The 56,261-nt window shown below is 64.9% G+C and carries 54 protein-coding genes and 2 pseudogenes (1 of these 56 cut by a window edge); 21 read left to right on the top strand and 35 right to left on the bottom strand.

All coding sequences use genetic code 11. The annotated features are described in order from the left end of the window. From ACQY9S_RS04990 to ACQY9S_RS04910, 17 genes are all read left to right on the top strand, one after another. Positions 1-1,878: the 3' portion of a proton-conducting transporter membrane subunit gene (locus ACQY9S_RS04990; RefSeq protein WP_428423513.1), read on the top strand. Its footprint begins 138 nt before the window's first position; 1,878 of the gene's 2,016 nt are visible here — the last part of the coding sequence; its start codon lies beyond the left edge, outside the window; its stop codon occupies positions 1,876-1,878. Beyond that, a complete protein-coding gene (locus ACQY9S_RS04985; RefSeq protein WP_428423511.1) occupies positions 1,875-2,813 on the top strand; it encodes a respiratory chain complex I subunit 1 family protein in 939 nt (312 codons plus the stop codon). The genes ACQY9S_RS04990 and ACQY9S_RS04985 overlap by 4 nt, the downstream gene beginning before the upstream one ends. Continuing rightward, positions 2,810-3,445, top strand: coding sequence for a hypothetical protein (locus tag ACQY9S_RS04980; RefSeq protein WP_428423509.1), 636 nt, complete (start codon positions 2,810-2,812; stop codon positions 3,443-3,445). Before ACQY9S_RS04985 ends, ACQY9S_RS04980 begins: the two co-directional genes overlap by 4 nt. After that, complete coding sequence (locus ACQY9S_RS04975; protein WP_428423507.1) at positions 3,442-4,875, top strand: complex I subunit 5 family protein; 1,434 nt, start codon at positions 3,442-3,444, stop codon at positions 4,873-4,875. Before ACQY9S_RS04980 ends, ACQY9S_RS04975 begins: the two co-directional genes overlap by 4 nt. After that, complete coding sequence (locus ACQY9S_RS04970) at positions 4,875-6,365, top strand: hypothetical protein (RefSeq protein ID WP_428423505.1); 1,491 nt, start codon at positions 4,875-4,877, stop codon at positions 6,363-6,365. Before ACQY9S_RS04975 ends, ACQY9S_RS04970 begins: the two co-directional genes overlap by 1 nt. A gap of 8 nt (positions 6,366-6,373) precedes the next feature. Beyond that, positions 6,374-7,138, top strand: a complete 765-nt coding sequence (locus ACQY9S_RS04965) for a 4Fe-4S dicluster domain-containing protein (protein WP_428423503.1) — start codon at positions 6,374-6,376, stop codon at positions 7,136-7,138. Between the two features lie 80 nt (positions 7,139-7,218). Continuing rightward, entirely contained in the window at positions 7,219-7,974 is a 756-nt protein-coding gene (locus ACQY9S_RS04960) for a transferase (RefSeq protein WP_428423501.1), read from the top strand. A 74-nt stretch (positions 7,975-8,048) separates the two neighbouring features. Next, entirely contained in the window at positions 8,049-8,321 is a 273-nt protein-coding gene (locus ACQY9S_RS04955) for a ribbon-helix-helix protein, CopG family (protein WP_428423499.1), read from the top strand. A gap of 27 nt (positions 8,322-8,348) precedes the next feature. Then, the gene (gene hyfB / locus ACQY9S_RS04950; protein WP_428423497.1) at positions 8,349-10,355 is read left to right on the top strand and encodes a hydrogenase 4 subunit B; all 2,007 of its coding nucleotides are present in this window, start codon (positions 8,349-8,351) and stop codon (positions 10,353-10,355) included. Positions 10,356-10,428: 73 nt separating this feature from the next. Further along, entirely contained in the window at positions 10,429-11,376 is a 948-nt protein-coding gene (locus ACQY9S_RS04945; RefSeq protein WP_428423495.1) for a respiratory chain complex I subunit 1 family protein, read from the top strand. 12 nt (positions 11,377-11,388) lie between these two features. Next, on the top strand, positions 11,389-12,048 hold the full coding sequence (locus tag ACQY9S_RS04940; protein WP_428423493.1) for a glutathione S-transferase family protein: 660 nt from the start codon (positions 11,389-11,391) through the stop codon (positions 12,046-12,048). Then, positions 12,045-12,704 (top strand): formate hydrogenlyase, encoded by a 660-nt coding sequence (locus ACQY9S_RS04935; protein WP_428423491.1) that lies wholly within the window; start codon positions 12,045-12,047, stop codon positions 12,702-12,704. The genes ACQY9S_RS04940 and ACQY9S_RS04935 overlap by 4 nt, the downstream gene beginning before the upstream one ends. Positions 12,705-12,717: 13 nt before the next feature. Next, positions 12,718-14,175, top strand: coding sequence for a hydrogenase 4 subunit F (locus ACQY9S_RS04930; protein WP_428425581.1), 1,458 nt, complete (start codon positions 12,718-12,720; stop codon positions 14,173-14,175). 4 nt (positions 14,176-14,179) lie between these two features. Continuing rightward, the gene (locus ACQY9S_RS04925) at positions 14,180-15,730 is read left to right on the top strand and encodes a Ni,Fe-hydrogenase III large subunit (protein ID WP_428423489.1); all 1,551 of its coding nucleotides are present in this window, start codon (positions 14,180-14,182) and stop codon (positions 15,728-15,730) included. Continuing rightward, positions 15,730-16,272 (top strand): NADH-quinone oxidoreductase subunit B family protein, encoded by a 543-nt coding sequence (locus tag ACQY9S_RS04920; protein WP_428423487.1) that lies wholly within the window; start codon positions 15,730-15,732, stop codon positions 16,270-16,272. Before ACQY9S_RS04925 ends, ACQY9S_RS04920 begins: the two co-directional genes overlap by 1 nt. A gap of 2 nt (positions 16,273-16,274) precedes the next feature. Beyond that, positions 16,275-16,637, top strand: a complete 363-nt coding sequence (locus tag ACQY9S_RS04915; protein ID WP_428423485.1) for a hypothetical protein — start codon at positions 16,275-16,277, stop codon at positions 16,635-16,637. A gap of 15 nt (positions 16,638-16,652) precedes the next feature. Next, positions 16,653-17,033 (top strand): hypothetical protein, encoded by a 381-nt coding sequence (locus ACQY9S_RS04910; RefSeq protein ID WP_428423483.1) that lies wholly within the window; start codon positions 16,653-16,655, stop codon positions 17,031-17,033. Here the strand turns inward: ACQY9S_RS04910 and ACQY9S_RS04905 are convergent. The 13 genes from ACQY9S_RS04905 to ACQY9S_RS04845 form a co-directional block, all read right to left on the bottom strand. Next, the gene (locus ACQY9S_RS04905; RefSeq protein WP_428423481.1) at positions 16,984-19,056 is read right to left on the bottom strand and encodes a c-type cytochrome; all 2,073 of its coding nucleotides are present in this window, start codon (positions 19,054-19,056) and stop codon (positions 16,984-16,986) included. The genes ACQY9S_RS04910 and ACQY9S_RS04905 overlap by 50 nt on opposite strands. Positions 19,057-19,080: 24 nt before the next feature. Then, positions 19,081-19,527 carry a copper resistance CopC family protein gene (locus tag ACQY9S_RS04900; RefSeq protein WP_428423479.1) on the bottom strand — a complete coding sequence of 149 codons (447 nt, stop codon included), beginning with the start codon at positions 19,525-19,527 and terminating at the stop codon, positions 19,081-19,083. Between the two features lie 8 nt (positions 19,528-19,535). Continuing rightward, on the bottom strand, positions 19,536-20,027 hold the full coding sequence (locus ACQY9S_RS04895) for a hypothetical protein (protein WP_428423477.1): 492 nt from the start codon (positions 20,025-20,027) through the stop codon (positions 19,536-19,538). Positions 20,028-20,054: 27 nt separating this feature from the next. Continuing rightward, complete coding sequence (locus tag ACQY9S_RS04890) at positions 20,055-20,666, bottom strand: hypothetical protein (protein WP_428423475.1); 612 nt, start codon at positions 20,664-20,666, stop codon at positions 20,055-20,057. A 45-nt stretch (positions 20,667-20,711) separates the two neighbouring features. Then, complete coding sequence (locus ACQY9S_RS04885) at positions 20,712-21,320, bottom strand: hypothetical protein (RefSeq protein WP_428423473.1); 609 nt, start codon at positions 21,318-21,320, stop codon at positions 20,712-20,714. After that, entirely contained in the window at positions 21,281-21,871 is a 591-nt protein-coding gene (locus ACQY9S_RS04880) for a hypothetical protein (protein ID WP_428423471.1), read from the bottom strand. The genes ACQY9S_RS04885 and ACQY9S_RS04880 overlap by 40 nt, the downstream gene beginning before the upstream one ends. An 87-nt stretch (positions 21,872-21,958) precedes the next feature. Next, entirely contained in the window at positions 21,959-23,221 is a 1,263-nt protein-coding gene (amoB, locus tag ACQY9S_RS04875; protein ID WP_428423469.1) for a bacterial ammonia monooxygenase, subunit AmoB, read from the bottom strand. Between the two features lie 56 nt (positions 23,222-23,277). Further along, the gene (gene amoA, locus ACQY9S_RS04870; RefSeq protein ID WP_428423467.1) at positions 23,278-24,045 is read right to left on the bottom strand and encodes a bacterial ammonia monooxygenase, subunit AmoA; all 768 of its coding nucleotides are present in this window, start codon (positions 24,043-24,045) and stop codon (positions 23,278-23,280) included. After that, positions 24,042-24,236 (bottom strand): hypothetical protein, encoded by a 195-nt coding sequence (locus ACQY9S_RS04865; protein ID WP_428423466.1) that lies wholly within the window; start codon positions 24,234-24,236, stop codon positions 24,042-24,044. Before ACQY9S_RS04865 ends, amoA begins: the two co-directional genes overlap by 4 nt. A gap of 153 nt (positions 24,237-24,389) precedes the next feature. Then, positions 24,390-25,172, bottom strand: a complete 783-nt coding sequence (gene amoC / locus ACQY9S_RS04860; protein ID WP_428423464.1) for a bacterial ammonia monooxygenase, subunit AmoC — start codon at positions 25,170-25,172, stop codon at positions 24,390-24,392. A gap of 397 nt (positions 25,173-25,569) precedes the next feature. Then, entirely contained in the window at positions 25,570-26,418 is an 849-nt protein-coding gene (locus tag ACQY9S_RS04855) for an alpha/beta hydrolase family esterase (RefSeq protein WP_428423462.1), read from the bottom strand. Next, a complete protein-coding gene (locus ACQY9S_RS04850) occupies positions 26,408-27,082 on the bottom strand; it encodes a hypothetical protein (protein WP_428423460.1) in 675 nt (224 codons plus the stop codon). The genes ACQY9S_RS04855 and ACQY9S_RS04850 overlap by 11 nt, the downstream gene beginning before the upstream one ends. A 126-nt stretch (positions 27,083-27,208) precedes the next feature. Continuing rightward, positions 27,209-27,499 (bottom strand): hypothetical protein, encoded by a 291-nt coding sequence (locus ACQY9S_RS04845; RefSeq protein WP_428423458.1) that lies wholly within the window; start codon positions 27,497-27,499, stop codon positions 27,209-27,211. Positions 27,500-27,643: 144 nt separating this feature from the next. On the opposite strand from ACQY9S_RS04845, the pseudogene ACQY9S_RS04840 reads away from it, so the two are divergent. Beyond that, positions 27,644-27,850: pseudogene (locus ACQY9S_RS04840) on the top strand (transposase); the annotation flags it as partial. A 43-nt stretch (positions 27,851-27,893) separates the two neighbouring features. On the opposite strand, the gene ACQY9S_RS04835 reads toward ACQY9S_RS04840, so the two are convergent. From ACQY9S_RS04835 to ACQY9S_RS04735, 21 genes are all read right to left on the bottom strand, one after another. Then, a complete protein-coding gene (locus ACQY9S_RS04835) occupies positions 27,894-28,511 on the bottom strand; it encodes an OmpW/AlkL family protein (protein ID WP_428423456.1) in 618 nt (205 codons plus the stop codon). A 184-nt stretch (positions 28,512-28,695) separates the two neighbouring features. Beyond that, positions 28,696-31,353, bottom strand: coding sequence for a LuxR C-terminal-related transcriptional regulator (locus ACQY9S_RS04830; protein WP_428423454.1), 2,658 nt, complete (start codon positions 31,351-31,353; stop codon positions 28,696-28,698). A 367-nt stretch (positions 31,354-31,720) separates the two neighbouring features. Continuing rightward, positions 31,721-32,476: an SDR family NAD(P)-dependent oxidoreductase gene (locus tag ACQY9S_RS04825; protein ID WP_428423452.1), complete on the bottom strand. Its 756-nt coding sequence runs from the start codon at positions 32,474-32,476 to the stop codon at positions 31,721-31,723. A 2-nt stretch (positions 32,477-32,478) separates the two neighbouring features. After that, a complete protein-coding gene (locus tag ACQY9S_RS04820; protein ID WP_428423450.1) occupies positions 32,479-34,032 on the bottom strand; it encodes an FAD-dependent oxidoreductase in 1,554 nt (517 codons plus the stop codon). Positions 34,033-34,074: 42 nt separating this feature from the next. Continuing rightward, positions 34,075-34,359 carry a hypothetical protein gene (locus tag ACQY9S_RS04815; RefSeq protein WP_428423448.1) on the bottom strand — a complete coding sequence of 95 codons (285 nt, stop codon included), beginning with the start codon at positions 34,357-34,359 and terminating at the stop codon, positions 34,075-34,077. Between the two features lie 36 nt (positions 34,360-34,395). Further along, entirely contained in the window at positions 34,396-35,046 is a 651-nt protein-coding gene (locus ACQY9S_RS04810) for an ABC transporter permease (RefSeq protein WP_428423446.1), read from the bottom strand. A 163-nt stretch (positions 35,047-35,209) separates the two neighbouring features. Then, entirely contained in the window at positions 35,210-36,004 is a 795-nt protein-coding gene (locus ACQY9S_RS04805; protein ID WP_428423444.1) for an ABC transporter permease, read from the bottom strand. Beyond that, complete coding sequence (locus tag ACQY9S_RS04800) at positions 35,985-36,869, bottom strand: ABC transporter ATP-binding protein (protein WP_428423442.1); 885 nt, start codon at positions 36,867-36,869, stop codon at positions 35,985-35,987. Before ACQY9S_RS04800 ends, ACQY9S_RS04805 begins: the two co-directional genes overlap by 20 nt. After that, entirely contained in the window at positions 36,866-37,882 is a 1,017-nt protein-coding gene (locus tag ACQY9S_RS04795; RefSeq protein WP_428423440.1) for an ABC transporter substrate-binding protein, read from the bottom strand. The genes ACQY9S_RS04800 and ACQY9S_RS04795 overlap by 4 nt, the downstream gene beginning before the upstream one ends. Positions 37,883-37,897: 15 nt before the next feature. Beyond that, positions 37,898-39,286 (bottom strand): FAD-dependent oxidoreductase, encoded by a 1,389-nt coding sequence (locus tag ACQY9S_RS04790; protein ID WP_428423438.1) that lies wholly within the window; start codon positions 39,284-39,286, stop codon positions 37,898-37,900. 99 nt (positions 39,287-39,385) lie between these two features. Then, complete coding sequence (locus ACQY9S_RS04785) at positions 39,386-40,825, bottom strand: aldehyde dehydrogenase family protein (RefSeq protein WP_428423436.1); 1,440 nt, start codon at positions 40,823-40,825, stop codon at positions 39,386-39,388. Continuing rightward, a complete protein-coding gene (locus tag ACQY9S_RS04780; protein WP_428423434.1) occupies positions 40,822-42,885 on the bottom strand; it encodes an acetate--CoA ligase family protein in 2,064 nt (687 codons plus the stop codon). The genes ACQY9S_RS04785 and ACQY9S_RS04780 overlap by 4 nt, the downstream gene beginning before the upstream one ends. Continuing rightward, positions 42,882-43,892, bottom strand: coding sequence for a 1-aminocyclopropane-1-carboxylate deaminase/D-cysteine desulfhydrase (locus ACQY9S_RS04775; RefSeq protein WP_428423432.1), 1,011 nt, complete (start codon positions 43,890-43,892; stop codon positions 42,882-42,884). The genes ACQY9S_RS04780 and ACQY9S_RS04775 overlap by 4 nt, the downstream gene beginning before the upstream one ends. After that, a complete protein-coding gene (locus ACQY9S_RS04770; protein WP_428423430.1) occupies positions 43,889-45,247 on the bottom strand; it encodes a class-II fumarase/aspartase family protein in 1,359 nt (452 codons plus the stop codon). The genes ACQY9S_RS04775 and ACQY9S_RS04770 overlap by 4 nt, the downstream gene beginning before the upstream one ends. Then, entirely contained in the window at positions 45,247-46,758 is a 1,512-nt protein-coding gene (locus ACQY9S_RS04765) for a lyase family protein (RefSeq protein WP_428423428.1), read from the bottom strand. Before ACQY9S_RS04765 ends, ACQY9S_RS04770 begins: the two co-directional genes overlap by 1 nt. A 13-nt stretch (positions 46,759-46,771) precedes the next feature. Next, positions 46,772-47,716 (bottom strand): phosphosulfolactate synthase, encoded by a 945-nt coding sequence (locus tag ACQY9S_RS04760; protein ID WP_428423426.1) that lies wholly within the window; start codon positions 47,714-47,716, stop codon positions 46,772-46,774. Further along, positions 47,706-48,623 (bottom strand): DUF7714 family protein, encoded by a 918-nt coding sequence (locus ACQY9S_RS04755; RefSeq protein WP_428423424.1) that lies wholly within the window; start codon positions 48,621-48,623, stop codon positions 47,706-47,708. Before ACQY9S_RS04755 ends, ACQY9S_RS04760 begins: the two co-directional genes overlap by 11 nt. Before the next feature lie 14 nt (positions 48,624-48,637). Then, a complete protein-coding gene (locus ACQY9S_RS04750) occupies positions 48,638-49,483 on the bottom strand; it encodes a CoA-transferase subunit beta (protein WP_428423422.1) in 846 nt (281 codons plus the stop codon). Beyond that, entirely contained in the window at positions 49,480-50,424 is a 945-nt protein-coding gene (locus tag ACQY9S_RS04745) for a CoA transferase subunit A (RefSeq protein WP_428423420.1), read from the bottom strand. Before ACQY9S_RS04745 ends, ACQY9S_RS04750 begins: the two co-directional genes overlap by 4 nt. Beyond that, the gene (locus ACQY9S_RS04740; RefSeq protein ID WP_428423418.1) at positions 50,421-51,188 is read right to left on the bottom strand and encodes an SDR family NAD(P)-dependent oxidoreductase; all 768 of its coding nucleotides are present in this window, start codon (positions 51,186-51,188) and stop codon (positions 50,421-50,423) included. The genes ACQY9S_RS04745 and ACQY9S_RS04740 overlap by 4 nt, the downstream gene beginning before the upstream one ends. Positions 51,189-51,672: 484 nt before the next feature. Further along, a complete protein-coding gene (locus tag ACQY9S_RS04735) occupies positions 51,673-52,800 on the bottom strand; it encodes a cobalamin-independent methionine synthase II family protein (RefSeq protein ID WP_428423416.1) in 1,128 nt (375 codons plus the stop codon). A 746-nt stretch (positions 52,801-53,546) separates the two neighbouring features. On the opposite strand from ACQY9S_RS04735, the gene ACQY9S_RS04730 reads away from it, so the two are divergent. Next, positions 53,547-54,341, top strand: coding sequence for an MEDS domain-containing protein (locus ACQY9S_RS04730; protein WP_428423414.1), 795 nt, complete (start codon positions 53,547-53,549; stop codon positions 54,339-54,341). Positions 54,342-54,598: 257 nt separating this feature from the next. Here ACQY9S_RS04730 and merR read toward each other — a convergent pair whose 3' ends face one another. After that, positions 54,599-54,994, bottom strand: coding sequence for an Hg(II)-responsive transcriptional regulator (gene merR, locus ACQY9S_RS04725; protein WP_428423412.1), 396 nt, complete (start codon positions 54,992-54,994; stop codon positions 54,599-54,601). A 74-nt stretch (positions 54,995-55,068) separates the two neighbouring features. Between merR and merP the strand changes: the two are divergent. Continuing rightward, positions 55,069-55,706 (top strand): annotated as a pseudogene (gene merP, locus ACQY9S_RS04720) (mercury resistance system periplasmic binding protein MerP). Positions 55,707-55,774: 68 nt separating this feature from the next. Next, the gene (locus tag ACQY9S_RS04715) at positions 55,775-55,930 is read left to right on the top strand and encodes a GDCCVxC domain-containing (seleno)protein (protein ID WP_428423410.1); all 156 of its coding nucleotides are present in this window, start codon (positions 55,775-55,777) and stop codon (positions 55,928-55,930) included. Positions 55,931-56,261: the final 331 nt, after the last annotated feature.

The following is a 56,261-nucleotide window of genomic DNA, read 5'->3' as shown; positions in this document are numbered from 1 at the left end:
ACCCCTGTATTGCTCGGAGGCGCTCCGCTCACGGCGGAACTGGCATGGGCCTACCCGGTCGGAACCCTGCGCGTGCGGCTGGACGCACTCGGTGCATTCTTCCTGGTCTGGTCGTTGCCGATGACCTTGCTGGGCAGCCTTTATGCCGTGGGCTACCTGCGGCCGCACTTCGAAACGAAGCGCCACCTCGGCCTGCACTACGCGCTGCTGAACCTGACCTCGCTGTCGTTCGTGCTCGTCTACACCGGCGACCACGCGCTGGTCTTCCTGCTCGGCTGGGAGATCGCCGCGCTGGCCGCGTGGCTGCTGGTGATCTGGGACTACACCAACCAGAAGGTGCGTTTCGCCGGCTTCAACTACCTCGTGTCCACGCACATCGGGCTGATCTTCCTGGTCGCCGCGTTCATGATCCTGTACACGCACACGGCGTCGTGGGAGCTGGGCAGCTTCGGGCAGTGGCTGCGCGGGCATGTCGGGTCGGAGCGCAACCTGGTCTTCCTGCTGCTGGTCACCAGTTTCGGCCTCAAATCGGCGTTCTTCCCGTTCCATTCCTGGCTGCCGCGCGCCCATGCGGCGGCGCCGGCGCATGTCTCTGCGCTGATGTCCGGTGTGATCCACAAGGCAGGCCTCTACGCACTGGTGCGCTTCATCTTTCTGATCGGCCAGCCCGACGAGTGGATGGGCTGGTTCCTGATCGGCTTTTCGGCGCTATCGGCCGTGATCGGCGCGCTGTACACGGTGGGCCAGCGCGACCTCAAACGCCTGCTGGGCTATTCGTCGACCGAGAACGTCGGCATCGCCGGCATCGGCTTCGGCATCGGGTGCCTGGGCCTGGCCTGGGACAACACGGCGCTGGTGGCGCTTGGCTTTTCGGGTGGCCTGCTGCACGTGCTGAACCACGCCTTCTTCAAGTGCCAGTTGTTCTACGCCGCGGGTGCGGTGTACCAGGCCACGCACACCGTCGACATGGAAAAGCTCGGCGGCCTGTCGCGCTTGATGCCGTGGACGGCGCTGAGCTTCCTGCTGGGCGGCGTCGCGATTTCGGCATTGCCCCCGCTCAACGGCTTCACCAGCGAGTTCGTCATCTACTCGGGGTTGTTCACCGGCGAGCCCATCGCCACCTGGGCCAAGGTGGCGCTCGGTGCCGGCGGTGCCGTTCTGGCGTTCGTCGGCGCAGTCTCGGCGCTGAGCATCACGCGAGCTTTCGGGGTGGTGTTCCTCGGCGGGCCGCGCGACACCAGCCTGCACGCGCCCGCGGAAGTCAGCCACTGGATGCTGCTGCCGATGGGTGTGCACGCCCTGGGGGTCATCGTGCTCGGTGTGTTGCCGGGGCTGGGCTTCATGCTGGTGCGGGGTTCGACTGAACTGGCCCTGTCGGCATTGCCGACACAAGGTGCCGATGTACTGCAGCCCGTGGCCGACAGCCTGTCGCGCATCGGCATGATTTCCGGCGCGCTGGCGCTGACCATCGGGCTGCTGATCTGGCTGCGCACGCGCGCTGCCCGTCTGCCGGCGGGTACGCCTATGGCGACAGGTCCGACCTGGGGCTGCGGCCATGGCGCTCCCAATCCGCGCATGCAGTACACAGGCTCCAGCTTCTCGTCGGACTTTCAGGCGCGTTTCAAGGGTGTGATGGTGACCTTGCGGCGCCAGAAGGCGCCGCTGGGCTACTTCCCTGACGACAGCTACCTGATCACGGACTGCGTGGATGCCGTGGAGCGCCGGCTGTTCTCCGTCATCAAGCACGGCGACGCGTCGGCCGGTGAGCTCTCGAGCAAGCTGCGCGAGGACGATCCGCGCATCGCCTTTGCGGCGGCGCTGATCGCCATTGTCCTGATCTCTGGCCTGGTCGTTCTGGCAAGCGGGCCGCTGCCGTGAACGTCGACCTGACCGCGCTCTTGGCCGCCGTCCACATGCTCATCGTGCTGGTGATGCCGATACTGATGGTCGGTCTCGTCAATCGCACGAAGTCCTTGTGGGCCGGGCGCAAGGGGCCGGGCCTGCTGCAGTCCGGCTGGGACCTGTTGCGGCTGTTGCGCAAGCAGCCGGTCTACAGCACCGCGATCACACCGCTGTTTCGCGCAGGTGCCTGGGTGGTGCTGGTGGCGTCGCTGCTGGCGGCCCTGATCGCACCCATCCTGGGGCCCATCGCGCCCTTGCAGTTCAGCCGCGATTTCATCTTCTTCGCCTACACGCTCGGCCTGGCGCGCCTGTTCCTGATGCTCTCGGCACTGGATGTCGGCAGTTCCTTCGAGGGCATGGGCGCGGCTCGCGAGGCGTCGTTCACGGCCTTCGTCGAGCCTGCGCTGTTCATGCTGGTGGGTTCTGCCGCCATCGCCACCGGTCAGACCAGCTTTGCCGGGGTCATCGGCCAGTGGCATCACGCCGGCAGCTTCCCCTGGCTGGCCCTGCCCGTGGTCGGGGTGCTCTTCGTGCTGCTGCAGGCCGAATCCTCGCGCGTGCCGGTGGACGATCCGCTGACCCACCTCGAACTCACGATGGTGCACGAGGTGATGATCCTCGACCACAGCGGGCCCGAGCTGGCCGCCATGCAGTACGCCGCGGCGCTGAAGATGACGATGTACGCGGGCCTGATCGCCGCGCTGCTGAATCCCGTCGACCCGCTCACGCAGACGGCGCTGTGCGTGCTGGTATCGCTGGCCATCATGGCGGGCGTGGCGGTCGCCGTGGGCTGCGTCGAATCGCTCGTGGCCCGGCTGCGCATGCGCCTGGTGCCGGCGTACCTGATGCTTGCATCGTTAGGGGCCGCGCTGTGCCTGGGCGCAGCCGGCTGGTTGGCGAGGGCTGCATGACCCTGCCGCTGATCGCCTTCCTGGTGGCCGCGGTCATTCCGATCTTCTTCGGCAAGATCCGTTCGGCGCCGTTCTGGCTGACCGCGCAGGCCGCCGCACTGGCCTGGAACGTTGCGCAGCACGGTGACCCGTCGCTGCACACCTACGTCGCACTCATCGAAGTGCTGGTCGTGCGTGCGGTGATCGCGCCGCGCCTGCTCGCGCGCGCCATCCTGTTGCGCGGCGAGCCCAACCTCGACTTGATGCCCTCCAACCTCTTCACCTGGGCCATCGCCATCGCCCTGGTGGTGCTGGCCTTCGAGTTCGCCGCACCCGCCATGAGCGACCGGCAGGCGCTCACGCTCGGTGTGGTCGGGGCGACGGTCACCGTGTCGCTGCTGCTGCTGTCCACCAACGACTCACCCCCGGCCCAGCTGGTGGCGGTGCTCTTCATGGAAAACGGTCTCGCCTTGTTCGAGTCGCTGCTGCCCGAACCCTGGCCCCTGCCGATCCACGGCGCACTGAGCGGCATCTACCTGCTGACCGTGCTCGTCGGTGGCTGGCTGATCGCGACACCAGATCCTGTCGCCGCGAACGGCGCCAAGGCTGTCCATGCCGACCCAGTGGGCTCCGAGGCCGCAGAGCCGTCATGAGCGAGGTCAGTGCCATCTCGATGCGCGGCATTCCCGTTTTGCCGACGCGCCGCCTTTGGGTGGGCCCCGCCCTGGTGGTCATGGCTGTGATCAGCGTGCTGTCGTCGGTGACGGTGTTCGTTCGCACACCGCTGAGCGAGTTGCCCCTGTACTTCGCCGGCCACTACTTCGTGCTCGATGCGACCTCGATGCTGTTCCTGCTGGTGATCAACAGCGTCTTCCTCGGCATCAGCGTGTACATGTCGTCGCGGGTCAGCACCTCGCGCCTGTTGGCGGACAACCTGCTGCCGCGTGCCGCGCTCACGCTGGCCTTCATGGGCGCGATGAACCTCGGCGTCATGGCCAACAACCTGCTGTTGCTCTGGGCCTTCATCGAGCTGACCACCGTGTGCGCCGCGCCGCTGGTGGCGCAGGGCGACACGCTGGCGCCGCGCCGCGTGGCCTGGCACTACCTGCTGTATTCGAGCATGTCGCTGGCGCTGACCTTCCTGGGCATCATGTGCCTGACCCGCTCGGCACACCTGCACGGCCTGGAGATCAGCTTTGCGCTCGACGAGATGGCCAAGGGCATCGCCTCACCCGGCAACAGCTGGCAACGCCTGGGTCTGGCGCTGATGCTGTTCGGCCTGGGCAGCAAGCTCGGCCTGGCACCACTCTACAGCTGGATGCCGGAGACCTACGAGGCCGCGCCCACCAGCACCAGCGCGCTGCTTGCGGCGGTGCAATTCAACATCAGCGTGGTGGCGGTATTCCGCGTGCTGCAGGTGTTCCGTGGCCAGGACACCCACTTCGTCTCGTACGAACTGCTCATCATGGGTTGCCTCTCGCTCACCGTCGCGGCCGTGCAGGTGATGGCGGCGCGCAACTACAAGCGCCTCATCGCCTACGCCTGCGTCAGCTCGTCCGGCGTCATCGCCATCGGCCTGTCGGTGGGCAAGGCGGCAGCCTATGGCGTGCTGCTCTACATCGTCAGCAACGCCTTCGTGAAGGCACTGTTGTTCCTCACCGCCGGCCGACTGCGGGCCGTGTATCACACGAACGAGGTCAAGGCCCTGAGCGGCGTGATCCGGGTGCTGCCGTTCTCGGGGCTGCTGTTCGCGGTCGGCATCTTCGCGCTGCTGGGTTTTCCGCCGTTTGGCAGCTTCATGGCGGAAATGCTGATCCTGTCGGGCATCGTGCAGGCCGGCAACCTGATCGCCTTCACGCTGATGTGCACGATGCTGACGATCATCTTCGTCGCCACCGGCCGCTCGATCTTCCCGATGATCTGGGGCCCTTCCGACCACCAGGGCCCGCAGGTCAAGGAGACCTGGGTCACGGCCGTGCCCAAGCTCGGCTTCGTCGTCGTGCTCATCCTGCTCGGCGTCTACACCCCAGCCCCGATCAGCGCCTTGCTGGCGCAGGTGGCGCAATCCATCGGAGGGCAATGATGGGACCGATCAAACCGATCGTCATGAGCTTGACCCACGCGGTCGCGCCCCTCGGCCTCGACGAATGGGCCGACCAGATCGGCAAGGCCATGGACGCGGGCGAACGCCTGGTCACGCTGTTCGGCCGCGTGGATTCCTCGGGTCCCGACGAGGAGGTGCTCACCAGCGCCGTGCTGCAATCCGTCGATGGACAACTCGGCCTGCTGCGCGCCAGAGGCCGGCGCGGCAGTGCCTATGCCTGCATCACCGCGCGCCACCCCGCCGCGCAGATGCTGGAGCGTGAACTGTGGGAGCAGACCGGACTGACACCTACCGGTCACCCTTGGCTCAAGCCGGTGCGCTTTGAGGCCGAGCGGCAACAGCACATGGATGAACACCCGTTCTTTTCGGTGCGCGGCCAGGAAGTGCACGAGGTCGGCGTCGGCCCCATCCATGCCAGCGTCATCGAACCCGGGCACTTCCGTTTCATGTGCCATGGTGAGCAGGTTCACCACCTGGAACTGCAGCTCGGCTACCAGCATCGCGCCGTGGAAGCCCTGCTGCTGCAACGCCCTCCAGGGGCGCTGACGTCGCTGGTGGAAGCCATCGTGGGCGACTCCAGCATCGCCTACGCCTGGGCTTACTGCGCGGCCGTGGAGGCCCTGTCGGGCACCCAGGTCAGCCTGCGCGCGGAACGGGTGCGCGGCATTGCGCTGGAACTGGAGCGTGTAGCGATGCACCTGGTGGCGCTCACCGGCCTGGCGACCGACATCGCCTTCCTGCAGGGCGGCGCCACCTACGGCCGCCTGCGCACGGCCATCATCAACGCCACCATGCGCGTCTGTGGCAGCCGCTTCGGCCGCGGTTGGTTGCGGCCCGGCGGCGTGCGCTTCGGCATCACCGACGCCCTGCGCCGGGACCTGCTGGACACCCTGGCCGCGTTCAGCAAAGACATGGCCGAGGTCAACGCCCTGATGCTCGGAGCGCGCAGCGTGCAGTCGCGCTTCCAGGGGGTGGGTGTCGTTGCGCACAAGGCCGCCCTTGAGATCGGCATGGTGGGCTTGGCCGCGCGAGCCAGCGGTGTGACGGGCGATGTCCGGGTCAGTTTGCCGGGGCGGCTCTATGCCGCACATCCCATCGCCTCGCTGACCGAAGAGGGTGGCGACTGCTGGGCGCGCATGAGGCTGCGCATGCGCGAGATCGATGAATCCGTGCGCTGGCTGAATGAGCTTCTTCGAACAGCGGACGCCGACCTTGCCGGCCCCGACCTCGAGCCGCTGGGCCCGCTCTGGCACGACACCTTGTGTGTCTCGGTGAGAGAGAGTCACCGAGGCACGGTCGTCCAGGCGCTGGAAACCGGGCCTGACGGCCGCTTGCTGCACTACAAGGTGCAGGACCCGTCGCTGTTGAACTGGTTCGGGCTGGCACTGGCGGTGCGCGACAACGAAATTTCGGACTTCCCGATCTGCAACAAGAGCTTCGATCTTTCCTACTGCGGCAACGACCTCTAGGACCCCACGTGTTCAAGTCGATCAAAGTCAGGGTCTCGCAGGGCTCGCAGTACATCCCCGATCCGCGGCAGGCGAATCCGGTCGGCTTCCGCGGCAAGCCGATCATCGGCGAGACCGCCTGCGAATCAGGCTGCCAGGCCTGTGTCAGCGTGTGCTCGACCCAGGCCATCACGCTGGCGCCAGCGTCCGCTGAAGCAGTGCATATCGACCTCGGCCGCTGCGTCCTGTGCGGCGACTGTGGGCCGGTGTGCCCCCCTGGCAAGCTTTCGTTCAACAACGACTTCAAGCTGGCGACCACGGACCGATCGGGCCTGATGCTCAGTGCTGCGCGTCCGGCGCCCGACCCGGTGAAGGTCAATGCCGCATTGCGGGCACGCTTCGGCCGCTCCCTCAAGCTGCGGTCGGTGTCGGCCGGTGGCTGCAACGGCTGCGAGCTGGAGGTCAATGCGCTGTCCAACGTCAACTTCGACATCGGCCGCTATGGCATCGACATCGTGGCCTCGCCGCGCCATGCCGACGGGCTGGTGCTGACCGGGCCCATCACACGCAACATGGCCCTGGCCCTGCAGCGCTGCTGGGACGCCATGCCCGAACCCAAGCTGGTGATTGCGGTCGGTGCCTGCGCGATCTCCGGCAGCCCGTTCGAGGGGTCTTCGGCCATTGAGCGCAGCTTCCTGGAACGGTTCAAGCCCACGCTGTACGTGCCCGGCTGCCCGTCGCATCCGCTGACGTTTGTCTGCGGCGTCCTGGACCTTCTCGGTATATCGAGCTGAACCACAGCCTCATGAAACCACGTGCCGTCTTGACGCCGTCCTGGTCCACCCTCATCGCTTCATTGCCTGCACTGCCCAACATGCCCGAAACCCAAGAGTCAGCTCAGCACGTCAAGCCGTTCGTCTACGAGAGCCTGAGTTCGAAAGCGCTGCACTTCTCGATCAGCGAAATCCAGAGCCGCATGCAGATCCAGGACCCGCACGCGCTGGACCTGGAGTACACGCGCACGATGATGGGCTTCCTGCTCTTCAACCCGGCACCCCAGAGGATCGCCATGATCGGCCTGGGCGGCGGCTCGCTCGCGAAGTTCTGCTTCCGTTACCTGCCGCACACACGCGTCCAGGTGGTCGAGATCAACCCGCACGTGATTGCGCTGCGCGACGAATTCCATGTGCCGCCAGATGACGAGCGCTTCACCGTGGTGCGGGGCGACGGTGCCCAGTTCGTCCGCCTGCGGGCGTCGCGGCCTGATGTACTGATGGTCGATGGCTTCGATGTCCAGGGCCTGCCGTCGCGTTTGTGCTCACAGCGCTTCTACGACGATTGCGTGGCAATGCTTCAGCCCGGCGGGATCATGGTCGTCAACCTGCACTACGGGCACGCAAGCTACGAGAGGCACCTGGAGCGCATCCGGCGCAGTTTCAACGACGCCGTGCTCGTCATCGACGACGGCGAGATGAGCAACAGCATCGTCTTCGCCTGCAATGGGCAGGCATTGGAGCAGGTCCGACCGGGCGCCATGCGCCGACCCAAGAACCTCGACCCCATGGCCGCCAACCAGTTGCTGGCCGCGTTTGCGTTGATTGCCTCCGCGCTGAAGGATCGGCGGGCGTGATACTTCGCTATTCGCATGCCGTGGGCGTACGATGTGCGTTCGATGCAATCCCCTGAACTCGATTCGAGAGGATCATGGAGCTCAAGACCGCACGACTGACGTTGCTCATCGATCCGAACAAGAAAGCGGCGTTCGAGCGCCTGTGCGCCCTGCAAGACCGGACCGCGTCGCAAGTGGTCCGGCAGCTCATTCGGGATTACCTGGCCGAGCATGGCGTTGACTACACCGCCACGGGGCCCGAGGAAGAGCCGGCGCAGAGCACCGAACGGACTCGCTCCACGGCGAAGCGTCCCCAACCCAAGTCGACGGCTGCTGCTGGCTCCCGTACAGGCCGCCGGCGCGGCTAGGACCGGACTGCGGGCCGTGTGCTCCCCATGACACAGTGGCTGCTCATCGACTGGGTGCTCGCCGTCATGGCGGGCTGGCTGCTGGTCGGCGTGGCGGGCGTGTTCGCCTTGCATCGATTGAAGGTGGTCTCGCACGCGCTGTTCCCGGTCGGCGGCTTTCTCGGGCTGGTGCTCGGTGGTCTGGGGATCGCTGCATTGATGAGCACACCCGAAGTGGCGGTGTTGCCGATCGGGCTCCCGTCGCTTCCATTTCACTTGCGGCTTGACAGCCTCTCGGCCTATTTCCTGATGGTCATCGGCGCGGCATCCGCCGGCATTTCGGCCTTCGCTGCCGGCTACTTCCGCAAGGGCGAGGGCACGCCGCCCGGACTGTTGTGCCTGGAGTACCACGTCTTCCTGGGAAGCATGACGGGTGTCGTCCTGGCCGACGATGCGTACTCGTTCATGGTGCTGTGGGAGACGATGGCCCTGTCGTCGTTCTTTCTCGTCACGGCCAACCACCGCATTCCGGAAGTCCGCAGCGCCGGCTACCTGTACATCACGATGGCGCGCATCGGCGCGATCGCCATCCTGCTCTGTTTTGGCGTGCTGCAGGCCAACACCGGGGATTACACCTTCGCCAACATGCGGGCGCAAGCACTGGGCCCGTTCTGGGCTTCGATCGGCTTCCTGCTGGCCGTGTTCGGCTTCGGCGCCAAGGCGGGTGTGCTGCCGCTGCACGTCTGGCTGCCCGAGGCGCACCCGGCGGCACCGTCGCCGGTGTCCGCGCTGATGAGCGGTGTGATGCTCAACACCGCCATCTACGGCATGCTGCGCGTGTCGCTCGACCTGCTGCACCTGCGGTTGTGGTGGTGGGGTGGCCTGCTGCTGGCCATTGGGCTTGCCACTGCGCTGTTCGGCGTCGTGTTCGCGTCGGTGCAGACCGACATGAAGCGCCTGCTTGCCTACTCGTCGATCGAGAACATGGGCCTGCTGTTCGTCGGCATGGGTCTCACGCTGATCTTTGCCGGCTACGACATGCTGCCGATGGCCGCGCTGGCGCTGACGGCAACGCTGTACCACGTGGCCAGCCACGCCTGCTTCAAGAGCCTGCTCTTCCTCGGCACCGGCAGTGTGCTGCATGCCACCTCGGAACGCAGCCTCGGCAAGCTCGGCGGACTGATCCGCACCATGCCCTGGGTTGGCTGGCTCACGCTGCTGGGCGTGCTGGCCAGCGCCGGTCTGCCGCCCCTCGGCGGCTTCGTCTCCGAATGGCTGCTGCTGCAGAGCTTCCTGTTCGCGCCGGGCTTGCCGGTGCCGCTGCTGACCATGCTGATCCCGGTCGTCGCGGCCCTCATCGCGCTGGTGGCCGCGCTGGCGGGCTACACGATGGTCAAATTCTTCGGCGTGATCTTTCTCGGCCAGCCGCGCGAGGCAAAGCTCGCGCAAGCCCACGATGCCGGCCTCTGGGAACGAGCCGGCATGGTGTGGCTGGCCACCGGCTGCGTGGCGCTCGGTCTGCTGCCGACGCAGTTCATCCAGTTGATCGACCCGGTGACGCAGCAACTCGTGCATGCGGGTCTGGGCGCGCGCGTGGCGGGCAGCGGCTGGCTGCTGGCGCCCAACAGCATGGAGCAGGCGAGCTACGGTCCGGTCATCTTCCTGCTGGGCATCCTGGGCTGCTTCGCACTGGCCTTCCTGATGGTGCGGTGGCTGTACCACGGCCGCATGCGTCGCGGCCCGCCCTGGGCCTGCGGCTTCCCGTGGAGCACCGCACGCACGCAGGACAGCGCCGAAGGATTCGGCCAGCCCATCCGCCAGATCTTCGAGCCCTTCTTCGTGATGCGGCGCGAACTGCCCACGCCATTCGACGACAAGCCGACCTACCGTGTCGTCGTTGAAGACCATTTCTGGCGCTGGCTCTACGTTCCCATCACCGATCTGGCGAACTACCTCGCGCGATTGATGAGCCTGATGCAGCAGGGTCGCATCTCGGTCTACCTGATGTACAGCTTCCTGACCCTGGTGGCCACGCTGCTGGCGGTGATGCGATGAGCGCAGCGCCGGGCCGCCCCAAGCAAGCGCTCCCCCGCGGGGGGCGGGCCGCGCAGCGGACCTGGGGACAATCATGAGCTTCACGGGCTTCCTGTCGCAATTGCTGGAGGTCGTGATCGCGATCGCGATCGCGCCGCTGCTGACGGGCTGGGTGAACCAGTGGCGCGCGTGGCTGCAGAACAAGTCGGCGCCCAGCTTGTGGCAGCCCTACCGCATGTTGCACAAGCTGTTCAACAAGGAATCGATGGTCGCCGACCATGCGTCGCGCCTGTTCCGCACCGCGCCCTACGTGAAGTTCGGCTGCATGGTGCTGGCCTGCGCGATCATCCCCACGCTGTCCACCGATCTGCCGCTGGCGCCCGCCGCCGATGCCATCGCGCTGGTGGGCCTGTTCGCGCTGGCCCGCGTCTTCATTTCGCTGGCCGCGATGGACATCGGCACGGCCTTCGGCACGATGGGCGCCCGCCGGGAGATGCTGGTGGGCTTCCTGGCCGAGCCGGCGCTGCTGATGGTGCTGTTCTCTGCTTCGCTGATCTCGAAGTCGACCTCGCTCACGACCATCGTCGAGACGCTGGCGCACCGTGAGTTCGCCATCTACCCGGGGCTGGCCTTTGCTGGCGTCTCCTTCACGATGGTGGCGCTGGCCGAGAACGCCCGCGTCCCGGTGGACAACCCGGCCACTCACCTCGAACTGACCATGCTGCACGAGGCACTGATCCTGGAGTACTCGGGCCGGCACCTGGCACTGCTGGAGTGGGCAGCGAGCCTGAAGCTGTTTGCATACTCCTGCATCGGACTGGCCTTGTTCTTCCCCTGGGGCGTGGCCGAAGCCCAGGCACCGGAGGCCATGCTGCTGGCCTTGCCCGCGCTCGTCTTGAAGCTCGCCATCGGTGGCTTTTTCCTGGCGGTGCTGGAGACGCTGAGCGCCAAGATGCGCATCTTCCGCGTCCCCGAATTCCTGGCCACGGCCTTCTTGCTGGCAGTGATCGGCATGCTGGTCCACCTGCTGCTGGCGCGCTGAAGGATGCACGACATGCTGCTCTACGGAAGCACGGATTCTGGCCACTCCTACAAGGTGCGTCTCTTCCTTCTGCTGGCAAGCACTCCACACCGCTACGAGAGGATCGACCTCGGCCTGCCCCGCGGCGAACGTCCGTCGACGTTCCGTTCGGCCAGCCAGTTTGGCGAAGTCCCCGTGCTCGTGGACGGTGGCCGCGCGCACTGCCAGTCCAACGCGATCCTGATGCACCTGGCCGGGAAGACCGGGCAGATGGGGGGGACTGCGAGCGAGCGGGCCTCGGTGATCGAATGGCTGTGCTGGGAGGCCAATCGTGTTGGCTTCAGTGTCCCAAACCTGCGTTACGCGTGTATGTGGGCGCCCCAGCCAGCAGAGGTGATGGCCTACCTGCATGCCCGCGCCAGCGCCGACCTTGCCACCCTGGATGCCTTCCTCGACGGCCGGCAGTTCCTGGTGGCATCCGGGTTGACGATCGCGGACCTCAGTTGCTCAGCCTATCTGCACTGGCTCGACCAGGCGAGGCTGTCCGCGGTCGACCACCCGAACGTGGCCCGCTGGCTGGATCGCATCCGGGAGCTTCCCGGCTGGCAGCACCCCGACCGCGCCATGCGCGACGACAGCACCACGGCCGATGCCGGCACTGGCCCGGGCAACCCGGCAAGGGAGCGCACATGACTGCGTTGTTGCCCCAGTTCGTGAACTTGCTCGGCGCGGTGCTGCTGATGCTGGCGTTCGCGATGATTTCGCAACGCCGCATCCTGTCGTTGATCTACCTGTTCACGATGCAAGGTGCGACGCTGGCACTGGCCACCGCCGTGGTGGGGTACGTCACCGATCAGCACCACCTCTATCTGTCGGCAGGACTGACCTTCGTGCTCAAGGTCCTGCTGATTCCCTACCTGCTGCACCGGGTGATCGACCGGCTGGGCATCCGCCGGGACGTCGAAACGCTCATCAACATCCCGACGACGATGCTGATCGGCATCGGGGTCGTGATCTTCGCCTTCAATCTGGCGATACCGATCTCGCACTTGTCGTCGGCGCTGGCCAGCGGCACGCTGGGCATCGCGCTGGCCTGCGTGCTGCTGTCGTTCCTGATGATGATCACGCGCGCCAAGGCGGTGCCCCAGGTCATCGGCTTCCTGGCGATGGAGAACGGTCTCTTCTTCGCCGCCACCTCCGCCACCTACGGCATGCCGATGGTGGTGGAACTGGGCATTGCGCTGGACGTGCTGGTGGGCGTGCTGATCCTGGGGGTGTTCATGTTCCAGATCCGCGAGCAGTTCGACAGCCTGGACATCCGCAACCTCGAAAAGCTCAAAGAAGACTGAATTGAGTTTCGAACTGAATGCGCTGGCCTTCCTGCTCGCCTGCCCGCTGGCTGGCGGAGCGGTGCTGGCGCTGTTCGGACATCGCGACAACGCGCGCGACATCAACGTCGCCTTCAGTTTCGGCACCTTCGTCGCAGCCTGTGCATTGACGGCGCAGATCATCGAAAGCGGTCCGCTGCTGGTGTGGGGCCGCGAGTTCTACATCGACGCGCTGAACGTCTTCCTGGTCACCTTGACCGCGTTCGTCGGCCTGACCACGTCGATCTTCTCGCGGCCCTACATGCGCATCGAGCGCGACCACGGCAAGATGACCCCGCCGCGCCTGCGCCTTTACCACAGCATGTACCAGTTGTTCAGCTTCACGATGCTGTTGGCGCTGACGACCAACAACATGGGCATCGTCTGGGTGGCCATGGAAGCGGCCACGCTGACGACCGTCTTGCTGGTCAGCGTGTACCGCACCGCGGCCAGCCTGGAGGCGGCCTGGAAGTACTTCATCCTCTGCGGCGTCGGCATCGCCCAGGCGCTGTTCGGCACGGTACTGCTCTACATGGCGGCTGCCAAAGTCATCGGGCCCGAAGGGGGCGCCCTGCTCTGGACAAACCTGGACGCGGTGAAGGGGCAGCTCGACCCCGACATCATCACGCTGGCCTTTGCCTTCCTGTTCATCGGCTACGGTACCAAGGTCGGCCTGGTTCCGGTGCACAACTGGCTGCCCGACGCCCATGCCGAAGGCCCGACGCCGGTGTCGGCCGTGTTGTCGGGCCTGCTGCTGAACGTGGCGCTGTACGCGGTGCTGCGCTGCAAGGTGCTGACCGACGGCGCCCTGCACGGCCATGCGCTGTCGGGCCGCTTGATGATGGGTTTCGGGCTGCTGTCGGTGGTGGCCGCGGTGTTTTTCCTGATCCGGCAGAAGGACGTGAAGCGCATGTTCGCGTACTCGTCCATCGAGCACATGGGCATGATGACCTTCGCCTTCGGGATGGGCGGCCCGATCGCCACCTACGCCGGGCTGCTGCACATGACGGTTCACTCGCTCATCAAGTCGGCCATCTTCTTCGCCGTCGGTCACGCGACGCAGAAGGCCGGCACGCAGATCATGGAAAACATCCGCGGACTGATCAAGGTCAGCCCGACCGTGGCCTGGGGCCTGATGCTGGGCGCGCTGGCCATCCTGGGCATGCCGCCGTTCGGCGTCTTCGCCAGCGAGTTCCTGATCGTCACCACGGCAATGCGCGAGCAACCCTGGGCGACCCCGTTCCTGCTGATCGCGCTGGGCCTGGCTTTCGCGTCGGTGTTCAGTCGTGTCCAGCCGATGGTGTTCGGCGACACCAACGTCAAACCGTTGGCGCATCCTCCGGCGCTGATCCCGGTGTTCCTGCACCTGGCGCTCGGATTGATGCTGGGCTTGTACATCCCGCCGTACCTGGACGCCTGGTACCGCCAGGCTGCAGCGATGCTGGGGAACTGACGCCATGGCCTTGTCAGACCTCGGACTCGACCTTCGCCGACTGCCGGCGCCGCTGCCGATCTGGCACGGGCGGGTGGATCGAGACACATGGAGTGCCACCGCACGCGCGGTTGCGGAACAGGGCGGGCGCCTGGTCTCGATGTGGGGCGTCGAACGGCATCCATCTCCAGGTGGAGTCGGGGCGTGTGCGTCCTTCGCGGTGCGCGAGGGCCTGGTCTGGCTCGAACTGCCGATCGGCGACGCGGCCGCGGGCTTCCCGGACCTGGCGCCACTGTTCCCTTGCGCACTACGCATGCAGCGCGCCATGACTGACCTGTCCGGGCTGCGTGCCGAGAGCAGCCAGGATCAGAGGCCTTGGCTCGACCACGGACTGTGGTCGTCTGCGCGAGCACCCTTGCAGCCCGGTGGCGGCTCCGTGCCTGCGAACAAGGGCGTCTTGCCCGCCGACTATCCCTTCGTGCGGGTCGAAGGCGACGGGGTTCACGAGATTGCCGTCGGCCCGGTGCACGCCGGCATCATCGAGCCAGGCCACTTCCGCTTCTCCGTGGTTGGCGAAAAGGTGCTACGGCTGGAAGAGCATCTGGGCTACGTGCACAAGGGCATCGAGCGGCGCTTCGTCGAGTTGGCGCCGCTGGACGCGCACCGGCTCGCCGGACGCGTCTCGGGCGACTCGACCGTGGCATTTGCATGGGCCTATTGCATGGCTCTGGAGTCGGCCTGGCATGGCGAGGTTCCGGAGCGCGCGCTGTGGTCGCGCGCGCTGATGCTGGAACGCGAGCGGGTGGCCAACCACCTGGGCGACCTCGGGGCCCTGGGCAACGATGCGGCCCTGTCCTTCGGCCTGGCGCAGTTCTCGCGTCTGCGCGAGGACTGGCAACGTCTGTCGCGGGAAGCCTTCGGACACCGCTTGATGATGGACGCGATCATGCCCGGCGGTGTCGAGATGGACGTGTCGCCGCCCCTGTGTGACCGCCTGCGGCAGCAGTGCGATGCCATCGAGCGCGAGGTCCGGGCGTTGAGGACCATCTACGACGAGCACGCCGGGCTGCAGGATCGGTTCCTCGGTACCGGACGGGTGACGCCGGAACTGGCGGCACGTCTCGGCCTCACCGGCCTCGCTGGCCGGGCCAGTAGCCAGGCATTCGATCTGCGCTGTGACCACCCGTGGGGCCCTTTCGATCAATTCAAGGTCGCGATGGCCACCCACCACAGCGGCGACGTGGCCGCGCGGGTGTCAGTGCGCTTCGATGAGGTGTTCGAATCGCTGCGCCTCATTCGGGCGCTTTGCAGTGGGCTTCCGCTGGGCGAGCTTCGCGTCGATCTGCACCCGCCAGGTGAAGCATCAACCGGCGTGGGCTGGGTGGAAGGATGGCGCGGTGAAGTGTTTGTCGCGCTCGAAACGGGGGCTGACGGCCGCATCACGCGCTGTCATTGTCATGACCCCTCCTGGCAGAACTGGCCTGTGCTGGAGCATGCGGTGATCGGCAACATCGTTCCGGATTTTCCGCTGATCAACAAGTCCTTCAACCTGAGCTATTCGGGACACGACCTCTGATGTGGCACATCCTCAAGCAGATCGTCCGCACCGGCATCGTCACCGAGCCGATGCCGCAGCTGCCCGAAGTCGAGGGCGCTGCAATCCATCGCATCCACCAGGACATCCTCGACATCCTGGGTCAGGCCTTGACGATCCGCCAGGTGGATGCCGGCTCGTGCAACGGCTGCGAGCTGGAGATCCATGCACTCAACAACCCCTACTACAACATCGAGGGACTCGGCATCAAGTTCGTCGCCAGCCCGCGCCATGCCGACTTGTTGCTGGTGACCGGGCCCGTGTCGCGCCACATGGAGGAAGCGCTGCGGCGCACCTTCGAGGCCACGCCCGAGCCCAAGCTGGTGGTCGCCGTGGGCGACTGCGGCTGCACGGGCGGCATCTTCGGTGAGAGCTATGCCAGTTGCGGCAGAGTGGCCAACGTCATTCCCGTCGATGCGACGGTGCCCGGCTGCCCGCCGCCGCCGCTGGAGATCTTGCGGGGGATCCTGGGTGCTGTACGCATGCGGCGACTCGTCACTGGACATCCCAGTGGCCCGGCATAGCCATGCAGACCCAACAGGCGCGCCAGCTCTACAGCGCGCTGATCGGCTGCATCCGCATCGTCCACAAGGAGATGAACGCCTGGGTGCTCGAACGCGCCGGGCCGCAGGCCCAGGCCCTGCAGGCGAAGCTGGTCGAATGCGAGGCGGCAGTCGCAGCCGCCAAGGCTGGCGCCGACGTCGAACGCCTGCACCTCTTGGCGCCCCAGCGACTGGAACTCGGAACCGAGTTGACTGCGCTCCCGAGGCCGATCCGCGAAAGGCACCGGGCGGATTTGCGCGCGTTGTTCTTCTCTCGCGCGGGCAACACCACCAGCACCCCCACCTACCGCATGTGCTGCCAGGCCGTCGATGCGGGGCTCGGATGAGCGACCGCGACCGAGGTGCTGGACGGCGCCTTGCTCGCCCGGAAGAAGTCCCTCGCGTTGGGCCGTGCGCCCAAGTTTGCCAGCGCGGATCGCAAGGACCAGGACACCCTGACTCTGCAGTCCACGCTGAAGGGTGGGCTGCCGGTCGAACGAGTTCTGGACGGCTCCAGCCAGGAGGTCCACCTCACGCCCACCGATGCCGCACGTCGACGTGCCTACGGCGCGTTCCGCTTCCGGTTGGGCTTGGCGCGCGACAACGTCAACGCCACCGGAACCTGGCAGCACCACCGCCCGATCCCGGACGGGGCGCATGTCGTCAGTGCGCGGCTGGTAGGCATGCAACGCATCAATGCACATGCTCGTCGGGTGAGGGCAGAATCCTCCCCTCGCGGTTGAGGAGGTCGACTTGGTGTAGGAAATACGCCGTATCCAGCCAATCCTCGGCCGCAGACCCGCCAAGATCATTCGTCAACCACCGCGCACGCGCGTAGCCGAAACGGTCGATCAGCAACTCGAGATGTGCCGGCGCCTCGCCGAGGACCGTCGATCCGGCATCGCTCAATGTCCTTCTGAACAGCAGGTAGGTTGTCGCCGCCTCGCGAGCCCCGTCCTTCACGGTCGGGAACGGGAGGCCGGGAGGTGGCAGACCCGAAGTAGTTCGCAAGGGCACTGCGATCACCTCGACATTGGAGGCCCTCAATTTCGGATATGAGTCTGCCAGTTGATGCAGTCGTCCGGATGCGTAGGGAAGGGAATAGAAAACCAGCAGCACGGCCTGTTTGTCCCGATAGTCCTTGAGTGAGCCAACGACTCCCGCTTCGGTGCCGAAATCAAAATCCGGCGCACCGAGCCAGGGTCGATTCGGCACGACGCCGGCTGTCAGGATTCGGGCCTGGTGCCCTGCCGAAAAGGCTCTCAGGAAGTTGACGAGGTCCCATCGCTCCTCGACGCTTGTTTTCGCCTCGAAGCCTGGCATGCCTCCTTCCGGCTTGCCGTGCGTCAGCCACCAGAAAATGTCGCCAGCCGTGTGCAGCGCTGTGTGTGGTTCGGTGAGATTGGCCGGCTTCACTTTCAGTCGCGCCGCGAGTGGCCCGTCACCCCTACCGCCGGCACCGTGGCAGGCCACGCAATGCTGCAAATACAACTCCGCTCCGCGAGCAATGGAGACGGCCTTATATGGCGTTTCGGTTCGCCGGAACGTGTCGGGATAGGCGGGGACCGACAGTGCGTACAGGCAGGCCACGGCGCCGCCGACAGCGGTCAAGCCGACGATCCAGCTGCGCAGCCGACCGGCTGGCCTCGACCGATGACGCGCCCGCCACCAAGAAAGCCCCCCGAAGAGCAACGAGGCAATCGTCAGCGACGCTGCGCCCATCACCCACGCGGCAACGCCTGGTTGGTCCCAAGTGGCAGCGGCGGACCATCGCATCGGGAGCCGCCAGACGACTCGATCGTGGGCGGCCGGGATTGTGCCCGTCACGCTGGCGGCGAGTGCGAGGATAACGACTACCGCCCCGAGTTCTAGCCCGACCCAACGGGCTGCGCTGCGCATCGCGAGCCGCCGCTGCGCCAACCCTGAGCCGAAGCGAGGCATGCAGACAAACCGCACTCGGGCAGCAAACAAGAGCACCGGCACCAGCAGGAGTGCCTTGGCGAAAACCTGCAACCCGTACGCTGTCCCCAGCAGCGGCGCGAGCACGCGCTCCAACACGCTGAACAAGCCGCCGAGCACGTCGCCGCCGCCCGCTGGCCAACCCGTAGGTGCACCGAGCTGCAGATAGCCGATGATCGATCCGGAAAGGACGACCATCAGCACGCTCGCGCCTGCCAGCGCCGAGAAGCGGCGCAGCGCTGCGGCGAAGTAGTCTCTGTCCGTCTCTTGCTCCGACCGCGCCGCGAGGCACAAGCCGTAGCCCATCGCCGGCAGCGCGCCCGCCCAGACCGCCGCGCCAAGCAGATGCATCACATGACCGGCACCCGCCAGCCAGATCGGCTCGGTCGCCGCGCCGTGGCCGGCCATCGCCGCAAGCGCCAGATGCAGCGCGGCAAGCGCCGCGAACCACCCGTGGAGCCCGCATTCGCCGACCCGACCAGTGACTCGCCCGCAGCGCGCGAGCAGCAGCAGGCCAAGGGCAAGAACCTGCCGCACAGCCCACACTTGGCCGAATCGCGTTTGCAGAATGATTCGCTTCAGCTCGGCCCAGTCCAAGGCGGCCTCCGCGCGTCCGGTGATCGATGCCGCTTTCAACATCAGCAGTCCCGTAGCGCACACGAGGAGCATCGCCACGAGCCAAGGCGCGACGGCCTGCAGACCGGCTCGCCACCTCGCGACGGCGGGGGATCGCCCCTCGCCAGCGAGCCACTGGATCGCAAACATGCCGACGAGCGACAGCCCTGCGCACAGTTGCAGCCATCGCAACGGAGCCCCAAGAAGCTCCATCTGCTACGGCTTGGTTGGACCGCCCGTTACGCTGAACGTGTAGCCGTAGTCGACGGTATGGCCGTCCACCGAGAGGACGCGGTACTTGACGACATACCGGCCCGGTTCGAGCGCTGGCAGTTCCAGCACGAGCAACTTCGGCTCATTCGGGTCGACTTTCGCCTTTCCTGCCGCGATGGGCTCTCTCGCTCCCTCCTTGGTAAGGGTGGCCTCGGCGTAGGCGGGTTCCAAGCGTTCGCTGAACCAGAGCCGCAGTTGTGTCGGCGCCTTCGTCAGGCTGGTGCGCTGCGCCGGTTCCGCCTTCACCAGAGCCGCATGCGCTAGCGCAGTCCCGACAACGCCCAGCAATAGCGACCCGGTCAGCAAGACACCCCTTGCCCATCCCCAACCCGCGCCGAGGCGTTTGCTCATTCGCACCGAGGATCGGCTGGAGTTCATCGTGCGGCCCATGTCGTCGCCTACTGCTTATCGACCACGATCACTTCACGCCTTTGCACGGTAGATTGAATGGTCCGGTGTTGCGCATCGGACCAGTAGACGCTGATCGCATGCTTGCCCGGCCCCACGGGTAGATCGAAGACATAGCGGTATCGCTGCTTGCCTACCCTCGCGAGTTGACTCATGCTCGGCATCAACGACGTCCCATCGATCTCGACATGGAGATGAATGCCGACACCGTCGGCGCCCATCGTCATCCTGCCCAAGTCCGCCGCGGTCTCGAACTCCACCGCGACGCTGGGGTTCAACTTCGCGCCCTCCGCGGGCGCGACGATCGTGATGCGCGGCAGTGTCTTCGCATCGACCTCGGGGGAAGTCGCCGGCTGCGTCGGGTGCCGGTGAGCATCGTGGCCTGGCTCGGCAGCTGCCGCGGCAGCACTCGACACTGCCAAGGCGAGGCCCACGATCCGCGCCGCCGCTTTCGTCGCAAATCTCCTGTAGACCATCATCATGTCCGCTCCTTTCTCGCCGGATGGGTTTCAGGCCGGCACATTGATCGCTTTTCGACGGTTCCGGCCCGACCTGCGACGCAGGCCGTAGTAGAGACCGGCACCACCGAAGGCGATGAACATCGCAGCCGCAGCCAGATAGACGTGGGATCTGCTGCGCCCGACTTCGAAGGGAAAGCGTGCGACGTACCGCCCGCCCTCACCGGCGCTCACGATTCCTACGAACTTGCCCGCGTCTGCGAACGTAACTTCCACATCCAGCGATCCGTTCGGATACATCCTCGCGGGCTTGTGGTACGCGGTGATCGCATCCAGACGAGACATGTCACCGGTGTCCTTGACGATGCGAATCTCGACCGGCAGCTTTCGAAGCTCCAGATCGATGTAGTCCAGGACAATGATGGTTCTGCCGGTTCGGGGAATGTCTTCGCAGAATTCCTTGCTGGCCGTGCTCTCGGGCTGAAATCCCGTGAAGTGCATCAGGTAGGGGCCGATGGCAAGCTTGCAAACGTCCTTGTCGAACGTCAGCCCGCCATGTGCTTGTGCTTGAAGTGCCGTGGCGATGATCACGCCCAGTATCACGGCGCCGGCGAATCGACGCGTCGAAGCCTTCGATTTCATGACCTTCTGCACGTTCAGCATCCAGTTCCGTTGGCGCAATTCATACTCCTCCGGCGCGACCTCGCTTCATTGGTCGATGAAACGCCACCCGTCGCCGAACCGCACTGCAGCGGCAGCCGTCTGCCTGCTCTGTCCCGGCGAGACACCTTCCGCTTCGCCGAACGGCGTCACCGCCTCGTAGTGCCAGGAGATCACCACATCTCGCACCTTCACCCCTTGTGACGTACGCACCGTCCCCACGGAAACGACTCGATCGAACACCTTGGTCGCCGTTCGCACGGTGTTTTCAGGATCAGGCGCTTGGACGCCGGCCCGAGTTGCGCGATGAACCGCACCCGCGTCCGTCAAGACAAGCTCCGTGACCGCCTTGTCACCCCTGCTGATCGAGGTCATACGGATCAATCCTCGCTTCGCCAAGTCGTCGAGCCGCTGCTTCAGCACCGTGTTGTGCTCGAGTCCGGCCGTCACGACCGACCTCGGGAGCGCCACGACGCTCGGCTGCGGATACATGCTGCTGTCGCGAAGCAGATCTGCAGCCTGTGCCGCCGACAACTCGTCGTCGGAACATCCCGTGGCAAGCGCCACCCAAAAGATCGCGGCCCACCACCTTGTTGCTTTGCGACGCGTATATCGACTCATCTGTCGCGCCGACCGGATGATCGCTTCGAAAACCACCGCTTGGTCCTGAGGCCCAGCCAAACCAGCAGAATGCTCAACAGACCGGGAACGAGAAGCTGTCGAAGCTTCTTCTGCCAGTTGAACTGGGCCACCGAGAGTTCAAATCGATCCAGCTCATTCCGCTCGGGAGAAAAAACAGACACCACGTACTTGCCGGGCGAGTCCAGATTGACTGTCGTATCAACGACGCCGTTTGCATGCAACCGCGCCGGCAGATCCATCAGCGTCCTCATCCCACCGCGGTCGTCCGGCCCTTCGATCTTGACCGCCAGAAGCCGCTCGCGAAGGCGGCCATCAACGATGTCGATGACGAGGATCGTCTCCCCGGCGCGCGGGATCTCCTCGCAGTACTGGGCCTTCGGATCATGCGAGGGCTGGTACGCGGAGTAGTGGAGCCAGCTGCCGCTGATCTGATGCGCGCAGACGTCCTGTTCGATCGGCGCGTTGCCATGCGCATGCGCTGCCCCCTGCAGCCAAACCCCAGCTACCACCGTCGTCGCCAATCGCATTGCCTTCGTCATCATGCCTACCTGGGCGAATCGCTTCATCGCATGCCTCATCGAGCGCGGTGATGGCGTGGTGAACCACCGTTCCTCACGCCATCCTGCCTCACCAGCTCTTGCACCCGCACCTGATCAGGTCCCAGTGCCAACGAACGTGGGAACGAGCACTCCGCCCACATCGGCCAATTGCCGCTTGCCATCGCTGTCGTAGAAGAACAGAAGACCGCCGAAACGGCTATCCGGGTCGTAGATCAGGCTCGACAGCCGCTCCACCTCCCACGCCGCGTCCTGCGCCTGAACTTCGATGCGACGGGTCTCACCGGGTTGGATGGGCTTGTTGTCCGAAACGGTCAGACCCTTGTCCGCCATCAGGTTCTTCGGATACTTCTTCGCAGCCTCGTCCATCATCCCCACTTCAGGATTCAGAAAGCGCACTGTCGCGGACGCGAACTCTCCGAGCCGAATCGGCTTGTCGGACTTGTTGGTGACATCGAGCGTCATGTTCATCGCACGCCCCGGCACGCGATAGCTGGCCTTGATCAATTTCACTTCCGGTCGCCCGGCAGGTATGGGCAGTGGTGCCACGGTTTCATGCGCGGACTGCAGCGGCAACGTGACCGGATGATTCGCCTCGGCCATGCTGTAGCCGACGAAAGTGAGGCCCAGGGCGCTGACCAAGGCGATGCCGGCGGCGACACGGTCGGTCCGCGTCGTGAGCGACGCAGCGTCACCCGCCTCGACCTTGCGGAAGCGCGAGAAGAACAATGGTTTGGCCAGCCAGTAGCCCAACCAGGCGACGGCCAGTGCACCCCAGACCAGGTGCCACATGATGTTGTTCTTCGTCCCGTAAGTGCTCAGATTGACGGTCTCGCCGGTGAGCGTCTTGATCTCGTTGAGGAAGTCGTCGTGGTTTCCAGTGACTTCGACGAAACTTCCCGGGCCGACCAAAGGTCCCGCACCCTGTATGTTCATCATCGAGTGGATGTGCCAACGTCCGGGCTCGCTGGCCTTGAGCTTCACCTCGAACTCGTAATCCCGGCCCAACTCGAACGTCGTGCTGTTGGCCATGTTGACGCCGTTCACGAACGAGCCCTCGCGTACGAACACCGGGCCCGCAGCCGAGACGTTCAGGAACGCCGTCGTCGGCTTCGCAGCGGCCCTCGGCCAGTGCTCATCGGGCGAGAAACGGAATTTGCCGCGCACCGCCAGTTCTTCGTTGACAGCCACCTTCGTCTTGGTGACCTCCACGTCGTACCACTGTGCCGTGCGCATCCGCAGGAAGGGCTCTTGCGCCTTCTCGCCATGTGCAAGTGCCGCCTGTGGCGCCATGGCCGCCACCACCATGAGCGTCGCCGCAGCCGCCCAGCGCTGAATCGCCCCGAAGATTCCCTTCATACTGCCTCCTCGACTTCCGCCTCTTGTACCGCCGCTTTGGATCCGAACGAAGCCGTTCACAGCCCGCCCCCCTTGATGTACTTCACCGTAGAGAATGCTTTGCCCACAAACCACCAGATCCAGTACATCAGCGTGCAAAGAAACGCCGAGAAAAAGGCCGAGACAGGTGTCGAATGCTGTCCGAAGGTGCGTAACGTGCCGCGCTCGATGATGCGGATGTACTCCGGGGTCCCCGTCCGGATGTTCTCGAATCCGATCAGGTCAGCCAGCGTCATGACGAGACCATTCGCCTCGGCCGGGACGTGGAATGCACCGAGCCAAGCCCAGTTGCTGGGGAAGAACAACAGGCCGAACAGCGACGCCCCGAAGATGCCTGTGATCACCCAACTGCCCGACAGCAGCAGGATCGCATCCATGGCAAGTGCGCCCGCCGTGAAGTACGCTGGGGTGACCAGATTGATCGGGTAGTGCGACCAGCCGTGCCACCCCACGTAGCGGACGATCCACTCGGCAATGACAAGCAGGGTGCACACCAATGTGGCGCCGAACGGCAACCGAAAATGCTGCCAGAGGATGTAGTGCGCCGCACCGCAGAACATGATCGCCATCACGGGCGTCAGCGTCACCCAGTATTCGCGATCCTTCCAGTCGAGCCAGAAGTCCCAATCGCCGGCCGTCAGCATGAAGTGCAGGTGGAACGCGCCCGTCAGGACGAACACCACACACCCTACGATGAGCCATTCCAGATAGCGGCCCACGCGGTGAGCCTCAGCACTCACCTGCTCTGTCGGCGCACCGATCCCGCCATTCATCACACTGCTCATTTCGAATCTCCGGTTGGGTCGAGCGGCCGGTAGCCTTGGCGGCCACGCTCGGTTCTGTGCGGCTCATGTGCGCTTGGATCGCCCGCAGCAGCCTGCGGCCCTTGCAGCCGTAGCCTTGGTCGCCGCGGCTCGCGCCACCAGCAGTACAGCGCGGCAAGCGCCGCCAAGGCGAGGAACAGCATCCAGATCATGAGCGTCTCCTATCGGTAATTTTTTTCTCGGCCCGTAGCACATTCGCTGCCCGCAGCCGGGCCTTGCTTCAATCATCCGGCTCGTCGCAATGCCCGGGGCAAGGGGCGAGCCGGGCGAGCCCTCCAGGCCATGGAGGGCCCGCGGTGAAGGGCCTACTTCTCGATCTGCGGCAAAAGCTTGTTCACCCGCAGCACGATCTGCCCGACCACACCACCCAGGGCGAGCGCGCTCCAGCCGAGAACCACGAAGCCCCAATGCAACGGAGCCGTGAACAGCTCTTCCATGAACCAGAAGGCGTGGCCCCATTCGTTGAAGCCGACATTGGGCAGGATCATGAAAGGCCCGACGATCGCCAGCACGTGCGGCACCGACACACCGTGCTCGCGGAACATCGGCAGCCGCGTGTAGCCGTAAAGCAGCGATCCCGCGCCAATGATGATGTAGACCGGAAAGCTGAGGTAGAAGATCATCAAGTGGCTCGGCGTGAAACTGGTGTCACGGGTCACGACCTGATGCCAGGAGCCATCTTGTTCGGCAAAGAAGCTCGCGCCCCAGTACACGGCGAAGGTGTACACGAGCAGCCACATCACATACGTGAAGTAGCGCCGCACCTCCTCCTTCGGCGCGACACTGGTCTCCCCCTTGGGGCGGGTGAACCACACGGCCGACCAGGTTGCTACGGCGAATACCGGCAGGAGAGTGATCTCCGCCCACAACCACTTCATCCAATACTGCTCAAACTCCGGCGCGTGCGAGTCCATCCCATACAGATGCCCGTAAGCCTGCTGATACCAGATTGCGAAGGAATAGAAGCCAAGGATGGCCACCAGCGCAAGCGCCGCCCATTTCAGGTCGCGTAGATAAAATGGCACGCCTGCCAGCGATCTGCCAGCGGACACGCTCGCCGTGTTTTTCTCAAGTACCGTTGTGTTCATGACTGTCATCTCCTTCTGGTTTGCGGGTATACCCTCAGCCACCGTCGACTCGATCACCTCACGAATCCTTTCGCATGAGCCTGATCGCGGGTTGCATCATTACGTTTGGGCATTCCGCTCACAACCTAACTTTTGATTGCCGGTTGCGGTCTCGGTGATCGAAGAATGCCGTCCGCGAAGCACCAAGCACTCCCGTACCGACTCGCATCGCTTGCCAGCGTGCAAGGGCACGGTTGCAAGTGGCGCAGTTGCTACTGAAGTGGTGTTCTTGAGTCGGGCGAACGGCGTCCCGCACGCAACCAAGCTGCAGTGCTGTCCGTTCAGACAGTGAGAAGCGAACCCGCGGCAACGCGCCGGGTCCGTCGATAGGATCGGCTCACGAACTCTCGTGGGCTACTCAATGAGGTTCGGGCCCCAGCAGGAATCCAACCATCCTCGAGTGAAGTCCCGGCCAGTTGTTGTGGGCAGTGGGCAGTTCGCAGTAGAGGACAGGCGCGCGACTCGGGCACCTCTCGTAAGCCCGGCACTCCGGCCGGGCTGGATCCTTGAATCCGGATTGCTGTCCGCACCCGTTGCAGCTTGCCCACCACTTCGCCGCTTGCTCGCCCCAACCAGGAAAGAGCTTGTCGTTCACGCCATGCATGACCATCACCGGGATCGGGTCTCGGCAACCCAGTTGCTCCAGATCTTCTGTGCGGAATCCGGCCGCGCTCACGGCAATGCCGTGGACGTCAGCACGCGTCTCGGGAAGCAAGGCCAGCGCGGTTGCCGCCGTCCCTCCATCGGAATGCCCCGCCATGAAGACTCGCCCGCGATCAATGCACCATTGCCCCTCCACGTCGCGGACCACCCGGCCAAGCGCCAAGATACCGTTCTTGCTCATCGTGTGGTGGTCGACATAAGCGACCACGAATCCTTGCTCGGTCGCAGCCGGGGTCAGATGCGTATAGCGTTCGGTACGCCCCGCATCGGCTCCCGCCGCGGAAAAGACGACAAGTAGCGGGTGCGCGAAGGAAGGGTCGTAATTGGCAGGCGCCTTCACACGATAGCGAACCGGCCCCGAAGGGAGTTGCGGCTCGCTCAGGGACCTTGCTCGCCGGGAGTCCTGGCAAGCGACGACATGCCGCGCCGGATACTTGTACGGCTTCACGCCGTCTTCCGCGTTGCCGCCACCGACCCCACAGGCGCCAAGCATGATCACTGCGGCGCAGGCCATGGTCGATACGCGCATGTGCTCAGTCGACATGGCGCATGCGCCCCGGCGCGGCAGCATCGTCGCTCGCTCCGGTGGCTCCCAGATCTGCGACGCGAAGGGCTTGCTGCATCGTTCGCCGACGAATCGCCCACGCTCCGACGCCGGTAGCGACCAGCATGGCGCAGAGCACGAGAAGGTAGTGACGAGATTGCATCCGGCTCTGCTGCCTTGGCTCGATACGAAACGGGATGCTCACCAGGTCGCTCCCGCCTTGACCGGGGCCAAAATCGAGGCGCAATTCGTATGCGCCCGCTTGATTGAGCTGCTGACTGAGTTCGATCAAACCAGCGTCATAGGTCCTCGCCGGAACTTTGAGAATCCGCTCCGTCTCCCTGCCGGCCGCGGGTCGCATGCGAACCAGCTCCGCGGCAATCGGCCGTTGCCGGCCACTCTGGTCCACCAGTACCACCGTCACTTGCACGAGTCCCGGCGTAGGAATCACCTCGCAATGGGGCGTGAGCATCCACACAGACTTGGCGTCGGGTGGCGTCACGTAGGTAGTGAAGTGCAACTCATGCCCCGTCTGAGACACATGGCATCCACCATCATCTGAATGTATGGCGTGCCCCAGCATGAGCTGCGCACAAGCCTGTTCCTGGAGCAGGCTGAAGAGAAACGCCGCGCCCGCAAGGATCGCTCGACCCGGCATGGTCACGCCCGCACCTCCGGAGATCCGCTCACGGGTGCTCCGATCATCGAAGGATCTGCGACCCCTGCTGATTTTCGGCGACTCACCCGTGGCAGGACACGATCTGCCCTCGCGGGCGATGGCCACTCCTTGTCACTCAGTGAATACCTCATGCTCTCTTCGCCGCTTCCTGCCGTTTCTGTAGACGAGATAGCCGAGTCCTCCCGCACCCACCAGATGCACCCCAATCAGCAGTTTCGCCGCCAAGTCTGCATAGTTGGAGCTGTCGCGAGCAGTGAGCGTCGCGGAACATACAGGGAACTGCCCTGGACCGCCCCAACTCGCGTCACCAATTCGGCGATCGCCCTGATCGCTCACCGCGAAGCCACTATCGCTGGCCGTGAACCCTGCCACAACAACCACTGAGAAAAGGTTCCATCTCATTTACGTTCGTCCTGAATCGCCAAGCTCAGGAAGCTCTGCAAAACAGATCCGCTGCTTGCATGATCGGAGCCCATGACCGGCCATCGGAAGATCGCCATGAAGCAGCTTGCCGAGCGCCCGCCGTTCGGCATCGAGACCATGCTGCGCATCCCGCAGATGAAGCCCACCCGCAAGGGCAACAACTGGTACTTCGGCATGAAGGCCCCCATCGGCGTGGATGCGCACTCGGGCCTGGTGCACAGCGTGGCCGGCACGGCGGCCAACGTCAACGACCTGAACATGGCCGGCACGCTGCTGCACGGTGACGAAGAGGCGGCGTTCGGCGATGCCGGCTACCAGGGCGTGCGTCGCCCGGTCGGTTGAAGCCTTCGGCGACCGAACGCTCGCCGACCACTCAGAACTGCCAGCCCACACCAGCACCGACCAGCCACGGGTCGGCCTTGAACTCGCCGACCTTGGTGCCCGCCGACATCACGTCGGTGCGAATCTGAATCTTCTTCACGTCGAAATTCAAACTCACGCCCTTCGCCAAGGCGTAGTCGACTCCAGCCTGGACGGCAAATCCAACACTGCTCTTTTCGATACTCGGCTGCAGCGCCGCCTGCACAGCGGGATCAAACTTGACGCTCGAGAAGCGTGTGTAGTTGATACCTGCACCGACGTAGGGCTTGAACGGTCCCAGGCCGCCGAAATGGTACTGAAGCGTGAGCGTCGGCGGCAGATGCTTCAGCGAGCCGATCTCGGAGCCCCCAGCCCTGATGGTGTGCTTCTGTGGGTAGGTCAGGATCAGCTCTGCGGCCAGCGACGGCGTGAAGAAATACGAGATATCGACCTCGGGAATGAGCTTGTTGTTCAGCGACAGATCCAGCCCGGTCGAATCCTTGTTCGCCATGTCGAGATAGACCGCGCGCACCCGGACCAGCCATGGCGTGTCTTGGGCCAGTGCCCCCATCGGGACACCAAGCGCTGCGGCCGCGAGCGCGGCGGACAAACAAATCCTGTTGGTCTTCATGAAAAGGAGTCTCCTGTTGCACTCCCTCGCGGACGAGGGGCGCTGTTGATGTGATTCACTTGCTTTGCCAAACAGCGAGCCCTGCCCGGCCCAACTGATCGCGTTCAGATGTTTGCGCGTGAGCGATCGCCCGACAACCTATCTTTTGATTGCCCACCGGACGCAGCGGCGCCGCGGCGACCGTTCAGGCCGCGAGAAGGCCGCGCGACTTGGCTTCACGCAACGCTCCAGTGCGGTTGCGCACACCCAGTTTTCCGTAGAGATTGTGCAAATGCCATTTCACAGTGCCTTCGGTTACTGCCAAGCGATCGGCGATCTCGACATTCGACAGGCCGTGGGCCAGCATGGCCAGCAACTGCAGTTCGCGCTCGGTCGGACGCAGTTCGACGAAGGCCTTGGCGTCAGGCCCAGCGGACGACGACGCGAGAATGCACCGGGCGTGCGCCAGCGCCGGTGTCGACGCCTGCGGCTGCAGCACCATCGTGCGCAGCAGGGCGATCAACTCGGGCCCTTCGTCGAGGAACAGTCGCATGTAGCCGTGCAAGGCGGCGATGCGCAGGCTCTCGACGATGGCCGCGCGCGCACCGGCAGCTTCGCCACAGCGAGACAAGGCCACGGCGTGCAGCACCAGCAGCTCGGTGAGCTTGTGCTGCTGATCGCCGTGGCGCGCGCGCGCGATGGCCGCTGCTGTCAGCTCCAGCGTCCGCTCGGGCCGGCCATGTACCAGATGCAACCGCGCCCAGAGGCGCTCCGCGCGGTCGCGCCGGATGCCGGCTTGCGCCGCTGCGGGCGTCAGCCCCAGGTTCTCCAACAGGCGTTGCGCGGTTGCCGCATCGTCATGGCGCATCAGCAGCAGCGCCCGTTCGCCCCCCATCGCAATCTGCAATCGCTCGAAGCCACGCACCTCGCCGACCCGCTCGCCTTCAGCCAGCAGGTCCAGCGCCCCCGCCACGTCGCCGTCCGCCGCCTGCAGCCGCGCAGCAACCAGGTAGCCCGGAACCAGCCCATCGACCACCCCCTGGGTCGGCAGCAGCGGCAAGGCGGCCTCGATCTCGAGGCGCGCCTGAGCGCGCTCGTCGCGCTCCAACAGGACCAGCGCACGCATTGCGTGAAGCGCCGCGTTGTGTCCCCCGGCGCCGTGGTACTCGCTTTCCTCGAGTGCCGAAGTGCTTGCCGCCAGCGCTTCGCGATAGCGGCCGGCCTTGATCAGCGCCGCCAGGTTGACCACCCGCACCCACGTCAGCCCATAGGGCGAGCGCGCAAGTTCGAACTGATCCTGCGCGGTGCGCAAGTGCGCGATGGCATCGAAGAATTCGCTTTGGCACTTCTTCCCCCATGCCATGGCCGCATGCACGACGCCCCTTTCGAAACAGTCGGCGTCCGTGTCGTCGTGCTCGGCACAGAGCCAGCAGTCCGCACAGGTCAAGCTCATCGCCGGATCGTCGCGAAGTACGGCAAGCAGCGCCCGCTGGGCCGCCGTCGTGCGTCGTGCCCTCGGCGCGGATTCGGCAGCCCCTTCATCGGTTGCCAACCAAAGATCGGTTCGAGATAGCCAGCGTTCAGCTTCAGCGGCCTGGAGCAGGAAGGTGTTCGCCCACGCCGCGTGGAGCGTCAGGCTGCCGAGCTCGGGTTCACGGGACTCGAGCTGCGCCAACAGGGCAAGAAAGGCTTCGTGCTTGCCCTGCCGCTCGATGAAAGCCGACGCATGATCGCGCAGGAACTGACGCGCCCGTGGGACATCGTTGGCCAACACCATCAACCGCACGGCGCGATAGCAATCCCCTTGAGCCTCCCACCAGGCCGCACAGCGCGAGCGAAATGCGTCGACCGCCGGGCTTCGTCCGCGGGCCGACCGAAGCAACGCTTCTGCCACCAATGAATGCAGGACGTAGCGACCCTCGCCGGCTACTTGTCCGCGGCGCCGCACGATCCCCAGTTGCTCCCCTTCGTCAATGGCCGCCGCAACGTTCGGCACCTCGAGCGCCTTCAACATCCCCGCAGTGAACTCGTGGGCTGCCGCCATCGCCACAAAGGCCTGGCGTCGGTTCGCAGTCGCGTCTTTGAAGAACTGCTCGTAGACCATCCCCTCCAGCAGAAAACCGCCTTCGCCACCCGCGAGGTAGGTGCTGGGAATGGACAGCGCAAGCTGAACCAGCGCCGGCCAGCCTTCAGTGATCTCCAGCACGCGGTCAACGCTTTCCTCGTCGATGGCACGACCTCGTATGCAGGCCAGTCCCCGCACGTCATCGGGCTCGAAGGCAAGCTGCTCTTGTGTCACCCAGCGTACGAGGCCACGCGTGGTGACGGCTGACAGATCCAACCCCATCGCATTGCGCCCGCACAACACCAGTCGTGTGTTGCGAGGCGCCTTCGTCAGCAGGCGGGCCATGTAAGTCGCGCTCTCCGAACCGCGCAACACATGCACATCGTCGAAGAACAGGTTCGACCTCTCCGGGCGGCTCTCCAGCTTCGACACCAGCCTGTTCAACGCGTCATCGAACGTCGCTTCACCCTCGAGGGGATCCACGGGGTCTCCCGCGAGATTCGCCGAACGAAGCAGTGCCTGCACAAAGTAGGTTGAATCGCGCCAGGCCTCGTTCACCGTGATCCATGTAGCGCATTCGCCGCCACAGCTGGATCGAAACCACGACGCAGCAAGCGTGGTTTTCCCGTAGCCGGCAGGTGCGACGACCACCACGATTCGATCGTCATTCGACAAGGACGGCACACGCAGCCGCTGCACAGTGAGAGCATGCTCGGCTCTCGGCCCGTTCATTGGCATTTGGCTCATGGCACCGGCATCAGGCTGGCTGTGCCGCTCATGCCGGTCAACGACCTGCATGAGCAGACCCCTTCGCACCGACCCACGCCGCGATCGGAATCGGCGCGTACATCGCGTACCAACGTGGAGTCGCCGAGGGGGCGACGTGACGCTGCAATCGCTGGCAAACGCTCGGTACTACTGCCTCACGGCCGTTCAAGGAACTGCGCCGCGATTGAGTATGAATTCCATGCGCGCAGCATCGCCGCGTACAGACTGTGGGCGCGATGGATCCTGTGCCCAAGTCGAACAGTACCTTGCCGCCGCAGTGGAGGCCAGGTCGACAAGCTCGATGGCAAATCTGGTTCATCTTGTCTCCTCTTGTCTTGCGCTCGAGAGCGACGCCGCTTCTCTTGCCTGTCATCGCATCAGTTCATGCGAAACGGACCTAGGCTGCCGTTAGCCCTCCGTCCATCACCAACGCCGCGCCGTTCACGTAGCGAGCGTTGTCGCTCACGAGAAATTCGGCCGCTGCAGCGACGTCACCGGGCGTCCCGATTTCGTTCTGCGGGATGCGCGACAACACCTGAGCTCTCAGATCCGGCTGGTCGAGACGCCACTGCGTCATCGGCGTCTCGATCATCCCGGGACACAGTGCGTTGCAGCGAATCCCAGACCGGGCATAGTCGACTGCAATCGAACGGGTCAACTGCACCACGGCGCCCTTGGACGTCGTGTATGCGGCCCGCTTCGGGAACGCGACGAAACTTGCGACCGAAGCGATATTCAGGATGACGCCCGCGCGGCGCCCGAGCATGTGAGGCAGAACGGCGCGACAGCCCAGAAAGACGCCGCGCACGTTGATCGCCATCACGCGATCGAATTCCTCGACCGAAGTCGTGTGGACATCGGTGGCCGCCTGGCTGCCGGTGATTCCCGCGTTGTTGATCAGGACGTCGATCCGCCCGTGTACGCTCAAGGCCTGGTCGACGAGACGCTGGATGTCGGCTTCGTTCGACACGTCCCCGGCGACCGCGAGCACGGCGCCGCGATGGGCCGCCCAGTTCCCGGCTTCGCACTCGGCGAGGCACTGCGCCGAGAGATCAAACGCAACAACGAAGTCGCCGGCCGCCAGCTGCCGCGACGCGATGGCCAAGCCATTGCCTGACGCAGCGCCGGTGACGATGACGACCCGCTGATTCATTGTCAGAGCCCGACCAGGCGCTCGCTGCCCGCACGCAGGCGGGACAACTGGATGAAGTGGCTTGGGTTGAGGAACAACTCGTCCATTTCGCCGAGTTGGTCAACCGTCAGGCCCTGCTTCACCAGGACGTTCAGGTACTGGAACGCGTCCTTGGCTCCGTAGCCCACATGGTGCGCACCGACGATGCGCCGGGTGTCGCCATCGATGACCAGCTTTTGAAAGCCCGACATGTGCGGCTTGGCCATGGCGTACAGCATCACCCGGTCCCCGGCCGGCAAGCCGATGTTCAGGCCGTTCGGATTGTTCGGCGGCATCTTTATGATGACGACGTTCTTGTACTTCTCTCGCGCCTCTTCTTCGCCGAGGCCCAGCCAGCTCACTTCGTAGTGGGTGTGCAGGAAGTCGGGGAAGTCCTTTGGTTCGTAGTGCGCCTCGAGGCCCATCACGTTGCGCGCGGCATAGACACCGCTCTTGCGGGCCTTGAACATCTCCATCGGCGCGCCGATCAGGTCGCCCACCGCATAGACGTTCGGTACCGAGGTCTGCAGGCGCGAATTGACGATGATCTCGTTCTTGGGCCCGACCTCGACGCCCAGCGCGTTGACGGCCATCTCGGAATTCGGCGTCTCGCCCAGCCCCATGAAGACGAAATCGGTGGCAAGCTTTTCGATGCCGTTCGGAGTTTTGATCGTGACACCCTTGACGTTGCCCTCGCCGTCGGACTCGATGCTCTGGAGTTCGGCGCCCTCCCAGATCTCCATCCCCTGTTCCTTCATCCTGTCCAGCACATAGCCTCGGGTCTCGAGGTCCGGAATCAACTTCAGGCATTTCGAGCGGACAACCATGATGGTGCGCCGTCCGGTGGCATTGAAGAAGCAGCCGTACTCGACTGCGGTCTTGCTGCCGCCGATCACGACGACCGTATCTGAGGGCTCGTAGTCCAGCGTCTCCACGAGATTCACGTTCGTGTAGACACCCTTGAGATCCTTGCCAGGTACATCGAGCACTTGCGGACGGGCGCCGACCGCAAGGATCAGGTTCTTGGCCTTGAAGCGCCGCCCCGCCACCTCCACCGTGTGGGCGTCGACGATCGTGGCCTTGGCATTGAGGATGTACTCGAGGTCGAGCTGCTCCTTGCTCTGGTAGTTCATCATGGCGTGCGGACCGGTGCGCCCACGCCTGAACAGGTCGACCACGTCCTTGATCGAGGTGCGCACGCCGTCCATGTTCTGGAACCAGAGCGTGCCGCCGAAGGTGCGCTGAAGCATCAGTTCGGCCGCGCAGTCGGAGAACACATGGTGCGGCACGCAGGCGTTGTGCGGGCATGAACCGCCGAGAAACGGCCATGCGTCGATGATCAACTGGCGCCCCCCCATGGCGCGCAGGTAGGCAGAGCCGAACCGACCGCTCGCGCCGCCGCCGATGTAGATCGCGTCGTACTCGCGCTGATCGTTCTTGTCGATGTTGAACAGTGCAGGTCCGTTCGGGTCGTCATAGATCTCTTCGATCTTGTGACCCCACTCCTCGATGCTCCAGTGTTCGTCGCGAACGTCCATCACCCCTCCCCCGGATGCGCTCCTGTCCATACCGTTTCCTTCCTAAGGTGAGAGTGAAAACCCAATGGGGCCGACAGTGGCCATCCGGTCTATGCGACTGGGCGGGTCGATACGAAGACAAATGTCGAGCCCAGCGCAGTCAACCCGATCAGCGTGGCGTTGCGAGAGCTCGAAGATCTCCGGGATCACCTCGAAGCTGACGACACCCAGCAGGACACCGGCCGTAAAGCTGAGCAGGTAATGCGGTCGATCGTGGAACCTGAGCGCGACCATCCCGCCGCCCAAGGTCGAGCAGAACGTAGCGATGGAAAGAACGATCATCGTCATCGAGGCACCTGGAATTGCATTGGGTCCCGGCCGGGTTCAACGTTTGCTGAGCGTGCGCTCGAGGCGCACCATCGCGTTGTCGAACGCGGCACCCAACAGGCCAATCACCACCATTGCACTGATCGAGAAGACCGCTTGCAGGTTCTGCTGGCCGACCAAGACCAGAAATCCCAAACCCGTCAGCGCGCCAGGCCCCGCGACAATCTCGGCGCCGACGAGGGCCAGCCACCCGTTCGCGACACCGATCCTTGCGCCGGCGACCACGAGAGGCAGGGCGGCTGGTAGCGCCACTCGAAACAGCACGGCGGCCGGTTTCGCTCCCAGCATTCGCGCCGCCTTGATGAGCCCGTCGTCGACGAGCCGAATGCCCCGGTGAGAGTTCATCAGGATGGGCGGGAAAGCTGCCGTGAAGATGACGAATGTCTGCGAACCGAAGCTCGCGCCGAACCACAGCAGCGCGAACGGTGCCCACGCGATTGGAGGCACGTTGCGCAAGGTGTTGAACAGCGGGTCCAGCAGATCCCCGACGAGGCGCGATCGACCCATGACAAGACCCAGCGGCACGCCGACCACCAGCGCCAGCAAGAAGCCCGACAGGAATCGCAGGACGCTCCAGCCTGCATGAACCCACAAGGTCCCATCGCCGATGCGGTTCTCGCTCTGAGCAAGCCAGGCGATCTTCTGCACGACCTGCCAAGGCGACGGCAGAAAGTCGGGCGACACGTCGGCACTGGCAACCACCGCCCACCAAATGCCGACCCAACAGCACAGCCACGCCAGTGGCCCCAGCCTGGACCATGGCGCAGCCGGAGCCCGGGAAGACATGTCGTCCTCGGCCGCCGCGCGTTCGTCAGCTGTGGTCGCACCAGTCGAATACATGTCTTTCCACGCGTTGGAAGAGCAGATCCATCACGAAGCCGGTCAGCGCGATCGCGACGATCCCGGCGGCCATGACGTCGGCCTCGAAGTTGCGGTAGCCGCTCATGATCACGAAGCCGAAACCCGCCGTGGCCACCACGAGTTCGGCCGCAACGACGGTCGCCCACGCCGTGCTCAATGCGATTCGCATTCCATTGACGATCATCGGAAGGCCCGAGGGCACCGCAACTCGAAGCAGGAGGTCGCGTCGGCTCGCACCGAGCGTGCGCGCTGCGTTGTTCAGTTCTGGCGGCAACTGCTTCACGGCCACATAGGCATTGATCAGACAGGGCGTGACCGCCGAGACGAAAACCACGAAGGCCTTGGCTGGCAACCCGATCCCCAACCACAGGATCGACAGCGGTATCCACGCCGGCGGCGGAATAGGTCGCAGAAGGCTGATCAGCGGCCCGAAGATGGCATCAAGCGGCTTCAGCCACGCCATCGCGACGCCGAGCGTCACCCCGATCGACACCGCAGCGAGGTAGCCCGTCAGCACCACCGAAAGGCTCGCCAGCAGATGAGCGGCAAGCGTCGAACCGAGATAGCCCGCGCTCAAGCGCTGCAGGGCGTCCATGACGGCCACGGGGGATGGCAGGATGAACGGACTGACCAGGCCGAGCTGTGTCGACGTCCACCACGCTGCCAATAGGGCAGCCATGGCCGCCCAGCCGCGACCAAGCCGCACGAGGCGCGTGCGCAGCGCGCTATTCGACGACGATGTCATCGCGGATCAGACTCCAGACCTCGGCGCGAAGATTCTGGAAGTCGCTTCGGCGCTGCACTTGATCGAGCGGCGCTTCGCGCCAATGTTCGGAGCCGGTGGTGGCCCTGACGTCGATCACCCGCTTGATGCGCCCCGGCCGGCGCGACATGACCACGACTCGGTCGGCCAGAAACACGGCTTCTTCGACGCTGTGGGTCACGAAGATCACCGTCGGCCGGTACTCCGACCACACCCGGACCAGTTCCTCCTGCATGACCGTCCTGTTCTGCGCATCGAGTGCGGCGAACGGTTCGTCCATCAGTAGCAGCCGGGGCCGGAGAACCAGGCTTCGTGCGATCGCCACCCGTTGCTGCATGCCGCCGGACAACTGTCGCGGGTAGTGGTGCTCGAATCCCTTCAGTCCGGTGATCGGCAGGTAGTAGTCAACGCGGCGCGCCCGCTCTGCCGCCGGCACGCCGTTCAGCACCAGACCGAACTCGATGTTCTCGACAACGGTCTTCCAGGGAAACAGCGAAAAGCCCTGAAACACGACGGCCTTGTCCGGCCCCGGCCCACGAATCCTCGAACCATCCAGCAGGACCGCACCCGACGTTGGTTCCGTCAGACCGGCCGCCATCGACAAGATCGTGCTCTTGCCACAACCCGACGGCCCGACGATGACCAAGAACTCGCTGGCCCCGACGTCGAGCGTGAAATCACCGACCGCCACCGTGCCCGTCTGAGCCCTCCCCGACCCGGGGAACCGCATGCTGACCTTGTCGAACCGCACACCACCCAGCGGCTCGTTCGCGACAACGGCGGCGACTGCCGGCGCGTCGGCAAGGCGCATCACCCCAGTCCGCATCAAGTTGGGCACGGCAATCATGGCTGCCGAATGGCTCTTTGCAGGAACGAAGCATCGATGAACGGACGGAAGTCCGGCACCTCTTTCAGGCGGCCGTTGCGCACGAAGAAAAGTCCTATGCTTTCGTACATGTCGGCCATGAACGAGTTGCTGCCGTCGCTCGCAGTCATGTACTTGACTTGCTCTTTCAGCGGCTCGGCGGTCATCACGGAGCGCACGGTCTTCTCAAGCGTCTCCTCGCTGGAGGTCTGCCCCGCGAACGCCATGAAACGGCGATACATCTCCGTGGTTCTCGCGCTGTCTTGCCTGATCCAGTCAACCGCCTCGCCGTTGGCCTGCAGCCACTTGACGACGAGGTCGGGACGCTTTGCGGCGAACGCCCTGGTGCTCACCCACACGGTGGCGATCTTGGCTCCAGCCTGAGCGCCGTCGCACAGCACCTGGTTGCCGCGTTCCAGCAGCGCGGCCGTGTATGGAGGCCATGCCTGCACCAGGTCACCTTGTCCGGTGGCAAAAGCCGACACCGACGCGGTCTGGTCGCTGGGAATGATCGACACGTCGTTCACGCCGATGCCGAGCTTGCGCAGGCATGCCTCGGTCATGAAGTGGCCGGTAGACAGAGTGGTCACGAAGATCTTGGCGCCCTTCAGCGATCCCGGATTGGCAAGGGCGGCCGTGACGTAGCTCGGGCGACCGATCAGCATGTGCTGGGCCGACTCGTTGTAGATCATGCCGATGGTGACCATGCCGAGTGTCGATGAGCCGATCACCGCAGGCGGTGCACCGAGGAACGCGATGTCCCACTCCTTTGCGGCGGCCGCCTGCACGATCGGCGCACCACTCGGGAAGAAGCGCAGTTCGGGATCGATCCCGTGCTTGGCAAACAAGCCGAGTTCCTTGGCCGCGAACTGGACGAAGCCCGGATAGTTGGTCTGCGTGTAGGTGCGAACCTTCTCGAGCGCCATCGCGTTGTGTGAGATCGCCAGCCCCGCGAGCGCCAGAGCGATCGATACCAGACGTGCCGTTCTGTTCACGTTTTCTCCTGGGGTTCAGAACATGCACCGCATCACGGCCGCGTCGAGTTCAACGCGCATGGCGCGCACCGCCTTGCCGAGTACTTCCCCCGCGACCTGCACCGGAGCGAAGACCGGAGAAAACGGCGGGGCATAGGCCAGATCCAGATCGAGCAGGTCGCTTGCCGTCAACTTCCCCCAAATGGCGGCTGCAACGGTATCGATGGTCTTGTCGACGGCGTCCGAGCCGACGACCTGGCACCCGAGAAGTTGCCCCGATTGCTCGTGCACGGTCAGGTGGATCTGCACTGTCGTCGACCCGCGCATGTAGCGGGCACGGCTCGGGGCCTGAATCATTCCGGAAACGGGGAACAGGCCAGCTGCCGAAGCGTCGGCATGGCCGAGGCCGGTTCTGGCCACGGCGAGATCGAAGACGCGAAAGATGGCAGTACCGAGAACCCCTGGAAAGGTGGCGTCCCCTCCGGCCATGTTGACGCCCGCGACCCGGCCATGCCGGTTGGCCACGTCGCCGAGCGGCATCCACACCGGGCGATCGCTGACGACATGGCGTGATTCCGCGCAGTCTCCGGCGGCGTAGATGCGTTGGACGTTGGTTGACATCCGGGGCGAGACTGCAATCGCCCCGGTTGCACCGAGTTTGACGCCCGCGGCGGCTGCCAGCGCCGTCGATGGCCGCACACCGGTCGCGACCAGGACCAAGTCAGCCGCAATGCGGTCACCGTTGTCGAGGACCACCTGGCCGCCGTCGAGCTCGACAACCCGCGACCCAGTGAACAGTTGGACGTTGTTTCGTCGCAGTTCCTCTTCGACCACCTGCGAAACGGCTTCGTCGAAGGTCGGGATCACGTGCTCGGCCATCTCCACGACGGCGACGTCCAGGCCGAGTTTCCTCGCGGTCTCGGCCATCTCGAGTCCGATGTAGCCGCCGCCCAGCACGACGAGCTTGCGAACACCGACCAACATGTTCGCGATGCGATCGGCGTCCGCAAGGGTGCGCAACTGGACAATCGGCGGCGCCGTCGGCGACACGGATGCTTTCAACGCCGATGCCTGTGCGCCGGTCGCGATCAGCAACTGGTCATAGGACTCGGTGTAGGTGCGGCCCGCCTCCAGATCGCGCACGGTGACGATCGCGCGCTTCGCATCGATCTCCTCGACGCGGTGGCGCGTTCGCATGTCGATGCCGTCGGCCCGGAAGGCCTCGGGCATTCTGGCAATCAGCTTTCTGCGCGGGATTTCATCACCCTCGGCGAGGTGATAAGGCATGCCGCAGGCCGAATACGCAACCTCGGCCTCGTCCTGCAGCACGACGACGCTTGCAGCGGGGTTTCGCCGGCGCGCGGTGGCCGCTGCCTTGGTTCCCGCTGCCACGCCACCGATCACGATCAATCTGTCTGAAGACATCAGGGCACCCCAATCTCTCTGAAACACCGCGGGGATGTGCGCACCCCCGCCATCCGACAAGGAAAGACATGGCGCTCGGGCCGGGCCCGCAGCACGAGTTCACTTGCCATGTTTCGCCCAATGCCCTGCGAACAGAGATTCGTCGGTGGGGGGCACCCCCTTCGGATCCACGAGCCTCGATACCCAAGTGAGGTTCATGAAGTGGCGAACGTTGACGTTCTCGGTGGTGATGTTCCCGCCCCAGGTGCCGCAGGACAGGGAGAGCGTGTACGGCATGCCGTTGCGCGGGCTGCCCGCGCCTTCGTTCAAGTCTTGATTGACCATCACTCGTGCGGTTCGCGTCCGCATCGCCAGTGCTTCGACATGCGCGTCGTTCGCTGTGTGGATGCCGCAGGTATGGCCAAGCCCCTGATAGTCTGTGATGGCGTTGACCAGGTCGATGGCATCGTCGATCGAACCCGCGCCATAGCGATACAGGGTGAGCACCACCGAAAGCTTCTCCCCCGAGAATGGGTGGCTCGGTCCGACACCGTCTTCCTCGACGATCAGGAAGCTCTTGCCATCGGGCAGCTCGATCTCGGCCAGGCCGGCGATGTGCTTCGCCGACTTGGCAATCACGTCCAGGGAGGGGATGTGCTGGTCAGGCTGCGGCCACATCACCCGGCTCAAGCGTTCCTTCTCGGCCGGCGCCAGGACGTGTCCACCGCGTGCCACCAGCTTCTCGACGAGGCTCGAGTAGATCGAGACGTCCGCGACAATCGAGTTGTGTGCCAGGCAGCTGGTCGCGAAGTCGAAGACCTTTCCTCGGGCAATCGTGCCTGCGGCATCATCTAGGTCTGCACTATCGTCGACGACGTGCACGGAGTTGCCGACGCCCACACCGTAGGCCGGCGTCCCGGAACTGTAGGCCGCCTTGACCATCGCCTGGCCACCAGTTGCGACAACCAGGTCGACCTGCTTCATCAGCTCTCCCGTCTTGGCGATCGACGGGCGCTCGACGATTTGGATCAGGTCGGCCGGCGCTCCGACCTGTTCGCAGCCTTTGCGCATGAGTTCCACCGCCAGCGCTGACGTTCGTGCCGTGCGCGGATGCGGTGCAATGACGATCGCATTGCGCGCTTTCAAGGCCGACAGGGCATTGACCGGCGGCGTCGCATCGGGGCCGGTGGTCGGGATCAGCGCGGCGATGACGCCGACCGGCTTGGCAATCTTGACGATTCCCTTCTCCGGCAGTTCCTCGACGACACCCACAGTTCGCTGCCCCGCCATGTCGGCGATCGTTCCGGTGACACGGTTGCGAATCTTCAGGACCTTCGACTCGTAGTTGCCGAAGCCACCCTCGTCGACCGCGAGGCGCGCAAGCGCTTCCCTGTTCTTGACGATGCTCCAGCCGACGGCGAGAACAAGCTGGTCGACCTGCTCCTGGGTGTAGTTGTCGATCTGCCGCTGGGCGTCGCGAGCCCGCGCAACGATGCTTGCCACTTCGGAAGTCGGGTCGGTCGCGGCAGTCAGCGCCGCGCCGGGGTTGGCAGTCTTCATTTCTCGAGCCTTTCTATGCGCATGCGCGCGTCAACGATGACAAAACGGTTTCCGGTCGCGATGACCGGGTTCAGATCAAATTCACGGCACCATGGCGCACGTGCCACACACATCGATACCTTGGACATCAAGTCGGCAAGACCTTTGCGATCCACCGGCTCGGCGCCGCGCAATCCGTCCAGCAAGGCACCACCGTGCAGTTCGTCCAAAGCGCGCCCGGCCTCGGTCGCGTCGATCGGACACATGCGCATCGACACGTCGCCTATCAACTCGGTCCAGATGCCACCGAGTCCACAGACCAGGACGGGACCAAAGGTCGGGTCGCGTACCGCACCAAGCATCAACTCCACGCCACAGTCGGCCTGGTGCTGCAGCAGGGCGGGCCCGGGGCCGAGCCGGCGGTCGAAGTCGACGAACGCGTCGGTGATGCCCTTCGCGTCCACCAGCCCGAGGCGAACCGCCCCCGCTTCGGTCTTGTGAACCAGGTCTTTGCGGACAGCCTTGAGAACGACGGGATATCCGACGGCCGAAGCCGCGTCCGCCGCCGAGCGCGCGTCGGCGACCAGCCGCCATGGAGCCAGCGGCAACCCCCAGGAGGCGAGAAGCGGGAGCAGCAGTTCGGGCTCGAGCCAGCCCCCGTCCGGGGCACCGGGCGGAGCGGGCCATGGCCCATCGACATCCGGCGGCGTGTCGGGGGCGGTTGTTCGGCAGTGCGCCAACACGCGGACCGTACGCGCTGCCCAGTCATGACAGGGCACCCCGTTGGCAAGCAGCTTCTGGCGCAAGGTTTCGCCTTCGCTCGGTGCGGCCCAGCAGACATGCACCGGCTTGTCCAGCTCCATCGCCTTTGCGGCCTTCGATTGAGCGATCACGGCTTCGACGACGCCTTCGTCCAGTGCCGAGCGCTGCAACAGCACGGGGATCACGGCATCGACCTCGTCGCTCGCCATCAGGGCACGAACACTCTGTCCGTACATTTCCGGGAATCGTTGCCAGGCGGTCGTCACATCGATGGGGTTGGCCGCCGAGCCGTGCGCCGGCAAGTGCGAAGCGATCGTCTCGCGCAATCCCGGGGACAGGGCGGGAACCTCGAGACCCGCGGCTTCGCACAAGTCTGCAAGCTCGACCCCTGTGCCGCCCGAGTTGCTGATGATCGCGACGCGGCGGCCCCTCAATGGAGGCTGTCGATCGAGTGCCGCCGCGACATCGAAAAGCGTCAGCCCGTCGTCGACGAGGATGGCGCCGGCCTGCCGCAGCACCGCGCGCGTGACGGCGAAATCCTGCGCCAAGGCTGCCGTATGACTGGCCGCGGCCCGCTGGCCGGCGCGGCTGCGGCCCGTCTTCAGAATCACGACCGGTTTCCTGGCACTGACCTGCCGCAGCGCGGCCACGAGACCGGGTCCGTCGGCCAGCGATTCGAGAACCAGCGCAATGACGCGCGTGTTCGGGTCCTCACCGAAGTAGTGGACCGCATCCACCTCGTTCACGTCGGCCTTGTTGCCGGCCGACAGCACCTTGGCAAACCCGATCGCCCCTTCTTTCGATCGTGAGAACGCCGCCATGCCGTAGGAGCCGCTCTGCGTGAACAAGGAAACGCCGCCAGCCATCGGCAACCCCATGGCCATCGACGCGTTCAGCCCGCGATGCGCATCGATCAATCCGAAACAGTTCGGTCCGATGAGGCGGACCCTGGACGCTCGCGCCGTGCGAGCGAGGTTCGCCTCCAACTCGGCTCCGGCATTGCCGACTTCGGCGAATCCGCCGCTGAGCACGATCGCGGCGGCCACTTGCGCCCTCGCGCAGTCTTCGATGATGCCGAGAATCGTTGTGCTCGGGGTCACGACGACAGCCAGGTCGACCGGCGCCCGCACGTCGGTGACGCTCGGGTACGCAACGCGGCCCAGCACTTCCCTGGCGCTGGGATGGATCGGCACCACCTCCGCGAACTCGTTCGCCAGGAGGTTCTCGAACAGCACCCGGCCCACCTTGCCCGCCTCGGCCGACGCGCCGAACAAGGCGATGCGCCGTGGCGCGAACGCTGCGGTTCCCCAATCGCTCATTGGCTCAGCCCCGTCGATCCGTTGGCGAAGAGCGCCGGCTCGCCGCCCGTGTGAATGAACACCACTGGTGCGCGATCGTCGATGCGGCCGAGCTCGGCCAGCGAACAAAGGCCGGCGAACGCCTTGCCGGTGTAGGTGGGGTCGAGAAACAGGCCCTGGACGCGCGCCGCTTTCACGATCGCGGCGTCGCCGGCCGCGCTCGGCACGCCATAACCGGCGCCGATGAATCCATCGTGAACGACGACGTCGGCCTTTTCCACCCGGGGCGGCAGATCCAGCAGCGCTGCCGCCTCGGCGGCGAGTTGGACGACGCGACCGCGTACCTCGGCGGCCGGCCGGCTCACCGTCACACCCTCGACGCGCCAATTCGCGCCGAGCAGCGCCGTACCCAGCAGCCAGCCGGCGAGCGTGCCGCCCGAGCCGACGGCCATCACGATCGTGCCGGGCCTGCGGTCGATCGCCACGCACTGGCGATGCAGCTCGTATGCCGCCAGCACATGGCCGAGAACGCCCAATGCGCAGGCACCGCCTCGCGGTATCGTGTAGGGACGTCGCCCGGCCGCTCGCAGTTCATGGGCGACGGCTTCGATCGCCTCGTCGACCTGCGCCCTGTCGGGGCTGCCGGTGAACCGGATCTTGGCGCCGAGGCAGTGCGTCAACTTCAGATTGCCCTGCATCGCCGGCGGCGCGTTGCCCCAGTAGACGGCGACCGCGTCCATGCCGGCGTAGGCCGCCGCCGCCGCCGTAGCGCGCACGTGGTTCGACTGCGGGCCCGCTCCGGTCACCAGCGTGTCGGCAGACTGGGCACGGGCATCGGCGAGCAGGAGTTCGAGACCACGCACCTTGTTGCCGCCGAGCCCGAAGCCAATCAGCTCGTCGCGCTTGATCCACAGCTCGCGCAGCCCGAGCGCGCGTGCCAGCTCGGGCGCGGCGCTGACGGGCGTCGGGGTCAGGCCCAAACGATCACGAGGCAATGCGTCGAGCCGGTCGAAGGCGGATGCATTCATGTCGACCCCGCCAACACGCGATCGACCATCTCCACACAACGCCCGGTGTGACGGGCAACGTCGAGCAGGGCCTCCACCTCGGCGGCGTCGAGCCACGAGGTGATTCGTCGATCGTTCCGTACCGCCTCGGTCAACGCGAGGCCACTGGCGCTTGCCGTCAGCGAGAGTTCGTGCATCAGGCGGTGTGCCGCATCGCGGCCGATGCGCGGCGCCAACGCCAGCATCACCGCCTCCGAAATCACGACCCCGCCGAAGGCCCGCAGATTCGAGAGCATGCGCCCCGCGTCGACTTCGAGGCCCGACAGCATCTGCGCGAGCAGCTCGACCGCGCGGCCCGCCATCATCGTCACCTCCGGCACCGCGTGCCACTCGGTCTTCCATGCACGGCCGTCACGCTCGTGGTCATGCACCAGGCTTTCGCTCACCGCAGCCGCGAGGTGGCGCACGAGGCGTGCCAGGGTTCCAAGATGCTCGGCGATTTCGGGATTGCGTTTATGCGGCATCGTGATGCTGCCGACGGCGCCGGCGACGAAGCCCTCGCGCACTTCAGCGATCTCGCTGCGCTGCAGGTTGTAGACCTCGTGCCCGATGCGGTCGGCCGTCGCGGTGATCATCGCGAGCAAGCCGCACCACTCGGCCAACACGTCGCGACTGCAAACCCAGGACACGCGAGGCGCCGACAGGCCCAGCCGCTCGGCAAACCGACGCTGCAGTTCGAGACCGCGTTCACCCAGGGACGACATGCTGCCAACACCGCCGGCCAGCTGCGCCATGCCCATTCGTGAGGCGATCTCGGCCAGTCGTTGGTCGTGGCGCTGGACCTCCGCCAGCCATACTGCGACCTTGAAGCCGAAGGTGATCGGCAAGCCCTGCTGGCCGTGCGTGCGCCCGGCCATGGGCGTATCGCGATGCCGGCGCGCCAGTGTTGCCAAGGCCTGCCCGACGCAACGCAGACCTTCCTCGATGATCCTGCGAGCGTCGCTCAGCGCCATCATCAGCCAGGTGTCCGTGACGTCTTGTACGGTGGCGCCGGCGTAGACCCACTGCGCGTCGCTCGGTGCGAGCCGCACCTGGACCGCACGGATCAGCCCTTGCATCGAATGGCCGCTCGCTTCGCGGCCCTGTCGGACCTCATCGAGGAATTCGGCGCTCACGTCGATCGTGCGGCAGCACGTCGCGATCGCCTTCCCCGCGGTCGACGGAATCACCTCGAACTCGACCTGGACCTCGGCGAGCACGGCGATGATTTCGAGCCAGGCGCAGGTTCGCCGGTCTTCCTCGAACAAGGCTTTGATCGCCCGGTGGCTCCACAGCCCACCGAAGACCACCGAGTCGATCATTGTCGAGGCGGCCATCATGCCTGCGCGAGCACGTTTCGAACCGCCGCGACTAGTTCCGTGCGTGCACGGCTCGCGCCCGCGGTGGCGGCCTGCGTCCAGGACGCTGCCCGGGACAGTTGCTCGGCGAACCCCGCGAGCATGCTCGACATCGAGGCCTCGGAGGCCGCGCCGACGCAGCGGCGCGCTTCGATGGCCGCGCGCGCATCGAGTGCGCCAGCGAGATCGCCCCGCCCGATCACGACCGGCCGACCGAGAGTCGATTCGGCAGCCGCCGCGACATCGGCAGGCGTCAGCGACGCCGGCGTCCTGTTCGTGTCGTGCAGCAGGCGCGCCAGCCGGCCGACCACGCGGTGCGCGCAGCGATAGTCGAGGTCAGCGTGGTGCACCAGCGCTTCGGCCAGATCGGTGGCCAGTGCGAAGCTGCGATCCAGCGTGCGTGCCGCGTTCTCGCGCGACACCGTGAGGCCGGCGAGCGTCGCGCGCATCAGTCCGGCGGCACCGCTCGCCAATGCCAAGGCGCGCGGCAGTTCGCCATAGGCGAACAGGCGGTTGTCCATCTGGCCGGTGGGCGTGCGGCCGGACGCCGCCAGCGCCGCCTGCTGACCGATCGCCTGGTTGGCCGCGGCACGGATGTAGGCCAGCGCGAACGGATTCTTCTTCTGCGGCATGATCTTGCTGGCGCGCGACTGCGCGTCACCCAACGCGACGACACCGAATTCGACGCTCGCCAGGACCATCAAGTCCTCGCCCAGCCGATCCAGGTTGACCAGCGTGGACACGACCACGGCCATGCCTTCGATCGGACCGTCGGCCTGCCACATGGCATCGCGCGTGTGGGTCACGAGGCCGTCGAAGCCCAGCAGCGCCGCGATGCGTGCCCGGTCAGGCGCCAGCGGCGAGCCGTTGGTGCTGCCGCAACCTGCCGGGCTCAGGTTGAATCCGGCGTGAAACGACTGCACGCGCCCGATGTCGCGAAGCACAGGCCCGACGAAGCCGAGCAGATAGTGACCGAAGGTGGTCGGCTGCCCGGCCTGCAGGTAGGTGTAGTCGGCCACCAGAACGTCCTGATGCGCGCCCGCGCAAGCGACGACTTCGAGGCCCAGGGCGACGAGTGCACCCGACAGCGCCAGCAGATGCTCGCAGACCACAAGGTGGAAGGCCGACGTCGTTGCTTCCCTGCGCGCCCGGCCGGTGCCCAGCCAGCCCGATGCCGCCGTTCGGGCGTCGAGCCAGTGCTCGCGGTTCGTGTACAGGTCGCCAAGCGAAGGGTCGAGCACGAGTGCCTGGGGACGCTCGTGCAGTTCCAGCAATGCCGCGAGCAGTTCGCGGCCGGCGCCGCGCGGTACCTTGCCTTGCTCGACGAGCGCCAGCACATAGGCGAGGTCGACGCAGCCGATGGCCTCGGCAAGCACCGTCTGCTGGCGCAATTCCTCCGCGAACGCGCTTGCCACCAGTTCGGCACCGGGCGCGCTGGCGAGCCGGGCACCGACCTCGAACACCCGCAGCCTTTGGGCGTCGGGTGCCATGGCGATGGGGTGCTCAGCACTTGCCATTCGCGGCGCTCCTCGGGCAGGCTGTGGCAAAGGCGTGAAGTGAACGCGACAGGCTGGCACGTCCGTCGATCGCGTCACCGATCAAGACCGCCTCGATCTGGTCGGACGCACACCGTCCGGACACCCTCAGCGCGTCGGCAATGGGCTTGAGGGTTTCGAAGCGCAGGCCCAGACGCAGGGCCTCCAGTGCCAGCACCCCTTCCGGGGCAATGTTGCCGAGCCCGACGTTGACGCCGAAGCGCGCGATCAGATCGGCCTGCTGGTGCTTGAGCGGGGCCTCCCAGATGACGCGGTCCTGCCGGCCGCCAAGAATGCTGGCAAAGGTTTCGACGTCGCCGGCTGCAACATTGCCGCACGCGTCGAAGATGCCGACGCCAACTCCCGACTCGCGGCCTTCGACGATGACCCAGCGGGCCCCCCAATCGAGATCTCGCTGGGCTTGCCGGGCCAACTCGGCGATCGGTGGCTGCATCGCCGGATCCTTCTTGCCGACCTCTGTGATTGCGATGAGCCCGGCTTCGAGCGCACAATCGATCGCGTGCCTGCGACGAAATGGCGACAAGTCGATGGTGCCATCGGATATCTCAACGGCATCGAACCCGATGTCGGCTGCATCCTTCATGAAGGACCGGCACGGATGCTGCAAGACGGCCGCTTCGAAGAGTGTCCCGCCGGGGCAGGACATGATCTTTCGGGCCTTCATGAGTTCCAGCTTCCGCTCGAGCACGGCCGGCCGCACGAAGACCGAAGTGCCGAAGCTCAGCTTCCATATATCGATGTACTCACCGGCCACTTCCAGGATGTCTTGCGTCGCCGCGGCCCCGAGCCCGGTATCGATCACCATCGTCGGACCGCAGCCACGCGGCGCGATGCTGCGTTGCTGGTGCAGTTCGTGTATGGCCGCGAGGTGGCGCCAGTGACTATCGAGCATCGCCTACCTCCCTCGTCAGTTGTCCCAGGGCGCGCTCGACCATCGCGAGGTCGGTACCCCAAGGCACCGTCATGACCTTTCCATCGCGCTCGATTTCGAACTCGAGCAGGCAGCACTTGACCATCGTCAATTCATCGCGTGAGCCCGCAATGCGCCTCGGACACATTTCGACCCGCGGCGGCTCGTCGCCGTAGTAGTGACGATGGAACTGCAGGCTTCGCTCGCAGCCGACGAGCACCCAGTCGCGCCGCTGCGGAGGTCGCTCGTCGAGATAGCTCACTGGTGCGTTCAGTGAATCGAGTCCTCCCGACCGGCATGGCACCAGGTACTCTTTGGCGCTATGCCGCCGAGCGAGGTCGACGATGTCGATGCGCTCGAGTTCGACGCGTATCGGGGGCAGGTCGGCATAACTCAGTACGTGCTGGACGAGATCGAACAGCTTGGCCGGCTCGGGCGGCGCGACCTCGACGATGCGCAGGACGATGGGGTCGGGCTGGTGGATGAAGTTGATGTGGTCGTACTTGCCCCACACCACCAGCGTGCGATCCGATCCAACACCGCGATGGTGGGCAAGCGATGCCAGCGCCGATCGGTTGGCGCAGTCTGTCGCCGGGTCCTTCGCGAACACGCAGGTATCGGGCAGTGCCAGGACCTCGACATCGATGATCGGCGAGAACAGGCGCTCGTCGTCCTCGCGTGCAATCGCCACGACGGCGAGGTCGCTGCGCGCGACCTCGCCGCGGTGCAGAACGATGAAGTTGGTCCGCCGGTAGGCCTCGCGGCCGAGCAGATGGGCGCGCAGGGCCGCTTCCGTCATCGGCCCGGCGTAGGGCTGCACGCTGACCTGCCGGTAGGGCAAGGGCACCACATTGCGCTGGTGTCGCATGGCCAGGACGGAAGCAGGCATCGGCGACTCCGCAATCAGAGTGACGCAACCGAGAAGCGACGTTCGAGGTCGGCCGCCCGGAGTTCTTTGCGGTGGACGCCGAGTGGGTCGAGCCTGCGGATCAACGCGACACTTTCCGCGTCGGGCAGTGGCATCGGCTCCAGACGCTCGGCGAGCCTCAGCGGGAAACCCGTATTGGCCTCGATGTCCTGAAGTTCCGTGTCCGGGAAGACGGCTCTGAGCCGCGCATGACCGTCGCTGTCAAAGTCGAACAGACCGAGTTCGGTGAGAAGCGTGTCGGGGCCGGCGCCACGGTGGCCAAGTTCGCGGCGGGAACGGCCGTCGACTGCCTTGTGCCCGAGTGTCGTGACGAAATCGCACTGCTCCACAAGGCGGAGCATCCGCTTGCCGTCCTTGCCGACGGGGCCGCGATGGGCCGGTGTCCACAGGGTGAAGTTGTCCGCATCGCAAGACAAGTTGCAGCCGCCGCCACCGCCCGGAAGCTTGAGGCGCAGACGGTCTTCACCGAGTCGCGTCACGTTGGCGTTGCCCCAGCGATCGATCTGCAGGCCGGAAAGGAACATCCGGCTCATTCGGCCTGACGCGGCCAGGTCAAAGAGTTCCTCGATGTCGATGGCGCACTCGGCACCGCGGTCGAGGGCCCAGTCGTTCGATGTCGGCGTGAGGAAGGTGAGTTCCGGGTTCAGGCCATAGGTCGCGCCCGCCACGAAGACCAACTCGGGTGCATGCGTTCGTTTGGCAAGATGAAGCGCCAGCTGAACCAGGGGTGACCCGAAACCATGAAAGACGAGATCCCCATTCCCGACGGTACTCGCGAGATTGAAGATCATCACCTCCCCAACACTGCAAGTCTTGTTCATGCGGACTCCTCGCGGTAGAGGTTCATCCAAGACTCCGTGCCTTCGCCCCACGAGCCGAGACGCGATCGAAGCGCGCTGCCACCGATGCGCTCCAGATAGTCGTGGTGGTCTGGGCACCCGTACACAAACGGATCCAGGTATCGGGTCTTGAAGTCCTGCGGCCCCGCGCTTGCAGCGGCGTAGTAGGTCGCCGTATGAGGGCGGTCGTAGGCGTACATCGGATAGCACGCGGTGGGATGTGCTCCGAACGGAACTTCAGCGATGGCCACGACATAGAAGTAGGGAACGTTCGCGCCTCCAAGTGCACGCAGCTCGTCGTTCGAGACGATGCGTTCTACGGTCGCGACGACCTTCTTGGAGGCGCGGGCCGCGAGGATGTCAGCGACCGGCGGCCCCTCGATGCGCAGATTCCCATGTGCGTCACCGTACTGGGCGTGGATCAGTGCAACGTCCGGCTGCAAGGCGGGAACCAAGATCAGTTCCTCGCCGGTGAAGGGGCAGGAGATCCGCTTGTACTCCGGGTGCATGCCCTCGAAGCTCGTGCCTCTCACGGACCTCACGGGGAGAAACGGCAAGCCGTAGGCGGCTGCACGCAACTGCTGCACGACCGTATAGCAACAACTGTCGTCGACCTCGATCGCGCCAGATTCGCAGCCGCGCCGATAGTTGGGCGCCATGCCGAAGTCCTGCTCGAACCCGACGTAGCTCTCAGCCGACCGCGCTACGGCGCCTGCGCCGCACATCAAGTCGATGTCGATACCATGCGCCGACCCCACGACCTTCAGGCCACGGCGTCCAGCCCGGATGAGCTCGCGTAGAAGAGCCATGGGCTCGCGCGACGACAAACCGCCTCCAACCACCACGCAGTCACCGTCCTTCACATGCGTGGCAAGTTCGGCCAGACTGGCCCGTTTGTCGCGCTGGGCAAATACCGCGCTCATGCCGATGTCATCCCACCATCCACGGCCAGGTTCGATCCGACGCAGAAGCTGGCCGCATCGGAGAGGAGGAAGACAACCGCTTCGGCGATCTCGCCCGGCTTGCCGAAGCGGCCGATCGGATACTTTGCGAGCCGCTTGTTCATGGTTTCCTCGCTCGTGTCGCTTCCCAGCAGCGACTTGCCCATCGCCGTTTCCGCGATCGTTCCGGGGGACACGCAATTGACTCTCACCCCCAGCTTCGAATAGTCGATGGCCATCTGACGCGTCAGATTGACGATCGCGCCTTTGGCTGCGCAGTAGGCCGCCATGCCGGGGATGCCGACCATGCCGGCCACCGAGCCAACATTGACGATTGCGCCGCGGCCCTTGGCGATCATCTGCGGCAGCACGGCGCGCGACGCGAGGAACGTGCCCGTCACATTCACGTCCCAGATGCGATGCCAGCTTTCGACGGTGCTCTCGTGGACCGTGCCGAACCCGGCAATGCCCGCGTTGTTGAACAACCCGTCGATGGTCCCGAGCGCATCGACCGCAGCAGCCACGGCACGATCCAGGCTTTGCGCGTCGGTGACGTCGGCCGCCACGCCGAAGGCTTTGCCGCCCTCCTTGCGCAGTTCTTCAGCCGCACGTTCAGCGACCGCTCCGTCCAGGTCGAGCAGCGCCACTGCCGCCCCCTCCTGAATCAACCGGCGCGCCGTCGTCAGCCCGATGCCCGCTCCACCCCCGGTGATGACCACCGTTCGTCCAGTCATGCGTCCTGCCATCTGTCTCTCCTTCGGTACAAAATTCAAAAATTGAGGTTCGCTCATGCGACGCGGCCAATACCGCGAACAAGCGGAGCCGATGAAATTGAAGTGATGCGCTGCCTGACCGACAGCGGGAGCGTCCCGTGCCACACGCCGTAGATCGGCGCTTGCCGTCGACGGAACCTCCCGTGCTTTGCGCTGCTGCTCATGACATGCTCAAGCCTGACTTCGCGTTCGGTGCGCAGCACAGACAGGCGCTGCGGTACGCCCGTTGCTCCCACGGATGCGCCAAGACCGGAGCGCCTGGCTTGAGCACAACCTGGTCGCTCCCACACTCGGAACACTCCCAGACCGCAGGGGGCCGCGTCCCTTCGAGCACCATGCTGCAGTACTCGTGTCCGCAATTCGGGCAAGCCAAGGCGTAGACAGGCATCCGGCCCTCCTCTGGTCGGGGTACGTTCACGAATGAGGACGGAAGGCGTCGGACGCCTTCCGCGGACCGTCAGGCGGCTTTCTTCTGCTGCTCAGCCAGCTCGGCACGCACGATCTTGGTTCCTTCGACCAGGGCGTGAATCTTGTCGATGGCGATGTAGCGCTGCAGAAGGATCAGGCCGCAGTCGGTCGTCACACCGAGGCGGTCGGCGGGCACGAACTCCAGCAGCCGACGGATCCGCGACGCCACCTCTTCGGCCGTCTCGGTGATCGTGCTCTTCACGTCGATCACGCCGGCCCAGAAGTCCACGTTGGGCGGCAGCGGATACTGCTTCATGATGTCCAGACCCGACAGGTCGTCCGCACGGCGCCCGCAGCTCTCGAGGTTCAGGACGCTGATGTTCGCCTGGTAGGCCTTCGGAATGATGGACGCGGTGGCCGACGGCGCTTGACCGACGCGCTTCGTGAGGTCGAACACTTCACCGGACTCGGCGGTTGCGTCGGGCACGTACGCGGGCGTGCCGCCCCAATTGCCCCAACACACGTGCACGATGATCTTCGCCTTGTTGATTCCCTCGACTGCACGGTTGAACGCCTCGATCGCATAGTCCTCGAAGAAGTACGGCCAGGTGAATTCGTCAAGCTGGATGAAGTCGGCGCCGATGGCCTCGACTTCCTTCAGGTCCTCGTTGATCGCAGCAGCGATGGCCATCGCACGCTCGCGACTGGACTTGTAGAACAGATCGTTGGTGCACTGCGCCAGCACCTGCACGCCCGTGTACTGGATCTTGATCGGCTTCTTGGTCGCCTTGCGCAGCGCCTTGGCCTGCTCGACCATCAGCGCGCCGTACCTCTTGATCTCCTTGGTCACCGTACCCGAGTGCAGGCGGCTGTAGATCGGGAACCCGAGGTGGCCACCTTTGAGGTCGTAGCCCAGGCGATGGAGGTAGTGGTAGACCGCCACGTCAGCGTAGTTGTCGCCCTGGACGCGACCATCCGAAATGATGTCCAGCCCAGCCTGCTCCTGGTCTCGAGCCATCGCCCCGATCACATCCTCGAGCGCCTCTTGCCACATCGAGTCCGGCGGTTGCATGTCACCGGTGAAGTGGCGCGCGAACTGCGAGTCCCACCAGCGCGGGTTGGGGTAGTTGCCCACCATGCTGGTGGGGATCAGTACGTTCTGGCTTCCGATCTGCATTTGGTGAACTCCTGAGTGCGTCGCCGCCACATTGGCGCGTTTGGATTGGAATGTGAAAAAGAAACTATGTAGCATTCTGCCGATATGCACCACACTTCCAGTGAAGTGCATGTGCATGATATGTCTTACCTATCCATACGCTACTATCGTAAACACTCATGTGCCGGCCGCACCACGGGATATGCCAGCTCCCACCCAATGAGCGCCCTCGCGTACAGGTAGGCGTCCCGTTGCTTGTCGCTCATTGCGTCCAGATCGACTCGCCCTGCTTCATCACACGGAAAGGCGAACCCACTGCCGCGAAAGAGCGAGAGAAAGCTCAGTTGGTAGCGACTCCGGGTCAGACCAACGATCGACTGGGCGCTCATGACTTGCCTCCTTGCACTCAACCCCAGGACAAACCCTCTCGCCTGCTCGCGCGACGGGTCATCTTGCCCAGGTTGCGACACGCCTTGCGCATCCAACCCTCCATGCAATAATAGTCCATACATATACATACTTGATCATCGAAAACCCGAAGCTCACCTCCTCTTCAGCCCGAGCATTGGTCACCCGACGTGCGTGATCGTCGGGCTTCACTGGCAGTGGCGGGCTCGATGCCCCGCGACTGCAGCATCTTGGGCAAGCGTCGAGTCGGAGCCCCCAGGCTGACTCGATGAAGGTGGCGCAGATTGTGGTAGTATGGCTACGTCAACGAAGGGCGATCGCCCTGACGTAGCAGGCTTCTCGGACTCGGAGGATTCATTTTGGAGAAGGATCGATTGCTCACAATCGAGGAGGCGGCCCAATACCTGAACATCAGCAAGACGACGCTTCGCCGATGGACCAAGGTGGGCACACTCCGCTGTTCACGCATCGGTGTGAAGGGTGAGCGGCGATTCCTCCAGAAGGATCTCGACGCCTGTGTGAGCAGCGACGACGTGAGCGTCGTGCCCCCTGATACGCCAGCAGGATCGACTGACCCGGTGACGGTGCTCGCCGAAGCTGCCTCACGAGGAGTGCCGCGGCACGTATGTCTGCACTACCGCGATGCGGACGAACTGTGGCGGCTCTTTCGGCCGTTTGTCCTGGAGCAGTTGCGCCAACGGGCACCGATCCTCTACATCCATGAGGAGAACGGGCGCGACGCTGTCATGTCCCGGATTCGCTCGGAAGGGTACGACCCCGAAGAGTTGTGCAATGCGGGCCTGCTTCGATTGCTCGAACCGTCCGACGGGTACTTGCGCGCCGGCACTTTCGTCCCTGACCGCATGGTTGACTTCATGGAAGCGGCCATCCTGGCATTCCGCGCGTCCGGCCACGAGAAGGTGCTGATCTCCGGCGAGATGAGCTGGTACCTGAAGGGAACGCCGGGCACCGAGCGGATGATCGAATATGAGGCCCTTCTCAACAAGTTGCTCGCCCGTCACCCGGAGGTGACGATCGTTTGCCACTACGACACACATCGAATGGACGGAGCGGTGACTCTCGGAGCGCTGTGCAGCCACACGCATGTGCAGCTCAATGACCGATTGGTTCAAGGCTTCTTTGTGGCGGCCTGACGCGACAGCGTTGCGCGAGTTGCACGTGTGAAGTAACCCTGGCTTCGCGTGCTGCGCGAGGGAGGCCGCTCAAGCGTCACCTGCCGTCACGTCAAAGGGTGGCTCGGCAATCAGCCTGGGGGACCTCGCCTATACAGCCGCCGTCATGCCGAGAGAGATGTTCTGGAGCTTGTAGCGCCACACCTGAGTCGGTACCTTCGAGGCTGCGCTTGCCACCCATCGTCGTGAGCGCACGGTGATCACACCTTGACGCTGCATCAATCGGCAGCCAGTGCGTGGATGATCGGGCAATTACCCTTCGTCGCGCCCGTATCGCACTGGCGCAGCAGTGCCGTCAGCGCCCTGCGCACTGCCCTCAGATCGGCGAGCTTGCCCTCGATGACTTGCAGCTTGCGCGCGGCCAAGTCACGCGTTTGCGCGCATGCACGGGCCTCGTCGAGTTCGAGCAGGCTGCCGACTTCGTCCAGGGTGAAGCCCAGCACTTGCGCCCGCTTGATGAAGCGCACTCGCTTGACGGCAGCCGCTGGATAGCGGCGATGCCCGTTGATCGGTTTCTCCGGCTCGGGCATCAATGCCCGGCGCTGGTAGTAGCGGATCGTCTCGACGTTCACGCCGGCCTCGTCAGCCAGACGCCCTATCGTCAGCTCGGTCATGCTCTGAACCCCTTGACTCCGTACCATGGTACGGACTCTAGACTGTCCCACATCGAATCGGTTCACCGACGCGCATGTCAACGTTCAAGGTCAAGGGCTCGCTGGTCGCCGGGGTGCTGGCTGCCATCGGCGCGTCGGCGTGCTGCGTCGGCCCGCTCGTGCTGCTGACGCTGGGTATCGGCGGTGCCTGGATCGCCAACCTCACCGCCCTGGAGCCGCTGCGGCCCTGGTTCATCGCGGCGACGCTTTTGTTCCTGGGTCTGGCGTTCCGGCGGCTGTACCTGCAGCCGCCGGTCTGCGAACCCGGTGCCATGTGCGCAGAACCCATCGTCCTCGAGCGCCAGCGGCAGGTCCTCTGGATCGTCGCCCTGGCGCTCCTCGCGTTGTTGTCGGTGCCCTGGTTGGCGCCGTTCTTCCTCTGAAGAGACCTCTCATGCGCAACTCGCTTGCCGCTTTGCTGGCCGCACTGATACCGCTCGCCACACTCGCCGCAACGCCGCAGACCACTGTGCTTGATGTGCAGAACATGACCTGCAACCTGTGCCCGGTCACGGTCAGGAAGTCCCTGGAGAAGGTGACCGGCGTCAGTCAGGCGCGGGTCGACTTCGAGCGGAAGACGGCGACCGTGACCTTCGATGCCGACAAGACCAGCATTACGGCACTGGTCAAGGCCACGACCGACGCCGGCTACCCCTCGGCGGTTCACAAGTGACGACCGATGCTCCCACGCTGGAGTCGGTACTGACGTGCCCGCAGTGCGGTCATGCCAAGCGCGAAGTCATGCCAACCGACGCTTGTCAATTCTTCCATGAGTGCGAGGCCTGCAAGGCGGTGCTGCGCCCGATGGCAGGCGACTGCTGCGTGTTCTGTTCGTACGGTTCGGTCAAGTGCCCGCCCGTGCAGATGCAGCGGCGCTGCTCAAGCTGCAGTGCGTAGTGGCCGCCCAAGGTGAGGCAGCAGGCCGTTGATGGCTAGCAGCTGACACTCGCCGATCAGTCCCGGGCACAGCACCCAGTCTTGAGCCGTCGGTGGAGCTGCGAGACTGAACAGCCGCTCCTGGCCGTCAACGTGAGGTGACGAGAGTCCGGCTACGTTGCTCGGCCATCAAAACGATCGGGCACTGACTGCGCCGCATCAGCGCACAAGCTTCAGCACTGCCCAGCCCCCATCTCCTGCAAGACGTACAAGGCCCGAGTTGCCGTCAGCGGCCGCGTCCGGTCCGTGCAGTCGCGCCAAGAAGCGCGTTTTCTCTCCTGCGTGCTAGTCC

Source organism: Methylibium sp., assembly GCF_965279545.1.
Taxonomy (GTDB): Bacteria; Pseudomonadota; Gammaproteobacteria; order Burkholderiales; family Burkholderiaceae_C; genus Methylibium.
Note: the sequence above shows the minus strand (reverse complement) of the source record. Positions and strands in the feature narration are given on the sequence as shown.

What these genes read in the sequence shown, in the direction of transcription:
- ACQY9S_RS04980 (WP_428423509.1), top strand. Translation starts at nt 2,810, where the DNA reads ATGACCCTGCCGCTGATCGCCTTCCTGGTGGCCGCGGTCATTCCGATC.
- ACQY9S_RS04975 (WP_428423507.1), top strand. Translation starts at nt 3,442, where the DNA reads ATGAGCGAGGTCAGTGCCATCTCGATGCGCGGCATTCCCGTTTTGCCG.
- ACQY9S_RS04970 (WP_428423505.1), top strand. Translation starts at nt 4,875, where the DNA reads ATGGGACCGATCAAACCGATCGTCATGAGCTTGACCCACGCGGTCGCG.
- ACQY9S_RS04960 (WP_428423501.1), top strand. Translation starts at nt 7,219, where the DNA reads ATGCCCGAAACCCAAGAGTCAGCTCAGCACGTCAAGCCGTTCGTCTAC.
- ACQY9S_RS04955 (WP_428423499.1), top strand. Translation starts at nt 8,049, where the DNA reads ATGGAGCTCAAGACCGCACGACTGACGTTGCTCATCGATCCGAACAAG.
- hyfB (WP_428423497.1), top strand. Translation starts at nt 8,349, where the DNA reads ATGACACAGTGGCTGCTCATCGACTGGGTGCTCGCCGTCATGGCGGGC.
- ACQY9S_RS04945 (WP_428423495.1), top strand. Translation starts at nt 10,429, where the DNA reads ATGAGCTTCACGGGCTTCCTGTCGCAATTGCTGGAGGTCGTGATCGCG.
- ACQY9S_RS04940 (WP_428423493.1), top strand. Translation starts at nt 11,389, where the DNA reads ATGCTGCTCTACGGAAGCACGGATTCTGGCCACTCCTACAAGGTGCGT.
- ACQY9S_RS04935 (WP_428423491.1), top strand. Translation starts at nt 12,045, where the DNA reads ATGACTGCGTTGTTGCCCCAGTTCGTGAACTTGCTCGGCGCGGTGCTG.
- ACQY9S_RS04925 (WP_428423489.1), top strand. Translation starts at nt 14,180, where the DNA reads ATGGCCTTGTCAGACCTCGGACTCGACCTTCGCCGACTGCCGGCGCCG.
- ACQY9S_RS04920 (WP_428423487.1), top strand. Translation starts at nt 15,730, where the DNA reads ATGTGGCACATCCTCAAGCAGATCGTCCGCACCGGCATCGTCACCGAG.
- ACQY9S_RS04915 (WP_428423485.1), top strand. Translation starts at nt 16,275, where the DNA reads ATGCAGACCCAACAGGCGCGCCAGCTCTACAGCGCGCTGATCGGCTGC.
- ACQY9S_RS04900 (WP_428423479.1), bottom strand. Translation starts at nt 19,527, where the DNA reads ATGGGCCGCACGATGAACTCCAGCCGATCCTCGGTGCGAATGAGCAAA.
- ACQY9S_RS04895 (WP_428423477.1), bottom strand. Translation starts at nt 20,027, where the DNA reads ATGATGATGGTCTACAGGAGATTTGCGACGAAAGCGGCGGCGCGGATC.
- ACQY9S_RS04890 (WP_428423475.1), bottom strand. Translation starts at nt 20,666, where the DNA reads ATGCTGAACGTGCAGAAGGTCATGAAATCGAAGGCTTCGACGCGTCGA.
- ACQY9S_RS04880 (WP_428423471.1), bottom strand. Translation starts at nt 21,871, where the DNA reads ATGAAGCGATTCGCCCAGGTAGGCATGATGACGAAGGCAATGCGATTG.
- amoB (WP_428423469.1), bottom strand. Translation starts at nt 23,221, where the DNA reads ATGAAGGGAATCTTCGGGGCGATTCAGCGCTGGGCGGCTGCGGCGACG.
- amoA (WP_428423467.1), bottom strand. Translation starts at nt 24,045, where the DNA reads ATGAGCAGTGTGATGAATGGCGGGATCGGTGCGCCGACAGAGCAGGTG.
- ACQY9S_RS04865 (WP_428423466.1), bottom strand. Translation starts at nt 24,236, where the DNA reads ATGATCTGGATGCTGTTCCTCGCCTTGGCGGCGCTTGCCGCGCTGTAC.
- amoC (WP_428423464.1), bottom strand. Translation starts at nt 25,172, where the DNA reads ATGAACACAACGGTACTTGAGAAAAACACGGCGAGCGTGTCCGCTGGC.
- ACQY9S_RS04855 (WP_428423462.1), bottom strand. Translation starts at nt 26,418, where the DNA reads ATGTCGACTGAGCACATGCGCGTATCGACCATGGCCTGCGCCGCAGTG.
- ACQY9S_RS04845 (WP_428423458.1), bottom strand. Translation starts at nt 27,499, where the DNA reads ATGAGATGGAACCTTTTCTCAGTGGTTGTTGTGGCAGGGTTCACGGCC.
- ACQY9S_RS04835 (WP_428423456.1), bottom strand. Translation starts at nt 28,511, where the DNA reads ATGAAGACCAACAGGATTTGTTTGTCCGCCGCGCTCGCGGCCGCAGCG.
- ACQY9S_RS04830 (WP_428423454.1), bottom strand. Translation starts at nt 31,353, where the DNA reads ATGCAGGTCGTTGACCGGCATGAGCGGCACAGCCAGCCTGATGCCGGT.
- ACQY9S_RS04825 (WP_428423452.1), bottom strand. Translation starts at nt 32,476, where the DNA reads ATGAATCAGCGGGTCGTCATCGTCACCGGCGCTGCGTCAGGCAATGGC.
- ACQY9S_RS04820 (WP_428423450.1), bottom strand. Translation starts at nt 34,032, where the DNA reads ATGGACGTTCGCGACGAACACTGGAGCATCGAGGAGTGGGGTCACAAG.
- ACQY9S_RS04815 (WP_428423448.1), bottom strand. Translation starts at nt 34,359, where the DNA reads ATGACGATGATCGTTCTTTCCATCGCTACGTTCTGCTCGACCTTGGGC.
- ACQY9S_RS04805 (WP_428423444.1), bottom strand. Translation starts at nt 36,004, where the DNA reads ATGACATCGTCGTCGAATAGCGCGCTGCGCACGCGCCTCGTGCGGCTT.
- ACQY9S_RS04800 (WP_428423442.1), bottom strand. Translation starts at nt 36,869, where the DNA reads ATGATTGCCGTGCCCAACTTGATGCGGACTGGGGTGATGCGCCTTGCC.
- ACQY9S_RS04790 (WP_428423438.1), bottom strand. Translation starts at nt 39,286, where the DNA reads ATGTCTTCAGACAGATTGATCGTGATCGGTGGCGTGGCAGCGGGAACC.
- ACQY9S_RS04785 (WP_428423436.1), bottom strand. Translation starts at nt 40,825, where the DNA reads ATGAAGACTGCCAACCCCGGCGCGGCGCTGACTGCCGCGACCGACCCG.
- ACQY9S_RS04780 (WP_428423434.1), bottom strand. Translation starts at nt 42,885, where the DNA reads ATGAGCGATTGGGGAACCGCAGCGTTCGCGCCACGGCGCATCGCCTTG.
- ACQY9S_RS04775 (WP_428423432.1), bottom strand. Translation starts at nt 43,892, where the DNA reads ATGAATGCATCCGCCTTCGACCGGCTCGACGCATTGCCTCGTGATCGT.
- ACQY9S_RS04770 (WP_428423430.1), bottom strand. Translation starts at nt 45,247, where the DNA reads ATGGCCGCCTCGACAATGATCGACTCGGTGGTCTTCGGTGGGCTGTGG.
- ACQY9S_RS04765 (WP_428423428.1), bottom strand. Translation starts at nt 46,758, where the DNA reads ATGGCACCCGACGCCCAAAGGCTGCGGGTGTTCGAGGTCGGTGCCCGG.
- ACQY9S_RS04760 (WP_428423426.1), bottom strand. Translation starts at nt 47,716, where the DNA reads ATGCTCGATAGTCACTGGCGCCACCTCGCGGCCATACACGAACTGCAC.
- ACQY9S_RS04755 (WP_428423424.1), bottom strand. Translation starts at nt 48,623, where the DNA reads ATGCCTGCTTCCGTCCTGGCCATGCGACACCAGCGCAATGTGGTGCCC.
- ACQY9S_RS04750 (WP_428423422.1), bottom strand. Translation starts at nt 49,483, where the DNA reads ATGAACAAGACTTGCAGTGTTGGGGAGGTGATGATCTTCAATCTCGCG.
- ACQY9S_RS04745 (WP_428423420.1), bottom strand. Translation starts at nt 50,424, where the DNA reads ATGAGCGCGGTATTTGCCCAGCGCGACAAACGGGCCAGTCTGGCCGAA.
- ACQY9S_RS04740 (WP_428423418.1), bottom strand. Translation starts at nt 51,188, where the DNA reads ATGGCAGGACGCATGACTGGACGAACGGTGGTCATCACCGGGGGTGGA.
- ACQY9S_RS04735 (WP_428423416.1), bottom strand. Translation starts at nt 52,800, where the DNA reads ATGCAGATCGGAAGCCAGAACGTACTGATCCCCACCAGCATGGTGGGC.
- merR (WP_428423412.1), bottom strand. Translation starts at nt 54,994, where the DNA reads ATGACCGAGCTGACGATAGGGCGTCTGGCTGACGAGGCCGGCGTGAAC.
- ACQY9S_RS04715 (WP_428423410.1), top strand. Translation starts at nt 55,775, where the DNA reads ATGCCAACCGACGCTTGTCAATTCTTCCATGAGTGCGAGGCCTGCAAG.